52 protein-coding genes, 1 tRNA gene and 1 rRNA gene (1 of these 54 running past the window's edge) are annotated in these 57,671 nt (G+C 45.2%); 40 read left to right on the forward strand and 14 right to left on the reverse strand.

Annotation, left to right across the window (positions count from 1 at the left end; all coding sequences use genetic code 11):
- The 3 genes from J2X75_RS17935 to gyrA form a co-directional block, all read right to left on the reverse strand.
- A 16S ribosomal RNA gene (locus J2X75_RS17935) occupies nt 1-193 on the reverse strand; the annotation flags it as partial.
- Nucleotides 194-660: 467 nt separating this feature from the next.
- Nucleotides 661-1,779 (reverse strand): HD-GYP domain-containing protein, encoded by a 1,119-nt coding sequence (locus tag J2X75_RS17940; RefSeq protein WP_310338566.1) that lies wholly within the window; start codon nt 1,777-1,779, stop codon nt 661-663.
- Between the two features lie 222 nt (nt 1,780-2,001).
- Nucleotides 2,002-4,566 carry a DNA gyrase subunit A gene (gyrA, locus tag J2X75_RS17945; RefSeq protein WP_036671890.1) on the reverse strand — a complete coding sequence of 855 codons (2,565 nt, stop codon included), beginning with the start codon at nt 4,564-4,566 and terminating at the stop codon, nt 2,002-2,004.
- 425 nt (nt 4,567-4,991) lie between these two features.
- On the opposite strand from gyrA, the gene J2X75_RS17950 reads away from it, so the two are divergent.
- The gene (locus J2X75_RS17950; RefSeq protein WP_307540922.1) at nt 4,992-5,939 is read left to right on the forward strand and encodes a YheC/YheD family protein; all 948 of its coding nucleotides are present in this window, start codon (nt 4,992-4,994) and stop codon (nt 5,937-5,939) included.
- 93 nt (nt 5,940-6,032) lie between these two features.
- Here the strand turns inward: J2X75_RS17950 and gyrB are convergent, their stop codons facing one another.
- From gyrB to J2X75_RS17995, 9 genes are all read right to left on the reverse strand, one after another.
- Nucleotides 6,033-7,943 carry a DNA topoisomerase (ATP-hydrolyzing) subunit B gene (gene gyrB, locus J2X75_RS17955; protein WP_124118706.1) on the reverse strand — a complete coding sequence of 637 codons (1,911 nt, stop codon included), beginning with the start codon at nt 7,941-7,943 and terminating at the stop codon, nt 6,033-6,035.
- Between the two features lie 145 nt (nt 7,944-8,088).
- Entirely contained in the window at nt 8,089-8,337 is a 249-nt protein-coding gene (remB, locus tag J2X75_RS17960; protein WP_017691405.1) for an extracellular matrix regulator RemB, read from the reverse strand.
- 13 nt (nt 8,338-8,350) lie between these two features.
- The gene (recF, locus tag J2X75_RS17965; protein ID WP_307540925.1) at nt 8,351-9,463 is read right to left on the reverse strand and encodes a DNA replication/repair protein RecF; all 1,113 of its coding nucleotides are present in this window, start codon (nt 9,461-9,463) and stop codon (nt 8,351-8,353) included.
- 57 nt (nt 9,464-9,520) lie between these two features.
- Nucleotides 9,521-9,736 (reverse strand): S4 domain-containing protein YaaA, encoded by a 216-nt coding sequence (gene yaaA, locus J2X75_RS17970; protein WP_036611994.1) that lies wholly within the window; start codon nt 9,734-9,736, stop codon nt 9,521-9,523.
- A 16-nt stretch (nt 9,737-9,752) separates the two neighbouring features.
- Nucleotides 9,753-10,895, reverse strand: coding sequence for a DNA polymerase III subunit beta (gene dnaN / locus J2X75_RS17975; protein WP_310338582.1), 1,143 nt, complete (start codon nt 10,893-10,895; stop codon nt 9,753-9,755).
- Between the two features lie 220 nt (nt 10,896-11,115).
- On the reverse strand, nt 11,116-12,462 hold the full coding sequence (gene dnaA, locus J2X75_RS17980; protein WP_036611990.1) for a chromosomal replication initiator protein DnaA: 1,347 nt from the start codon (nt 12,460-12,462) through the stop codon (nt 11,116-11,118).
- 869 nt (nt 12,463-13,331) lie between these two features.
- Nucleotides 13,332-14,879: a gluconokinase gene (gntK, locus tag J2X75_RS17985; protein ID WP_310338585.1), complete on the reverse strand. Its 1,548-nt coding sequence runs from the start codon at nt 14,877-14,879 to the stop codon at nt 13,332-13,334.
- Nucleotides 14,880-14,945: 66 nt separating this feature from the next.
- Nucleotides 14,946-16,307, reverse strand: a complete 1,362-nt coding sequence (locus tag J2X75_RS17990) for a GntT/GntP/DsdX family permease (RefSeq protein ID WP_124118703.1) — start codon at nt 16,305-16,307, stop codon at nt 14,946-14,948.
- A 211-nt stretch (nt 16,308-16,518) separates the two neighbouring features.
- On the reverse strand, nt 16,519-17,193 hold the full coding sequence (locus J2X75_RS17995; protein ID WP_017691412.1) for a GntR family transcriptional regulator: 675 nt from the start codon (nt 17,191-17,193) through the stop codon (nt 16,519-16,521).
- A 576-nt stretch (nt 17,194-17,769) separates the two neighbouring features.
- Here J2X75_RS17995 and rpmH point away from each other — a divergent pair.
- From rpmH to J2X75_RS18055, 12 genes are all read left to right on the forward strand, one after another.
- On the forward strand, nt 17,770-17,904 hold the full coding sequence (gene rpmH, locus J2X75_RS18000; RefSeq protein WP_017691413.1) for a 50S ribosomal protein L34: 135 nt from the start codon (nt 17,770-17,772) through the stop codon (nt 17,902-17,904).
- Between the two features lie 362 nt (nt 17,905-18,266).
- Nucleotides 18,267-18,617, forward strand: coding sequence for a ribonuclease P protein component (rnpA, locus tag J2X75_RS18005; RefSeq protein WP_036611981.1), 351 nt, complete (start codon nt 18,267-18,269; stop codon nt 18,615-18,617).
- A gap of 74 nt (nt 18,618-18,691) precedes the next feature.
- Nucleotides 18,692-19,570 (forward strand): YidC/Oxa1 family membrane protein insertase, encoded by an 879-nt coding sequence (locus J2X75_RS18010; RefSeq protein ID WP_036671883.1) that lies wholly within the window; start codon nt 18,692-18,694, stop codon nt 19,568-19,570.
- Nucleotides 19,567-20,268 carry an RNA-binding cell elongation regulator Jag/EloR gene (jag, locus tag J2X75_RS18015; protein WP_310338594.1) on the forward strand — a complete coding sequence of 234 codons (702 nt, stop codon included), beginning with the start codon at nt 19,567-19,569 and terminating at the stop codon, nt 20,266-20,268. The genes J2X75_RS18010 and jag overlap by 4 nt, the downstream gene beginning before the upstream one ends.
- 211 nt (nt 20,269-20,479) lie before the next feature.
- Nucleotides 20,480-21,856 (forward strand): tRNA uridine-5-carboxymethylaminomethyl(34) synthesis GTPase MnmE, encoded by a 1,377-nt coding sequence (gene mnmE / locus J2X75_RS18020; RefSeq protein WP_310338597.1) that lies wholly within the window; start codon nt 20,480-20,482, stop codon nt 21,854-21,856.
- Between the two features lie 222 nt (nt 21,857-22,078).
- The gene (mnmG, locus tag J2X75_RS18025) at nt 22,079-23,968 is read left to right on the forward strand and encodes a tRNA uridine-5-carboxymethylaminomethyl(34) synthesis enzyme MnmG (RefSeq protein ID WP_091035227.1); all 1,890 of its coding nucleotides are present in this window, start codon (nt 22,079-22,081) and stop codon (nt 23,966-23,968) included.
- Nucleotides 23,968-24,690 (forward strand): 16S rRNA (guanine(527)-N(7))-methyltransferase RsmG, encoded by a 723-nt coding sequence (rsmG, locus tag J2X75_RS18030; RefSeq protein ID WP_310338600.1) that lies wholly within the window; start codon nt 23,968-23,970, stop codon nt 24,688-24,690. Before mnmG ends, rsmG begins: the two co-directional genes overlap by 1 nt.
- Nucleotides 24,691-25,205: 515 nt before the next feature.
- Entirely contained in the window at nt 25,206-26,024 is an 819-nt protein-coding gene (gene noc, locus J2X75_RS18035) for a nucleoid occlusion protein (RefSeq protein WP_091012196.1), read from the forward strand.
- 189 nt (nt 26,025-26,213) lie between these two features.
- Complete coding sequence (locus J2X75_RS18040; RefSeq protein WP_310338604.1) at nt 26,214-26,975, forward strand: ParA family protein; 762 nt, start codon at nt 26,214-26,216, stop codon at nt 26,973-26,975.
- Nucleotides 26,968-27,813, forward strand: coding sequence for a ParB/RepB/Spo0J family partition protein (locus tag J2X75_RS18045; protein WP_310338606.1), 846 nt, complete (start codon nt 26,968-26,970; stop codon nt 27,811-27,813). Before J2X75_RS18040 ends, J2X75_RS18045 begins: the two co-directional genes overlap by 8 nt.
- A 160-nt stretch (nt 27,814-27,973) precedes the next feature.
- The gene (locus tag J2X75_RS18050) at nt 27,974-29,128 is read left to right on the forward strand and encodes an aminotransferase class V-fold PLP-dependent enzyme (protein WP_310338608.1); all 1,155 of its coding nucleotides are present in this window, start codon (nt 27,974-27,976) and stop codon (nt 29,126-29,128) included.
- 140 nt (nt 29,129-29,268) lie between these two features.
- A complete protein-coding gene (locus J2X75_RS18055) occupies nt 29,269-29,769 on the forward strand; it encodes a DUF4446 family protein (protein ID WP_036671879.1) in 501 nt (166 codons plus the stop codon).
- Here J2X75_RS18055 and yyaC read toward each other — a convergent pair.
- Complete coding sequence (yyaC, locus tag J2X75_RS18060; RefSeq protein ID WP_017691426.1) at nt 29,744-30,349, reverse strand: spore protease YyaC; 606 nt, start codon at nt 30,347-30,349, stop codon at nt 29,744-29,746. The two genes, J2X75_RS18055 and yyaC, sit on opposite strands and share 26 nt — an antisense overlap.
- A 117-nt stretch (nt 30,350-30,466) precedes the next feature.
- On the opposite strand from yyaC, the gene J2X75_RS18065 reads away from it, so the two are divergent.
- The 4 genes from J2X75_RS18065 to J2X75_RS18080 all read left to right on the forward strand — a co-directional run bounded on the left by J2X75_RS18065 (nt 30,467) and on the right by J2X75_RS18080 (nt 32,076).
- Complete coding sequence (locus J2X75_RS18065) at nt 30,467-30,730, forward strand: putative Se/S carrier protein (protein ID WP_017691427.1); 264 nt, start codon at nt 30,467-30,469, stop codon at nt 30,728-30,730.
- Nucleotides 30,731-30,744: 14 nt separating this feature from the next.
- A complete protein-coding gene (locus J2X75_RS18070; RefSeq protein WP_310338613.1) occupies nt 30,745-31,683 on the forward strand; it encodes a mechanosensitive ion channel family protein in 939 nt (312 codons plus the stop codon).
- A complete protein-coding gene (locus tag J2X75_RS18075; RefSeq protein ID WP_150365088.1) occupies nt 31,673-31,882 on the forward strand; it encodes a DUF951 domain-containing protein in 210 nt (69 codons plus the stop codon). Before J2X75_RS18070 ends, J2X75_RS18075 begins: the two co-directional genes overlap by 11 nt.
- Before the next feature lie 103 nt (nt 31,883-31,985).
- Nucleotides 31,986-32,076 (forward strand) — tRNA-Ser (locus J2X75_RS18080).
- Nucleotides 32,077-32,514: 438 nt separating this feature from the next.
- On the opposite strand, the gene J2X75_RS18085 is transcribed toward J2X75_RS18080, so the two are convergent.
- On the reverse strand, nt 32,515-32,709 hold the full coding sequence (locus J2X75_RS18085) for a YjzC family protein (RefSeq protein ID WP_036671877.1): 195 nt from the start codon (nt 32,707-32,709) through the stop codon (nt 32,515-32,517).
- 202 nt (nt 32,710-32,911) lie between these two features.
- Here J2X75_RS18085 and rpsF point away from each other — a divergent pair, with 202 nt between their 5' ends.
- From rpsF to yycF, 23 genes are all read left to right on the forward strand, one after another.
- Nucleotides 32,912-33,205 (forward strand): 30S ribosomal protein S6, encoded by a 294-nt coding sequence (rpsF, locus tag J2X75_RS18090; protein ID WP_036611944.1) that lies wholly within the window; start codon nt 32,912-32,914, stop codon nt 33,203-33,205.
- A 48-nt stretch (nt 33,206-33,253) separates the two neighbouring features.
- Nucleotides 33,254-33,739 (forward strand): single-stranded DNA-binding protein, encoded by a 486-nt coding sequence (ssb, locus tag J2X75_RS18095; RefSeq protein ID WP_017691432.1) that lies wholly within the window; start codon nt 33,254-33,256, stop codon nt 33,737-33,739.
- Between the two features lie 56 nt (nt 33,740-33,795).
- A complete protein-coding gene (gene rpsR / locus J2X75_RS18100) occupies nt 33,796-34,068 on the forward strand; it encodes a 30S ribosomal protein S18 (RefSeq protein WP_017691433.1) in 273 nt (90 codons plus the stop codon).
- A gap of 216 nt (nt 34,069-34,284) precedes the next feature.
- Entirely contained in the window at nt 34,285-34,878 is a 594-nt protein-coding gene (locus J2X75_RS18105) for a M15 family metallopeptidase (RefSeq protein ID WP_091035243.1), read from the forward strand.
- A 727-nt stretch (nt 34,879-35,605) separates the two neighbouring features.
- A complete protein-coding gene (locus tag J2X75_RS18110; protein WP_124118694.1) occupies nt 35,606-36,595 on the forward strand; it encodes an ABC transporter ATP-binding protein in 990 nt (329 codons plus the stop codon).
- Nucleotides 36,596-36,609: 14 nt separating this feature from the next.
- Nucleotides 36,610-37,542, forward strand: a complete 933-nt coding sequence (locus J2X75_RS18115; protein WP_017691436.1) for an ABC transporter ATP-binding protein — start codon at nt 36,610-36,612, stop codon at nt 37,540-37,542.
- Between the two features lie 7 nt (nt 37,543-37,549).
- Entirely contained in the window at nt 37,550-38,512 is a 963-nt protein-coding gene (gene opp4B / locus J2X75_RS18120) for an oligopeptide ABC transporter permease (protein ID WP_036611942.1), read from the forward strand.
- Between the two features lie 29 nt (nt 38,513-38,541).
- Nucleotides 38,542-39,447 (forward strand): ABC transporter permease, encoded by a 906-nt coding sequence (locus J2X75_RS18125; protein ID WP_036611941.1) that lies wholly within the window; start codon nt 38,542-38,544, stop codon nt 39,445-39,447.
- A gap of 19 nt (nt 39,448-39,466) precedes the next feature.
- A complete protein-coding gene (locus J2X75_RS18130) occupies nt 39,467-41,293 on the forward strand; it encodes an oligopeptide ABC transporter substrate-binding protein (RefSeq protein WP_310338633.1) in 1,827 nt (608 codons plus the stop codon).
- Nucleotides 41,294-41,547: 254 nt separating this feature from the next.
- Nucleotides 41,548-42,438: a D-alanyl-D-alanine carboxypeptidase family protein gene (locus tag J2X75_RS18135; protein ID WP_074092891.1), complete on the forward strand. Its 891-nt coding sequence runs from the start codon at nt 41,548-41,550 to the stop codon at nt 42,436-42,438.
- 338 nt (nt 42,439-42,776) lie between these two features.
- Nucleotides 42,777-44,366, forward strand: a complete 1,590-nt coding sequence (locus J2X75_RS18140; RefSeq protein ID WP_310338638.1) for an MFS transporter — start codon at nt 42,777-42,779, stop codon at nt 44,364-44,366.
- A gap of 240 nt (nt 44,367-44,606) precedes the next feature.
- Nucleotides 44,607-45,641 (forward strand): LCP family protein, encoded by a 1,035-nt coding sequence (locus J2X75_RS18145; RefSeq protein WP_036671869.1) that lies wholly within the window; start codon nt 44,607-44,609, stop codon nt 45,639-45,641.
- Nucleotides 45,642-45,825: 184 nt separating this feature from the next.
- Nucleotides 45,826-46,251, forward strand: coding sequence for a CBS domain-containing protein (locus tag J2X75_RS18150; RefSeq protein WP_017691444.1), 426 nt, complete (start codon nt 45,826-45,828; stop codon nt 46,249-46,251).
- Nucleotides 46,252-46,516: 265 nt separating this feature from the next.
- Nucleotides 46,517-46,819 carry a MazG-like family protein gene (locus tag J2X75_RS18155; RefSeq protein WP_017691445.1) on the forward strand — a complete coding sequence of 101 codons (303 nt, stop codon included), beginning with the start codon at nt 46,517-46,519 and terminating at the stop codon, nt 46,817-46,819.
- Nucleotides 46,816-47,736 (forward strand): DUF2232 domain-containing protein, encoded by a 921-nt coding sequence (locus J2X75_RS18160; protein WP_243391271.1) that lies wholly within the window; start codon nt 46,816-46,818, stop codon nt 47,734-47,736. Before J2X75_RS18155 ends, J2X75_RS18160 begins: the two co-directional genes overlap by 4 nt.
- A gap of 11 nt (nt 47,737-47,747) precedes the next feature.
- On the forward strand, nt 47,748-49,739 hold the full coding sequence (locus J2X75_RS18165; protein ID WP_310338646.1) for a DHH family phosphoesterase: 1,992 nt from the start codon (nt 47,748-47,750) through the stop codon (nt 49,737-49,739).
- Nucleotides 49,736-50,179: a 50S ribosomal protein L9 gene (rplI, locus tag J2X75_RS18170; protein ID WP_036611925.1), complete on the forward strand. Its 444-nt coding sequence runs from the start codon at nt 49,736-49,738 to the stop codon at nt 50,177-50,179. Before J2X75_RS18165 ends, rplI begins: the two co-directional genes overlap by 4 nt.
- Before the next feature lies 1 nt (nt 50,180).
- On the forward strand, nt 50,181-51,542 hold the full coding sequence (gene dnaB / locus J2X75_RS18175) for a replicative DNA helicase (protein WP_036611922.1): 1,362 nt from the start codon (nt 50,181-50,183) through the stop codon (nt 51,540-51,542).
- A gap of 444 nt (nt 51,543-51,986) precedes the next feature.
- Nucleotides 51,987-53,273 carry an adenylosuccinate synthase gene (locus J2X75_RS18180; protein WP_091012210.1) on the forward strand — a complete coding sequence of 429 codons (1,287 nt, stop codon included), beginning with the start codon at nt 51,987-51,989 and terminating at the stop codon, nt 53,271-53,273.
- Between the two features lie 222 nt (nt 53,274-53,495).
- On the forward strand, nt 53,496-54,263 hold the full coding sequence (locus J2X75_RS18185) for a hypothetical protein (protein WP_310338654.1): 768 nt from the start codon (nt 53,496-53,498) through the stop codon (nt 54,261-54,263).
- 284 nt (nt 54,264-54,547) lie between these two features.
- Nucleotides 54,548-55,357 (forward strand): class I SAM-dependent methyltransferase, encoded by an 810-nt coding sequence (locus J2X75_RS18190; protein WP_310338657.1) that lies wholly within the window; start codon nt 54,548-54,550, stop codon nt 55,355-55,357.
- Between the two features lie 486 nt (nt 55,358-55,843).
- Entirely contained in the window at nt 55,844-57,376 is a 1,533-nt protein-coding gene (locus J2X75_RS18195) for a peptidoglycan DD-metalloendopeptidase family protein (protein ID WP_310338659.1), read from the forward strand.
- A 246-nt stretch (nt 57,377-57,622) separates the two neighbouring features.
- Nucleotides 57,623-57,671: the start of a response regulator YycF gene (gene yycF / locus J2X75_RS18200; RefSeq protein WP_074092884.1), read on the forward strand. It continues 674 nt past the right edge of the window; 49 of the gene's 723 nt are visible here — the first part of the coding sequence; its start codon is at nt 57,623-57,625; the stop codon falls past the right edge of the window.

Raw genomic sequence — 57,671 nt, forward strand, 5'->3', positions numbered from 1 at the left:
AAGAAAACAACTATTCGGTATTAGCTACCGTTTCCGGTAGTTGTCCCAAACTTGAGGGCAGGTTGCCTACGTGTTACTCACCCGTCCGCCGCTAAGTATCAAGGAAGCAAGCTTCCTATCAACTCCGCTCGACTTGCATGTATTAGGCATGCCGCCAGCGTTCGTCCTGAGCCAGGATCAAACTCTCCAATAAAGTATTGAAAAGAGCGATAAGCTCATTTTGAATCTGACGAGATTAAAAATCTCATTTGTGCTCCAGTTGATCCAAGCCAAGGCTCGTTTCAAACTTTCGCGTTCATTCTGCAAGCAGAATGTTTACTCACTCGTTGTTCAGTTTTCAAAGATCAAACTTGTTTTGTTACCGAATGTCGTTCTCTTCAGCAACTTTTATATCTTATCACATCCGAACCAACTTTGCAAGCTCTTTTTTTTAAGTTTCTTTCGAAGCTTATTTCGTTTGCTTGCCGCACCATGTAAACCGTGTTTTCTTGGCCGGACTTAGAATATACCATGTACAGATTTTGAATGCAAGTCTTTTTTTGAGTAATGATATATATTTCTATAATCTTTCTGTTTTCTCTACATCTCCACATTTATCTCACGTAAAAAGCCTCTCTATAAAAGAAAGGCCCCCTCATCAAGTTACTTTAATATTTATTGTTATCCGATAACCTCTTGGATGTGAAGTTGCCGTTGCTGCATCAGGTTAATGATGTTTCCTTCTACTGACACCATAGGCCGTGTAGGATGATCTCGATCAGAGAATACAATCTCTCCAATTTGGTTATTGCTGAGTTTCACTCGGATGCCATTATGGATCTGGGTCGACCGTTGAACAAATACCCTTACGATTGCAGGATCCAATTTCCCAAATGCCTCACTTTGGATCTGTTCTAGGACTAGGTATGGTGATTGTGCCTTGCGGTAGATCTTCTCCAGCGTCATGGCGTGGAAAATATCAGCGATAGCTACAATCTTGGCATAAATATGAATCTGCGTCCCACTAAGCTGCAACGGGTAGCCTGATCCATCCACTTTTTCATGATGCTGCAAAGCTGCAAGTCTGGCTCCCTCATTAATGGCCTTTGCCTGTTTAAGGATCTGATAACCATATTTCGTATGCTGACGAATCTCTTCCTGCTCTGTAGCCGTCAACGTGGATGGTTTATGGAGAATCTGCGGATCTACCTTGTTGTTACCAATATCATGGAACAAGCCTGCAAAAGCCACTTGCATCCAATCCTTGGAGGGGAGATCAATCCATTGAGCCAGTTGATAGGATGTGATCGCACTCAGTACGGCATGGTGATATACATAATCATGTTCTTGCATTACTCGTGGACTGAAAGTAAGCACATTATATTGTTTGAGATGTGCAAACACAGCCTCCAACTGTGTACGTAACTCATAGACCGGTAATTCAGCCGCCAGAGAGGACAGGAAAGCATTTTTCGTTAGTCCGACCATCTTCTCATACTCATCCTGCAAAGACGTTACTACAGGAGCTGTGGTGACGTTCCCTCTCTTCCCTGCCCGTTCACCATTGTTATCATTGGCAGAACTTCCTGCGGACACAGATGCACCTTTGGTCCCTGTACTACTCGACGCCATTCTTTCTTGTTCAATATCTACCTGTTGAATCATAAAGGCTCTGAGCACTTCCATATCCTTGGGTAAAATGACCTTCCCCTTCTGAAGCAGAACGTTGCCGCGAAGTGTTTGCACATCACTCCCAAGTTTGAGTCCTGGTTTGACTTCTGACAGGGTGATTAATCCCATGTGTATTCCCCTCACTCATCGTTCTTCTATGTTAATACAAACAAGACCATAGTCCCGGTTTTTCATGATATTTCCCATTATATTACTCAGGAATCAGGCTGTACATCCCAGATTCGGAAGAATAAAAGAAGAGATTCCTTTATACAAACAAAAGGGCTCCCCGTGGGAGCCCTCGCAATCTTCTTCCAATCTCAAAGAGATCAGTCTTTATAAAATTCTATTTTATGCTTCCGAACCGGAATCGTCGTCGCCCTCAACTTCATTAACCTCAGCGTCAGAAACGGTGCCTTCTTCCAAGCTTACTACCGGAGCTTGGGACTCCTCGCCTTCCAAGCCTTCAAGCGACTCATCGTCTGGTTCCTCTTCATTTTTGTCAATTCGGCTGACTGTGGCTACTGAATCCTCGTCACGAATATGAATCAGCTTCACACCCTGCGTGTATCGACCCATAGTGGATATGCCTTCCATGCTCATCCGGATCAACGTACCGCTAGACGTGATAATCATCAGATCCTCTTCGGTTTTAACCATTTTGAGGCTGACTACTGAGCCGTTCTTCTCTGTGACATTAATAGTCTTGATCCCTTTACCGCCACGAGTCTGCATCCGATAATCACTGACAGGTGTACGTTTACCGTAACCTTTGGCTGTAACGATCAGAACATCAAGCTCTTTATCAACTACATCCATGCCGATAACAGCATCCTGTTCATCCAATGTAATCCCTTTGACCCCGGTTGCGCTACGTCCCATGGAACGTACGTTGCCTTCCGAGAATCGAATAGACATTCCGTGAGCTGTACCCATGATGATCTCTTGCAATCCATCGGTCAGCTTAACATCGATCAGAACGTCATCATCACGTAAGGAAATACCGATCAAGCCGCCTTTGCGAATATTGGTGTAATCCTCAAGTGGCGTCTTCTTCACAACCCCTTGGCGGGTAGCAAAGAACAAGTATCTGTCACTTTCGAATTCCTGGACCGGAATTACGGCATTGACCGATTCGCCCTGCTCGATCTGGATCAGGTTGATAATCGGCGTTCCCCGTGCGGTACGTCCAAGCTCTGGAATCTCGTAAGCTTTGAGACGGTACACTTTACCTTTGTCAGTGAAGAACATGAGGTAATTGTGGGAGTTGGTCACAAACAGATGCTCGACAAAGTCGGTATCTTTCGTATCCATACCCACGACCCCACGTCCACCACGTTTCTGGCTGCGGTATGTGGATACCGGCAGACGTTTCACGTAGCCTGTATGAGTAATCGTAATGATAACCTCTTCACGTGGAATCAGGTCCTCATCCAGAATGCTCTCTTCACCTACAGTGATCTCCGTACGACGATCATCGCTGAAGCGGTCGCGGATCTCTTGCAGCTCCGTACTGATAATCTCAAGCACCAGATGCTCATTGGCCAGAATTTCGCGATACTCTCTGATTTTGACCATCAGTTCGTTATATTCATTTTCAATACGTTCGCGTTCCAGACCTGTGAGGCGTTGCAAACGCATATCGAGAATAGCTTGAGCCTGATCATGACTGAGTGAGAAGCGCTCAATCAAACCTTCTCTGGCTGCATCCGCATTACTGGATGAACGAATCAACGTAATAATCTCGTCGATATGATCCAGCGCAATACGTAAACCTTCTAGAATGTGTGCACGAGCTTCAGCCTTTTTCAGTTCAAACTGCGTACGTCTGCGAATAACCTCAATCTGATGCTGCAGGTAGTGATACAACACTTCGCGCAAGTTCAGGATTTTAGGTTCTTTATTAACAATCGCAAGCATGTTAATCCCGAAAGTGGATTGCATCGATGTATGTTTGTACAGGTTGTTCAGGACAACCCCCGGATTCACGTCTCTGCGAAGCTCAATTACAACCCGCATACCATTACGGTCAGACTCATCACGAAGGTCAGTAATGCCATCAATCTTTTTATCACGTACCAACTCGGCGATTTTCTCAACGAGTCTCGCCTTGTTTACCTGATAAGGCAGTTCCGTAACGATAATTCGCGCCTTGTTGTTATTCTCTTCGATGTTGGTTTTGGCCCGCATCGTTACTGAACCACGTCCAGTCTGATACGCCTGGCGAATACCTGAACGGCCCAAAATGTAGCCGGACGTAGGGAAGTCTGGTCCTTGAATGTAATCCATAAGCTCCATGGATGTAATGTCCGGATTTTGAATCATGGCCTGTACACCATCAATGACCTCGCCCAGATTATGAGGAGGAATATTGGTGGCCATACCTACCGCGATCCCGCCGACCCCATTGACAAGCAAGTTAGGAAAACGAGCAGGCAGAACGATTGGCTCATGTTCTTCACCGTCATAGTTCGGCTGGAAATCAATCGTATCCTTGTTGATGTCTCTGAGCATTTCCATAGCAATCTTGGACAAACGTGCTTCGGTGTAACGCATGGCTGCTGCCATATCACCATCGACCGATCCAAAGTTACCATGTCCATCTACATGCATATATCGCAGGGAGAAATCCTGTGCCATCCGTACCATCGTCTCGTAAACAGCAGAGTCACCGTGTGGGTGATACTTACCGATAACTTCGCCGACGATTCTGGCTGATTTTTTATGTGGTTTATCGGGTGTCATGCCGAGCTCTGACATCGCGTACAGAATACGCCGGTGAACCGGCTTCAATCCATCACGCACGTCAGGTAAGGCACGGCTAACGATGATGCTCATCGCATAATCCATAAACGATTCACGCATCTCGACGCCTATATCCCGATCTGTAATCTGAGAGTTCATTTCTTCCGCCATGCTGGACCTCCTTCTTGTCCTTCAACAAACGTTCCATTCCGTCATGCAAAAAATTGATTATATGTGAAAAGCCTAACAAGGCTAAAACCGCGCAAGAACGTTACTCTTTATTATATTACTTTCACAAAAGTTACACAATTAAACGTCCGCTGGGCAATAGCCTTTCTTCCGGGAACTTCTGCGTGTCTGGGGATACGCCCTGCCTTCCTCCCCAATTGCACATACAATGCTAGAAAAACGGCATATGTACTGTGCCTACAGAGGCTAAAGCCATTCCCGTCCTACGATTAAACTGCAAATTACGCAGCTCATCGCACAAAACGCCATATTTCTCTATTATACCACTGAAATCGTCTCTTGTCCTTTGATTTCTCCGTGTCTGTCCCTCTTTAGAACTGAGCAAAACATGAAAGGACTGATGGATCTTGGGTATCCAACGCGTCTCCAGCAAATGGGCCAAAACAGCTGTGTTACAACGCAGTCGCATTGTGAATGAATATATCCCAGTGACCCGAAAATATAGCCGTCAAACTCTCGAACGAATGACTGAATTATTTGAGTCAAACTATATCAAACCGGACCGTGGTACTTACGGTAATGGCGTTATGCGAGTAAAAACAACCCGTTTATACGAACCTGTCGTTCATTCCGAAGATTCCACCACAGATGCGGAGGTTCCGGAAGAACCTACTGATCGGAACCTGCCTGATGAACCCGAAGCAAGTGCTGTTATCTCCAGAGATACCTATCTCACAACAACATATCAACTCCAATACGGTACAGAGGAGAGATCATTTCATTCCCTGGACGAACTCGAACGAGCACTGAATGATCGCATTCAGGAACGTGATTATATCATTCAACAGGGAATATCGCTGATGAAGCATGGAGATTTGCCTTTTGACTTGCGTGTGTTAACTCAGAAAAATCTGCAACACAACTGGGAAACAACAGGTATTCTGGGACGTGTTGCTGCGCCGGGCAAAATTATCACCAACATTCATGGTGGCGGACGATTGGCCACGTTTGAAGAACTCGTACTCCCCCATCTTCACCAGGATGGCTTCAAAAAACTTCGCACAGAGCTGTACCGCTTAGGTATTCATACCGCTGTGCAATTGCAAACATCATTTCCAAGGCTCAAAGAGATTGGTATTGATATTGCGCTAGACGAAGCAGGGCGTCCCTGGATTCTTGAAGTCAACACACTGCCAGGCATTTATGCCTTTGGCTTATTACCGGACAAGGAGGCATACCGGAAGATCAAACGTTATGCGATTGCATACGGTCGTTTGCCCTCCAAAAAGAGTAAGAGCTCTCGTACATCCCCTAAAGCACAGGCCTCATCTGCCAAAAAACGTGTTCGCAGATAACAAAGGGATACGGAAGTCTATGTCTACTGCCTTCCCTATTCCATACTTCCCCTAATATAAAAAGGCGCCCTCGCAGGCGCCTCTTCGAATAAGTTAAATGTCGAGGTTTTTCACGTATTTTGCATTTTCCTGGATAAAGTCACGACGCGGTTCAACATTGTCCCCCATCAGGGTGTCAAACATGGCATCAGCAAGGATGGCATCATTAATCGATACTTGCATCATGGTCCGACTCTCCGGATCCATCGTCGTTTCCCACAATTGTCCGGCATTCATCTCGCCAAGACCTTTGTAACGCTGAACGTTGAATTTTGCATTTTCGCCGAGCGTTGCAATAATTTCATCGCGCTCTTTCTCGGAACCGGCATAACGAATCACTTTGTTACGCTCAATCTTGAACAATGGCGGTTGTGCAATATATACATAACCTGCCTCAATGATTTTGCGCATGTACCGATACAGGAATGTCAGCAATAGTGTTCGGATATGAGCACCATCGACGTCGGCATCGGTCATCAAAATGATTTTGTGATAGCGGGCTTTGGCAATATCGAAGTCATCACCAATACCTGTACCCATTGCTGTAATAATTGCTCTAATCTCCGCATTCCCCAAGATCCGGTCGAGACGAGCTTTTTCCACGTTCAAAATCTTACCACGCAGCGGCAAAATCGCTTGGAAATGACGATCCCGGCCTTGCTTCGCTGATCCGCCGGCGGAGTCACCTTCGACGATGTACAATTCGCTGATTGAAGCATCCTTGGATGAACAGTCTGCCAGTTTACCTGGAAGTGAGCTTACTTCGAGTGCACCTTTACGACGTGTCAGTTCACGGGCTTTACGGGCAGCTTCACGCGCACGTGCTGCTTGCAGCCCTTTTTCCAAAATGCGCCGGGATACGGAAGGATTCTCTTCCAGGAACTCCTGCAGCTTCTCGGCAAACAAGGATTCGACAATCCCACGCACTTCGCTGTTGCCCAGCTTGGTCTTTGTCTGTCCTTCAAATTGCGGTTCCGGAATCTTGACCGAAATAATAGCTGTCAAGCCTTCACGCACGTCATCCCCGGAAAGGTTCCCCGTGCTGTCCTTGATTACCCCTGCCTTACGGGCATAGTCATTGATAATCCGCGTAAGGGCACTCTTGAAACCTGATTCATGCGTTCCGCCCTCATGCGTGTTGATATTGTTGGCGAAGGAATAGATGTTCTCGGTGTAGTTGTCATTGTATTGCAGAGCAACTTCCACCTGGATGTTATCTCTGGAACCTTCAACGTAAATTGGATTCTCATGCAATACTTCGCGCTTCTGATTGAGGAAGGAGACGTATTCGATAATGCCGCCTTCGTACAGGAATGAGTTGGTTGCACCTGTACGCTCATCGGTCAGTGTAAGACCAATACCCTTGTTCAGGAACGCCAGCTCACGAATACGGGCAAGCAAGATGTCATAGTCGTAAACTCTCGTTTCCGTGAAAATTTCAGGATCCGGGTGGAACCTAACCGTTGTTCCGGTTTCGTCGGTTGTACCGATCGTTCTCAGGTCATACTGCGGAGTACCACGACGGTATTCCTGTTGATAGACATGCCCGTCAACCTTAACTGTGACAACAACTTTTTCGGATAGTGCGTTAACTACGGATACACCTACACCGTGCAGACCACCGGATACTTTGTACCCGCCGCCACCAAACTTACCTCCTGCATGGAGGACGGTCATAACGACCTCAAGCGCAGGACGTTTCATTTTGGCATGTTCACCGACAGGAATCCCACGTCCGTTATCGACAACAGTGACACTGTTGTCTTCATGGATAGTAACCTCGATATGGTCACAATAACCTGCGAGCGCTTCATCGATACTGTTGTCCACTACTTCCCAGACCAGATGATGCAGACCTTTGGAACTGGTGGAACCGATATACATCCCCGGACGTTTCCGTACGGCTTCCAGTCCTTCAAGAACCTGAATTTCATCTGCACCATATGACGGTTGATTCATAGACATGCTTTCACCTACTTCTATAAGATTCAATATCGTAATTATGCGTTAACTAAGAATGTTTACTGAAAAAGGCAATGTACTTCATTCCAGCCAGCTGTCCAAATTAAAGACAAGCAGCAAAAGACACACCTTTTATGCCACACAACCGCTAGAGATCAGGAAAAATGTGAGCCCGCTTCTTCAGCGTGGCTGAGGAGATCGGCGAGTAATACACAATGTTTTTGGTCACCACAATGGACTTGGCTTCCTCTTCGCCGATGTGTTCCACGGTTTTTTCCTGCTCGGCATGCGTCACATACTGCTTGGAGATCTTTGAGGATTTTTCAATCGATATATCAAAAATAGCGACCAATTCGGAAGAACGGATGATCTTCTCACCGCCCAGATGAATGTACATAAGCCCTCACTCCTTAGCGTTCAACCTGTCCGGCATGAACGTGATAAATACTGGCATCTTTGAGCTTGTCAACGTTCAGGCTCTCGACCCCCGTAGCTGTAATAAAGGTTTGCACCTTGCTCTGGAACGTTTCGATCAGCTGCGTCTGGCGGAAAGGGTCCAGCTCTGACAGAACATCATCCAGCAGCAGGACCGGATATTCTCCGATTTCTTCGTGAATCAGTTCGATTTCCGCAAGTTTAAGGGACAACGCCGTTGTGCGCTGCTGCCCCTGCGAGCCATATGTTTGTACTTCCCGATCGTTAATGAAAAAGGACAGGTCATCCCGATGCGGCCCACTAAGGGTTGTGCCTCGGCGAATCTCCTGCTCTTTCATTTGTGATAATTTTATCATAAATTGGTCCATTAAGACAGCTTCATCTTCCTCAGCGGCTTCGCTGAAGGACGGAAGATAGGCCAGGCGCAAGACTTCTCCGCCTCCGGTGATCCCCTGATGAATCGTTTCTGCCCACTTTTGCAGTTTCTTTATGAATTGTTTCCTTTTTTTGACGATCTTAACACCATGCTCAACCAGTTGTTCATTCCATACCTCAAGCATGGTCTGGGCTGATGCCCCTTGTCCCCAAAGTTGCTTAAGCAAATTGTTTCGTTGGACCAGCACTTTTTGGTATTGCTGCAGGTGATAAAGGTAACCTGGTGCAACCTGTCCAATCTCCATGTCAAGAAACCGGCGGCGGACCCCCGGTGTGCCTTTTACAATCTCCAGATCCTCCGGTGCAAACATCACGACATTGAGCGCTCCGACAAAATCGCTTAACTTGCGCTGCTCCAGGCCGTTAATCTTTGCTTTTTTGCCTTGTTGCGACAAAGATAGCTCAAGCTTGACCGATCCGTACTTTTTGTCGACCTCTGCTGCAAGTCTGGCACGTTCCTCACCGAAACGAATCAGCTCCTTGTCACGGGATGTGCGGTGGCTCTTGGTGAGTGCAAGTACAAAAATAGCCTCTGCAAGATTGGTCTTGCCTTGGGCATTTTGCCCAATCAACAAGTTTACGGGACCAAAAGAGTCCAGTCTCAGATGTTCATAATTGCGGAAATTCTGCAGATCAATGCTGTTCACAAACACGCGGTAACCTCCCTTTTATCCCGTCCGTCAGGAGGCAGCAGGATCGAACTGGTCTTCTTATTCTGCAGCAACTTCGAATGTGCCTTCTCCGTCCACTTCAACGATATCCCCAGGGTATAACTTACGTCCCCGTCGTTCCTCAGGCTCTTTATTCACACGTACAAGTCCTTCCTGAAGCAGAGCTTTGGCCATACCTCCAGTTGGGATGCAATCAGCCAGTTTCAAAAATTGATCAAGCTTAATATATTCCGTACGAATCGTAACTTGGTTCACTGTGATCTTCCTTTCGTTAGTTGGTCGTCCGATATGGCAATATCACGTAAAGGCTGTGACTGTCATCCAGCGGTTTCAAGATGATTGGACTCATGACTCCTGTAAAAGCGATCATCAGCTGCTCACTTTCAACAACTTTCAGCACATCCAGCATGTATTTGGAGTTGAACGAGATTTTTAACGGATCTCCTGTAAACTCGGCAGGTTTGATTTCTTCTCTTACTTTACCTAGCTCGGAAGAGCTTGAAGAAATTTCAACGGATCCAGAATCCATCGTTTGCATACGCACGATGTTTGTTTTCTCTTCACGCGACAGCAAATAAGCCCGGTCAATGGATTCACTTAATTTTTTTGTATCTAAAACAAGTTCTGTTTTGTATGACGTTGGAATAATTCTAGAAGTATCCGGATATGTTCCGTCCAAAATACGGGAGTAAAATAATACACGGTCGATTTTGAACAGGACCTGGTTATCTGCAACAACGATATCCACAAGGGTATTTTGATCCGGAACAATTTTGCTGAGCTCGTTCAGCGTTTTACCGGAAATAACCACGTTGTTGAAGCGGATACCTTCTGCATTATCCAGCATTGCTGATCGAGTAGCAAGACGGTGACGGTCTGTTGCCACAAATTTCAATTCGTTGTCACCCAAACTCCAGAGTACACCTGTCAGGATTGGAGTAGTCTCATGTGTGGAAATGGAGAAGACCGTTTGTTTGATCATATTTTTCAACAAATCTCCTGGAATGGAGACCGTTTGATTTTCTTCGATGCTTGGCAGTACCGGGAATTCTTCCGGATCAAGACCTACCAGTTGAATCTCGGTAGCACCTGCGGAGATAAAGGTGTTGAAGTTCTCTTTGACTTCCATGTGTACTTCCTGTGATGGCAGCTTCTTGATGATCTCCACGAAAAACTTGGCTGGCAAAACTACACTGCCGGGTTGATCTACCTGAACTACGCTTTTATCTCCATCTTCAAGCGGAATGAAGGATTGAATGGATATATCGGTGTCACTTGCTGTCAATGTTACACCTTGATGATTCACGTCGAATTTGATACCGCTCAGAATCGGAATTGTCGTACGGCTCGAGATCGCTTTGGATACTTGCTGTATGGAATCGTTTAAGTAGTTTTTCATTATGCTGATTTTCATGGTTTCACTCCTAGCTGATTTTTTGGGTGTTGGGGTGTTAAAAGGTGTTTTTCAAAGGCCGAAGGCTAAGCTCCGAAATGGCTATTTTGGAGATGATATCTTTAAGATCTTTTTAGTAATAATAGTAATAGGGGCACTGAATATGTGGATAAGTGGGTATAAACCCGTACACCCAAGCCTATCCACATGTGTATACGTTGTGCATAGGCTTGGGACTTGTTCAGGTTGGATTCTTAATTTTTTCGGTTAAGTTGTTGATAACTTTATAGAGATCCTGATCGTTTTTAATCGCTTGGGAGATTTTTTCGTGAGCATGTATGACAGTGGTGTGATCTCGTCCTCCGAATGCTTCCCCGATTTTGGGCAGAGAAAAGTCTGTCAGTTCACGAGAGAGATACATGGCAATCTGTCTTGGAAAAGCAACTGCCTTGGTCCGTTTCCGTGCTTTGAAATCTTCAAGCTTAAGGCTATAATACTCGCCGACCTTTTGTTGGATGTCATGAATAGTGATCATTTTGGGACGACTGGAAGGAATAATATCCTTCAGTGCTTCAGCTGCCAGATGAGTGGTTACATCTTGATTAGTCAGTGAAGAATAAGCAACTACCCGAATCAGGGCACCTTCCAGTTCACGGATGTTGGTGTCAATCTGGTTGGCAATGTACATCATCGCTTCATTCGGAATATCCAAGTTTTCCGCACGTGCCTTTTTCCGCAAAATTGCGATCCTTGTCTCCAAATCTGGAGGCTGGATATCCGTAATTAACCCCCATTCAAAGCGAGAACGAAGCCGTTCTTCCAGTGTCGGAATTTCCTTCGGTGGTCTATCGCTGGAGATGATAATCTGCTTCCGTTCCTCATGCAGCGCATTAAACGTATGGAAAAATTCCTCTTGTGTTGATTCTTTTCCCGCCAAAAACTGAATATCATCAATGAGCAAAATGTCGACGCTCCGGTATTTGTTACGGAAGCTCTCCCCGCGGTTGTCACGGATAGAGTTAATGAATTCGTTCGTGAATTTCTCAGACGACAAATAAACGACTTTGCTGCCCGGATCATGCTCCAGAACGTAATGTCCGATCGCATGCATCAAGTGAGTTTTACCGAGACCTACACCCCCATACAGAAAGAGAGGGTTGTAAGCTTTGGCGGGCGCTTCAGCGACCGCCAGCGATGCGGCATGGGCAAAACGGTTGCCCGGCCCGATGACAAATGTATCGAACGTATATTTCGGATTCAGCATGCTGAGTACCGCTTCTTCCTGTACAACTGTAGGCGTTGGTGCCGGCAGTTGCGGGTCCGGTTCAGCAGGCTTGTTCTCTTCGATGACAAATTTCACATCGACTTGCTTGCCAAGCAGCTCGTATACCGTCGAGCCAACCAATTTGGTGTAACGGCTCTCCAGCCATTCGACGGCAAACGTGGTTGGTGCGGAAATGACGATTGAACGATCATTAAGCTTGGTGGCTTTGGTTGCTTTGAACCAGGTGTCAAAGCTGGGTTTGCTGAGTTTGTTTTGTATGATTGATAAAATTTGCTGCCATAAATCAGAAGTATGGCTGTCCACAGACTGTCACTCCTTTTACATGTTCCAAGTGTGGCTTAAGCCATGATGCAGTGTCGAAATACGAGATATATTGTTGAATTTATCCCCAACCCCCCGCAGGTCGAAAACAAAAAAAGTATGAACAACGGAAAATTGTTCACAACTTTATCCACAGGCTGTTGATAATATTATGGGTCAGATCACATATTCACATCCAAAAGTAATACAATCATAGCAAAAGAAACCCCGCATTTCAACGTATCGCGTGATTTTATCCACAAATTCAATAACTTGTGTATAATTTTTAGTCACAACACAATATATTGTTTATAAACTGTTTAATTTTCGACAGAATGACCCAAAAACCAAAAATGTTTTATACACAGGTTATCCGTCAAATGATGCCGAATTGTGTGTAAAAGTATTCTTCTTTTGTGAATAACCTGTCTGTGGATAACCGCGAAGTGAAAATAGAGCATGATCAAGATCGGAAAAAGTCTGACCTCTCACCCTCGTGTTTTTCTTGCCAATGGGGCGATGGTGAAAGCGACGAATTCAGTTCAGGATGGGAGAAGGAGAGGGGAGTAAACTCATGCTTTTAATTGAACAAGATCAGTGGTGTATTTTCTGATCAGATGGTAATTCTGTGATGGCAATGTATAAGAATAATGGACATAGATGACTTCATTTTGAGACATATGTATGTGAATTATTAGGATCAAGAGGTAAGCTGATGCTCGAATATGGAGGTTGAAGTGTATGAATGTATAATATGAATTCAAAGGATAGATTATGCGTGTATAGCAAAAGAGGTTGTCCCCTAAAACCGATTTTTGGTTTTGGGCGACAACCTCTTTTTTTGGTGCAGAGACGAAGTATGGATTGATGATTTAGAGACGGGGAAGGGACATCTTACGCTGGAATTCAGCGATATCTGCGTATTCCTCTTCCAGTTTGCGAGAGATCCGAATAAAGATGGGCAGCAGCTCCTGGTAGAGTACAGCATTCTCTTTGACAGGGGTATGCCGATGCGTTGTACCCACCATGGAAGAAACGGCATGAAGCGATTGGATCCGCCCTGTAGCGTACAAACCAAGCACAACTGCACCCAGACAGGAACTTTCGAAGCTCTCGGGTACAACCACTTCCTGATTGAAGATATCGGACATCATTTGGCGCCAGAGAGGAGAACGCGCAAACCCACCTGTGGCTTGAATAGAGGTAGGTTGCCCAATCTGTTCTTCCATAGCCAGCAGTACCGTGTATAGGTTAAAAATAACCCCTTCCAAGACAGCACGGATCATATGCTCTTTCTGGTGATGGAGTGTTAAGCCAAAAAAGGAACCACGGGCATCCGGATTCCATAAAGGGGCACGTTCGCCCGAAAGGTACGGATGAAACAGAAGTCCTTCAGATCCCGGCCGGACACGTTCGGCAATTTTGGTCAGCACATCATAGGAATTGATGCCAAGTCGCTTCGCTGTCTCCACTTCAGACGCGGCGAATTCATCCCGTACCCAACGAAACAGCATGCCACCGTTATTCACAGGTCCACCAATGACCCAAAGATTCTCTGTGAGGGCATAACAGAAGGTTCGACCTTTGGGATCGGTGACCGGATGGTCCACGACAGTGCGAATGGCCCCGCTGGTTCCGATGGTTGCTGCGACAACACCAGGTTCAATGGCGTTTACGCCGAGATTGGATAAAACCCCGTCACTTGCGCCAATAACAAAGGGTGTGGAGGGGGAGAGAGCCATTTTTTCAGCCGATTCGTGATTCATTCCTTCTAATATATGTGTTGTGGGTACAAGCTTCGAGAGATGGTCTGGTGTAATGCCTGCAATCTCAAGGGCTTCTGCGTCCCAGTCCAGTTGTTCCAGATTGAGCAAACCTGTGCAAGAAGCGATGGAATGGTCAACGACATATTGTCCGAATAGACGGAAGAACAGATATTCTTTAATCGAAATAAATTTGGCTGTACGCTCAAAAAGTTCAGGTTCATCGTGGCGCAGCCACATTAATTTGGTCAGCGGTGACATGGGATGGATGGGCGTACCTGTGCGCAGATAGATGCGATGGCCCAATCCATTCTCTTGCAGCTGGGCAGACCATGCTGCACTTCGGTTATCCGCCCAGGTGATGCACCGAGTTAAGGGTTTGTCGTCCTGATCCATGGCAATGACACTGTGCATGGCCGAGCTACAGGATACGAACAGAATCTGCTCGGCAGCAACACCACTCTGATCCATGACTCCTCGCACAGAGCGGAGGGCTGCTTGCACAATCTCTTCAGGGTCCTGTTCGGCAACATCGGGCGCAGGGGTATACAAAGGATATTCCTGCGTTGAGGTACTGACGACGGAGCCCTGCTCGGTAAATAATACGGATTTGGTACTGGTGGTACCAATATCAATCCCAATCATATAGTTGTTCATGTATTTAATCCTTCTTTCTCCAGAAAGCGATGAGATTTTAATTTCTTTCTACTATAGAGACTCCATTTATACCACTGTACTCAGGAGTAAAATAAAGATCAGTCCAACCACGGATAATAGTGTTTCCATAACGGTCCACGTTTTCAATGTCTGGGAAACGCTCATATTAAAGAATTCTTTGATCATCCAGAATCCCGCATCATTCACATGGGACAAGATGAGTGACCCTGCACCTGTAGCGAGTACAACCAGCTCAATATTGACACCTGGGGTGAGTGCAAGCACTGGAGCGACAATACCGGCAGCAGTTGTCATGGCTACGGTTGCTGAACCGGTAGCTACACGAATGAGCGCAGCGACAAGCCAGGCAAACAGGATGATGTTGATGTTGGCATGGGTAGCAACATCGGCAATGGCGTTGCCTACACCACTATTGATCAATACCTGTTTGAAGGCACCGCCTCCACCAATAATGAGAATGATGGTCGCAGTAGGCGCCAGACATTCACTGGTGAAGCGAGAAATATCGTGTTTAGTGAATCCACGTGCAAAGCCGAGTGAAAAGAGGGCAAATACAACTGAAATGAGCAGAGCAATGATCTCATGACCGATAAATTCACTGAAAACGGTAAAGCCGCTCGTGGCATTTGGGTCAATGATACTTGCTATGGAACCAATCAGCATCAAAATAACCGGCAGCAAAATGGTAAACAGGGTAATACCAAACCCAGGCATGTTGCTATTTGTTTTTGTTGCGAATTGTTCAGCCAGTTCGGCTGGCGGTTCGGTGTGTATTCTTTTTCCAATGAATTTACCAAACAAAGGACCTGCAATAATCGCTGTAGGAATACCAACAATCAGGGAGTACAAAATGGTTTTACCCAGATCCGCGCTGTAGGCTTCAATCGCTATCATTGGTGCTGGGTGGGGTGGAACCAAACCGTGTACAGTCGACAGACCGGCCAAAATGGGAATACCGATCTGAAGCAGAGACATATTGGTTTTACGTGCAACGGTAAAAATGATGGGGATCATCAAAATTACGCCGACTTCGAAGAAAACGGGAATACCAACGATAAATCCAACAATCATCATGGCCCAGTGCACACGTTTCACACCAAACCGATCGACCAATGTAGTTGCAATGCGCTCGGCACCGCCAGACTCGGCCATCATCTTACCAAGCATCGTACCGAGAGCAATAACAATTGCAATGGTTCCAAGTGTGCCGCCAAGTCCCCCGGTAATGGAAGAGATCACGTCGGCAGGTTTCATGCCTGTAAGCAAACCGAGCATTAATGCGGACAACAGCAGGGTGATGAAAGGATTCCATTTATACTTGGAGATCAAAACGATCAGAAAAACGATCGCAATTAACGTCCAGACCAATAATGTTGCGTTGTGGGATAGTCCAAAAAGAGTGCTCATGATGTTGTGTGCTCCTTTATTTCTGATATAGAACGCTTACAAGTGAAATTATCGTCAACAATTAAATTTGTGCCAGTACTGCAGAAGGTGTTGGTGAAAAAATGTAGTTTTATCATGCCCAAATTTGAAACAAAATCGCATTTTGTATACTTGTCGACAAGTTAAGCTGCAATCACTCACAGCGGATATGATTGCAAACACCCTGCACCCATTAGGAATCAAAGCTTTCGTGCAGGGTTTTGCCAGAATCTTGGAAATACGTGCGGACTCCAGCCTGAATGAGCATCTTGTCGCCTGATTCAAGTGCTTCAACGAGCAAACGGTGTTTCTCAATTACAGCGCTTACTTTCTGCTCGCCTTGAACAAATACTCTGCGCGTTGTAAGCAGCATAACGGTCATCACAACATATCGAATACTCTTCCATAGATGTGAAATACGAGAATGCTGAGCAGCTTCAATGATGGTCTCGTGGAAAACGAGATCCTGATAGGCGAATTCGACGGCGTCCTGATGCCGTCCAGCAAGTTGCATTTTGTCGATCACGTTACGCAGCTGGGTGATTAATGATTCTGGGACATCACCAGCAAGTCGCTGCTGTACAAAACTTTCAATCAGGAAACGGACATCATACAATTCTTCGACATCCTTGATTCGTAGTCCAATGACAACAACACCCATACGTTCAAGTCGAATAAGACCTTCATTGGACAATGTTCGTAACGCTTCACGGACAGGTGACCGACTGCTGTCAAAATCAGCCGCAATTCGATTTTCCGACAAAATCTCTCCAGGACGAAGGGTACCGCTAATGATCCGCAGCCTTAATTCGCAGGCAATGGCCTCGCCACGGGAAGCCCCTTGAAGCCAGGAAGAAGGAAATAACATATGGCTAACGCTCCTATTAATAAGTAATCAGTTCATTACTGATCATAGCATAACTATTTTGCAGACTGGACATTCAGTTCAATCCATAGTCTGTAGCTACAAGCTAACGGCTAATGTTTTTTTCAAAGGACTACTTGTATACAAGATGTGATTTTTATCCTACACCTTTCTCAAAAGCTTGTAAACCTTAATTGAAGCGGATACAACCGGATTGGAATTCGACGATATTTATAGCCTATAATCATTATCCACATGTGAATAACTTTAAACAGGATGTAATGAAGGAGATAACAGGTATTGGAGGGTGTGGATAACTATAAATGCTGAAATATGGCGATCTGATCAGGGTCTGGGGATAACTTTCTGAACTCTCTTCGGGGGTTGAAAATGGTATTGAAGTGAACGGACTGTGGTCATTACTTTGGGTGGGATGAAGAGTGTATATAAAAGAGGGAGAAGCCTTGCGCCTTGCAGTTGACTTTTCCAGGTGATCATGGTTAAATATATAAAGGTGTTTTCTGTGAAGATGAAAGTGATTCATCACATAAGTATTTCCTTGTGAGGAGGTGCAATACATTGAGACCTACATTCAAACCGAACGTTAGCAAACGTAAAAAAGTTCATGGTTTCCGGAAAAGAATGAGCACGAGCAACGGCCGTAAAATTTTGGCCGCACGTCGCCTTAAAGGCCGTAAAAACCTGAGTGCTTAATGCATTGAAGACCACCGAGGTGGTCTTTTTTTTCTTAATTAGCTCAAATCAGACTGGATGCTGCTACAGATCAGGTCTGAATGGTCTGCGAAAAAGTGCTGAACACACACGAATGTATGTTGAGTGAGTTTTCCATTTTTCGAAAACTTACCTTATATAATGATGAATCGTTGATAGGTTTAAATGGCCAATCAACATTCATCCCGGATGAATGCTGATCAGTTCAAGTAGCTGATTAATAATCATCATCCCAAATGAAGTTGTCGCCAAGACGGTTTACCGTCATTCAAGAAAGCCTATACTAAATCAGTAATGAGGCCTCCGTCAAATAACATTGGTGGAGAACAGCAAGGAGAAGCGCCGTGTATAAAAGACTGCGTCTACGAAACCGGGCGGACTTTAGCCGCGTATACCGGTATGGGAAATCGTTTGCCAATCATCAATTCGTGGTGTATGGCTGTCGCCGTAAAGATACGGAACAATTTCGGGTCGGTGTATCATGCAGCAAGAAAATCGGAAACGCTGTCGTACGCAACCGGATGAGACGCATGATCAAGGAAATTGTTCGTCATCATGAGCATGAGATCGTCACGCAGATGGATCTGATTTTTATCGTCAGAAAAGGTGCACTGGACATGCCCTATAAGGAAATGGAAAAAAGCCTGCTACATGCGATGCGAAAGGGCTCTCTTTTGAAGTCGAGCAAGCGGTAAGCTTCGGTTTATTTGTCCTCCTAATTATGGTATGATTTACGGTGGAATGGAATGGTTAAGAGAGGGGTTATGAAGTGTCGCGATTGAAGACATCAAAGGGGAAGTGGATTCTCCTCATTGCAGTCATTGCAATGGTCACTGTACTCGCCGGATGTACTCCACAAGGAGCCGGGGTTACTACGGAAGATCTGAAGAATAGTGGCTCATTCTGGCAAAGCAATGTTGTGTACTGGTTCTCACTGGCGCTGGATACATTCGCCAACTGGTTTAACGGTGAATATGGACTGGCCGTCCTTGTGATGGTGCTTATTGTACGGACATTGATTTTACCATTAACAATGAAACAAGTCCGTAGCTCCAAAGCTATGCAGGCGATTCAGCCGCAGCTGAAGGAGATTCAAGCCAAGTTTAAAGATACACCTGAGAAAGTTCAGCAAGAAACAATGAAGTTGTTTCAGGAGAACAAAGTTAATCCGATGGCCGGTTGTCTGCCGCTTATCATTCAGATGCCGATTTACATCGCACTTTATAACTCAATTTATGGAAACTCCAGTCTGAGAACGCATGATTTCTTGTGGCTCCAGCTCGGATCACCCGATCACCTGTTTATTTTGCCAGTGCTGGCTGCCATCACAACATTCATTCAAACATGGATGATGATGCGTATGAACCCTGCACAGCAAGTTGGTCCGATGCAGTTTATGCTTTGGGTATACCCAATTTTGATCTTCGTGATGTCTTACCAGTTCCCGTCAGCACTTCCGCTGTACTGGTTCTACAGTAACATCTACACGATCGTGCAAAACTATTTCCTTTACCGGAATAATGATAAAATCGTGGCTGAGGTCAACGTGAAGCAGAATAGCTCTTCCAAAAATGGAGCTAAACGCAAAAACGGTGGCAAAGCGACCGTCTCTGGAAAAGGGTCGAAAGGGGCCAAAAAATCGAAATGACCAAAGTCATTACGTCAGGAAAAACCGTTGAAGATGCTGTAAACCAAGGATTGACCGAGCTTGGCGTAAGTCGGGACAAGGTCGAGATACAAGTGTTAGAGCAGCCGTCAAAAGGATTCCTGGGTTTGTTCGGGGTGAGGGCGGCCAAAGTTGAAGTGAAATTATTGCCTGTACCGGAAGTTGTTCCACAGCCGATCAAGCCAGCTGCATACAAACCTGAAGTAGATGCATTACTTGAGGATGTTGCAGCTAAAAATCCCTATGAAGAAGCGGCTGCTTTCTTGAAAGAGGTCGCAGCAGGTATGGGACTGGATGTTGAAGTGCATATCAAAAAACAGCGGGATGGACATATCTTCAATATTGCCGGCGACGATCTGGGCATGATTATTGGCAGACGTGGACAGACGCTGGATGCGCTTCAGTATCTAACGAACATTGTAGCGAACCGATATTCGGAAAGCTTCGTTCGAATTGTGCTCGACGCGGAGAATTTCCGGCAACGTCGGCGGAAGACGCTGGAGGACCTGGCCGAAAGGTTGGCTGGACAAGCAATCCGTACCGGTAAGGAAGTTGTACTGGAACCAATGCCTCCGCTCGAACGAAAAGTCATTCATGCAAAACTGCAAAATCACCCGCAGATTAAGACGTTAAGTAAGGGTGAAGAGCCTAATCGGCGTGTGGTTATTACGACGAAATAACACGAAATTGAAGACGCAATGGCTTCCTGCCCGGTGCAGAAGCCATTGCTTTTTTCGTACAGAAGCAATTTGATAAGGTGCGTAGAACAAGTCAAGAGTGAACTTAATACGATAGGCAACATGTCATATGTTATATCATTAATAGATTTGAAAATGGATATGGCGTCCCCCGAGGGGCGGCAATTTTAAAATAGAGCAAGGAGAGATAACCATGATCAGTGATACGATCACAGCGATATCAACGGCTGTCGGAGAGGCGGGTATCGCCGTGATCCGGGTCAGCGGCCCGGATGCAGTGTCGGAGACAGAAAAGATTTTTCGCAGTAAAACCCCTTTAACTCAGGCAGCATCTCACACGGTTCATTATGGTCATATCATAGATCCCGTTAATGGGGAAAAGATTGAGGAAGTACTGGTTACGGTAATGCGGGCACCACGCTCGTTCACAACAGAAGATGTGGTGGAGATCAGTGCGCATGGCGGTGTAGTGTCTGTTAAACGGGTCATGGACCTGTTGTTGCAACTTGATATTCGTCTGGCTGAACCCGGTGAGTTCACAAAGCGTGCTTTCCTTAATGGGCGGATTGATCTGTCTCAGGCTGAAGGTGTCATGGATCTTATTCGTTCCAAATCGGACAGAGCTTTCTCGGTTGCATTGAAACAGGTTGAAGGCAAACTATCCTCCAAGTTGCGTGATCTACGATATACGTTGGTGGAGACACTGGCTCATATTGAAGTGAATATCGATTATCCCGAGCATGATGTGGAGTCGTTAACGTCTGATTTTATTAAAGAAAAGTCCAGTCAGGTTATGACTGAAATTGATAAATTGCTGACTACAGCAGAGCAAGGAAAGATCCTGCGAGAAGGTATCACGACCGCTATTGTTGGACGACCTAACGTAGGTAAATCCTCATTGATGAATACACTTGCGCAAGACAACCGGGCCATCGTCACGGACATTCCAGGAACAACTCGTGATGTGATCGAGGAGTTCATTACGATCAATAATATCCCGCTCAAGTTGCTTGATACGGCAGGAATCCGGGAAACGATGGACGTTGTAGAGAAGATCGGGGTAGAACGTTCTCGTTCTGCGGTAAGTGAAGCCGATCTGATCTTAATGGTTGTAAATGCTGCGGAGCCACTTCATCCCGATGAGATTGAATTATTGGAACAAATCCGCGGTAGACAATCGATAATCATTATGAATAAAATGGACTTAACGCCACAGGTAGAACGTGACGTGCTGCTTCGTTACATTCCGGAAGAACGGCTTGTACCGATGTCGGTGAAAGATGATCTCGGTGTGGATCGACTGGAAGATGCCATCTCTACGCTATTTTTCAGTGGTAAACTGGAGTCCGCAGACCTGACCTATGTCAGCAATGTGCGTCATATTGCTTTGCTCAAGAAAGCGAAGCAGTCCCTGGCTGATGCCTATGAAGCAGCAGAGCAGTTCATTCCAATCGATATGATTCAGATTGATGTTCGTTTGGCGTGGGAGCATTTGGGCGAGATTGTTGGAGATACAGCACATGATGCATTAATTGATCAGATTTTCTCCCAGTTCTGTCTAGGAAAGTAAAAAAAATATACTGCGGATTGACTTGAATCGTAGTGTATGATGGAAAGGTACAATTTCTGCCTGTTGTCAAAGGATGGAATGATGTTGTAGCCATTACGTGTTGGTTTTATATAGATAGGAATGCAAGTTCCGAGGAACGGTTAGAAGTAGTTTCATTATTGTAGAACATGATCCGTCTGTGTGAGTTACACCAAATGCAGCGGAATAAGGAGGTAAACGGGAATGGCTTTTGATGGCGGCAGTTATGATGTAATCGTCGTTGGTGCAGGACATGCTGGTGTGGAATCCGCGCTGGCCGCAGCTCGTATGGGGTCCAAAACACTAATGATTACGATCAATCTGGATATGGTGGCCTTTATGCCTTGTAACCCATCTATTGGGGGACCGGCCAAAGGACATGTTGTACGTGAGATTGATGCACTTGGTGGAGAAATGGGACGGAATATTGATAAAACCTTTATTCAGATGCGAATGCTTAACACGGGGAAAGGGCCTGCTGTTCACGCGCTTCGAGCTCAGGCAGATAAATTCTCCTATCAGCATAAAATGAAGGAAACGATGGAGAATGAACGTAATCTGACAATGCGTCAGGGTATGGTTGATCGACTGATCGTTGAAGACGGAAAATGTGTAGGCGTTGTGACTCAGACCGGAACAGAGTATCGGGCTAAAGCGGTTGTTCTGACAACAGGCACATACTTGCGTGGCAAAGTGATCATGGGTGAGTTGATGTATGAGAGTGGACCAAACAATCAACAACCATCTCTTAAATTGTCAGAGCATCTGCGTGAACTGGGCTTTGATCTTGTTCGTTTCAAAACAGGTACACCACCACGTGTGCATAAGGATACGATTGATTTTAGCAAAACCGAAATTCAGCCTGGCGATGATGAGCCGAAGTTCTTTTCCTATGAAACAGAATCTTCTGATAATGAGCAGTTGCCTTGCTGGTTGACGTATACATCTGTGGAAACACATCAGATTATTAATGATAATCTGCATCGTGCACCGATGTTTTCCGGTGTAATTGAAGGGACTGGACCGCGTTATTGCCCATCCATTGAGGATAAAATTGTCCGGTTCAGCGACAAACCGAAACATCAGATTTTCCTGGAGCCGGAAGGAAAAAATACATCGGAGTATTATGTGCAGGGACTATCTACAAGTCTGCCAGAAGATGTTCAACTTGCGGTTCTGCGCTCCATTCCAGGTATGGAAAAAGTGGAAATGATGCGTAACGGTTATGCGATTGAATACGATGCGATGGTGCCAACACAATTGTGGCCATCACTTGAAACCAAACGTCTGCCAGGTCTGTTCACAGCAGGTCAGATTAATGGTACTTCAGGTTATGAAGAAGCGGCTGGACAAGGCGTTATGGCTGGCATTAATGCAGCACGCAAAGTACAAGATAAAGAGCCGATCGTGCTTGATCGTTCTCAAGGTTATATTGGCGTGTTAATTGATGATTTGGTAACAAAGGGTACAAATGAACCGTATCGTCTGTTGACTTCACGCGCTGAATATCGTCTGTTACTTCGCCATGATAATGCAGATATGCGTTTGACGGAAATCGGACATGACATTGGCCTGATCCCTGAAGAGCGTTATGCGAAATTCCTGGATAAAAAGGCGAAAGTCGAGCAGGAAGTTGCACGTCTGAAAGTGGCTAAAGCTCGCCCGGTTGAGGTGAATGCCAAGCTGGAAGAGTACGGATCTACACCTATTCAGGATGGCAGTACGTTGCTTACCTTGTTGCGTCGCCCGGAGCTGGGGTATGAACTGATTGAACAGCTCTCACCATCTGAGGTAGAACTTACAGCAGATATGAAAGAACAAGTCGAAATACAAATTAAATATGCGGGTTATATTGAGAAACAATTGATTCACGTGGAACGTTTGCAAAAGATGGAGAAAAAGAAAATTCCGGACACCATCGTATATGATGAGATTCATGGTCTTGCTATGGAAGCCAAGCAGAAGCTCGCTACGATTCGTCCAATCTCGATTGGTCAGGCGTCCCGTATTGCTGGAGTTACTCCTGCCGACATCTCCATTCTGCTGGTCTACCTGGAGCATTATAACCGTGTAACCGCAGCAAGGGGACAATAATGGACGATATTCAACGGCAGCTTCAGCTGCGCTTGAAAGAACATGGGTTGGAACTGGGCGAACTCCAGTTGGAGCAATTCGAACTGTATTATCAGGAGCTGGTATCCTGGAATGAAAAGATGAATCTGACCGGAATTACGGATCGTGAGCAAGTGTATACCAAGCATTTCTATGATTCGGTATCGCTGGCTTTTTATACTGACATGACCAAAGTGAATAAGCTTGCTGACATTGGATCTGGAGCGGGTTTTCCGGGATTACCCCTGAAGATCTGTTTCCCGCACATTAAGCTTACGATCATCGATTCATTGAATAAACGCATTGGCTTTCTACAGCATGTGGTAGATATCCTTCGCCTGACAGACGTAGAGTTGGTCCATGGACGTGCTGAAGAGATTGGACGCAAAGAAGGGTATCGTGACAGCTACGATCTCGTTACGGCGCGTGCAGTAGCCAAGCTGGCTGTGCTGAATGAATTCTGTCTTCCGTTTGTTCGTAAAAGTGGAATGTTCGCTGCGATGAAGGGCGGAGACCCCCGTGAGGAAATGAAGGAAGCGGAGTTCAGCTTCAATCAACTGAAAGGACGGGTTAAGGCCGTTCATCCATTCCAGCTGCCAGTTGAAGAATCAGAGCGTCATATCATTCTGATTCAGAAATTTGATAAGACACCCTATAAGTATCCGCGCAAACCAGGTACTCCAATGAAGACTCCACTGATATAATTACGTGATGGTTTTGAAATGAGTCAAAACAAAATAGAATTTTAGACATAGATAAAGAGGATGTTTCACGTGAAACATTCTCTTTATTTTGTTTTCTGAAATGGAGGACTGGATCAACATTACAGATACTCCGTATTACATATCTCTTGAAGAACCTGTAATGATGAATTTTACGTACAGTAACTCATGAACAATTTCATTAATTGAATGTGTGCAAGTCGTCATATTTCCAATATTCACAAAGAAAAAGCAGGAAAATTAGCAGAGTTTAAAGAATAGGTAAGCATAGGATTATGATAGAAAAGATGATAGAATAGAAGTATCCGATCCTGGGTCACAGCGATCATAGATTATATGTATAGATAGATGGATATGCGTTCGATGTTGTATGACAGGAAGCGTTATGAAAGGCAAAACTTATTCCAAGAACGATGCATGTGAAAGGTCGCTTATTGAATAAGAAGCACCTGCAAAGACTGTGGGAGCTATTACGAAACTAGGTGGTAATCTGCGGAATGAAAGAACAATTTTCGAAGTTGTTTGGTTTGGCGGAGCGCAATAACGGAGATGAGATCAAACAGATTCCGGTTAATGAAATTGTGAGCAGCCCATATCAACCCCGTACTATTTTTGATGATGATAAAATTGATGAGTTGTTGCAAACGATCAAAACACATGGTGTAATTCAGCCTATTGTCGTTCGCGTGCGAAATGGATCATATGAGATTATTGCCGGGGAACGTCGCTGGCGTGCAGTTCGAAAATTGGGTTTGGATACGATTCCGGCTATTGTGCGTGAATTCAACGACTCTCAGGCCGCATCCATTGCACTGATTGAGAACTTGCAGCGTGAAGGATTGACCTCAATTGAGGAAGCTGTCGCTTATCAGAAGCTGATTGACTTGCATCAACTGACACAGGAAAGTCTGGCACAACGACTCGGCAAAAGCCAGTCAACCATCGCCAACAAAATTCGATTGTTACAGCTTCCAGAAGGCATTAAGGCCGCATTGATGGAACGCAAAATTTCTGAACGGCATGCAAGAGCATTACTTTCTCTGGATACGGAAGAACTGCAGATGAAGTTGCTCGGTGAGATTATCGAAAAAGAATTAAATGTGAAACAGACAGAGGCACGTGTTGCCTTCTACAAGGAATCTTCTAAGATTAAAAAATCTAGACGTGTTTCCTTTACCAAGGATGTAAGGCTTGCACTTAATACAATTCGCCAATCCATTGATATGGTAACTGGTTCTGGTCTGGACATCAAAACCAAAGAAGCAGACCATGAGGATCATTATGAGATCGTTATCCATATTCCAAAACGCAAATAATTGAAGCTTATGGCGGCAATGGGCCGCTTTTTATGTCTATAAAGCAAGTTAGGTCTGACATGTTTAAAGAACGGTCGGTATATTGATGGAACGGTAGTTGTTGTTTGTGTGGACGATAGCCGCCTGCTTTTTGTTAACAATATCTCACAACCTACAGAAAAGACTCCTATTTTATTTGAGGTGAAGTAATTGTCTAAGATTATGGCCGTAGCAAATCAAAAGGGCGGTGTGGGGAAAACGACGACATCTGTTAACTTGGGTGCAGGATTGGCTTCACTCGGGAAAAAAGTATTGCTTGTCGATATTGACCCTCAGGGGAATACAACCAGCGGAGTCGGAATCAATAAAGCAGATGTGGCTAATTGTATATATGATGTCATTATTAATGAGGTTCCTCCTCAAGAAGCGATTGTGGAGACTCAGATTGAAGGCCTTCATATCATACCTGCAACGATTCAGCTTGCCGGAGCCGAGATCGAATTGGTGTCCACGATATCACGGGAAGTTCGCCTGAAAAAATCACTCGCCATGGTGAAAAAAAACTATGATTACATACTGATTGATTGTCCGCCATCTCTTGGTATGTTAACGATCAATTCGTTGACTGCTTCCGATTCGGTGATCATTCCGATTCAGTGTGAGTATTATGCACTTGAAGGATTAAGTCAGTTGCTCAATACGGTTCGTCTGGTACAGAAACATCTGAATACATCCCTGCAGATTGAAGGGGTATTGCTGACGATGTTTGATGCGCGGACCAATCTGGGGATTCAGGTTATTGAAGAAGTGAAAAAGTATTTTCAACAAAAAGTATATCAAACAATTATTCCGCGTAACGTACGGCTTAGTGAAGCACCATCTCATGGTCAATCCATTATTACGTATGACCCCCGTTCAAGAGGGGCGGAAGTGTATTTAGAGCTCGCAAAGGAAGTGATTTCTTATGAGTAAGCGGCTTGGAAAAGGTCTTGATGCCCTCATTCCTTCGCTTTCAATTAATGACGATGATAAAGTCGTAGAAATCCCGATTAGTCAACTGCGGGCTAACCCCTATCAACCACGTAAAGTATTTGATGAGGGCGCAATACATGAACTGGCTGAGTCCATTCGTCAGCATGGTGTCATACAACCCATTATTGTTCGTCCTGTATTACGAGGTTATGAGATTATTGCCGGGGAACGACGGTTCAGAGCTTCGCAATATTGTGGTAATGCCACGGTACCGGCTGTAGTCCGGAATTTCAGTGATCAGCAGGTAATGGAGATTGCGTTGATTGAGAATCTGCAACGGGAGAATCTTAACGCCATGGAAGTTGCAGTTGCTTATCAGGGGTTAATGGATCAATTCGCGTTGACTCAGGAAGAATTGTCTGTAAAAGTAGGTAAATCACGTTCTCACATTGCTAATTTCTTGCGTCTGTTATCATTGCCCGAAGAAGTAAAAGACCATGTTTCACGTGGAACATTATCCATGGGACATGCACGTGCGATCGTGGGTGTGAAAGACGAGGTTGTGGTGAAGCAACTTGCCAAACAAACCATTGATCAGCAATGGAGTGTACGTGAGTTGGAGGAAGCCGTTCAACAATTAGATCGCTCCAAAACAGGTGAGGCTAAAGCCAAATCGAAGTTGAAAAAGAATGATCCATTCATTGATACATTGGAAGAATCTCTGCGTGAACGTTTCAAAACAACAGTGAAAATCAAGCACAATAAAGATAAAGGTAAAATTGAGCTCAACTACTACAGTCAACAGGATCTAGAACGGCTATTGGAATTGTTACAATAACAGTCGGGTCTATGATTCATTAACAACATGCGGGGCTTACTCATGTCATGACATATCGCCTCTGTACCATGGAGAAACGATATGTCATTCTTTGTTTATCGGGTTATACGTGCATATGTGCAGGGGAATTATTAATTTATGGGACAGAGGTGGTTGTGAGGTGGAGGGAGTTATCTATCTAGATCATGCAGCAACATCTTGGCCCAAACCACCTGCTGTCGGTGATGCGATGTTGAGTGCATTGGAGATTGCCGGAGCCAATCCTGGCAGAGGAAGTCACCGGATGGCTGTTCAGGCAAGTCGTGTATTGTTTGAGACGAGAAAATCCATATCCAATATCTTTGGAATCAAAAATGCGAATGATATTGCATTCGGATCGAATACGACTGAAGCGCTAAATCTAGCTATTCAAGGTTCGCTCAAGGAAGGCGACCATGTGATTGCCACCATGGCTGAACATAACTCAGTCAGACGACCACTGGAGTACATGCGAAGACTCCGAAATGTGGAGATTGATTATGTACCTGTTAATGCTGCGGGAGCCATTGATCTGATGCAAATGGAACGTATGTTTCGTTCGAATACCAGATTGGTGGTATGTACACATAGTTCCAATCTACTTGGCAGTATTCTTCCTATTGGAGAAATTTCGCTCCTGTGTCGTAAATATCAGGCGATCTTATTGGTAGATGCGGCTCAGAGTGCTGGGGTCATGCCTGTGAATGTACAACAATTGGGCATTGATATGTTGGCTTTTCCAGGGCATAAGGGACTGCTTGGTCCTCAGGGTACAGGGGGCTTGTACATTGCGCCAGAGCTCGATATAGAGCCTTTACTTCATGGAGGAACAGGAAGTCAGTCAGAAGCTCTGGAGCAGCCAAAGGTGCGTCCTGATCGCTATGAAGCGGGGACGCCGAATACAGTCGGGATTGCAGGGCTGAATGCGGGTGTGAAACATGTACTTGAGATGACACCAGCGGTCATCTACCAACATGAGTGGGAACTGACCCAACATATAATGGATGGACTGTCATCCGTTAAGGGCATTCGAATGCTTGGTCCAGAGATTGGACAGCCACGCACCGGATTAGTATCTTTTACTGTAGATGGGTATGATTCGGCACAACTCGCTTTCCGATTAGATCGGAATTATGGGATTGCGGTTCGCTCCGGTTTTCATTGCACACCGCTTGCACACGAATCTGCTGGTACAACTGCTACCGGAGCAGTAAGAGCTAGTGTGGGATACAATTCAACTAGAGAACATGTGGAAGCACTCGTTAAGGCAGTGTTGGAATTGACTGGGGCAGACTAGATTAGAGTTGAAATGATGAACTCATTGGATACAGGATTGCTTGATTAAGCTTATGGATATCGGGTTGATTTATAATGAATGATAATATTACAGGACAGACGTTAATCTGATCAAAAATATAGAGGGGTAGTTGCAATTACATGGCTGAATTAAACGAGCTGATTCTGGAACAGCTGTTATGGATTATTGGCGGAATGGCATTACTTACGGTGATCTTGCTGATTGTGAGTATTGTTCAAGGGGCAAAGTTACGAAAGTTTAAACGTAAATATGAAGCCATGATGGCTGGCAGTGGAGTAGAGGACCTGGAATCGTTGCTGATTAATCTGAAAATTCAGATGGATAGCATTGAGGATGAACACAAACTGCAAACGAATCAGCTGCAAGTTGTCATGCAAAAGCTGACCCGCATTCAAGGTAAGGTTGGCGTGAAAAGGTACAATGCTTATGGAGAGCGTGGCAGTGATCTGAGCTTCTCCATGGCCATGATTAATGATAGCCAGGATGGCATGATCCTTACGGGGATATATAACCGTGACGGTTCTTACGTATATGCCAAACCTCTTAAAGGGGGAGAGTCCACGTATACTCTGTCCCCAGAGGAAAAGGAAGCTATTACTCTGGCACAGCAAGCAGAGTAGAACGTGTATGCCATTCCCGGATGGCAGAGTACAGACTGCTGGATATAATCTCGGACATGCGCATAACAAGACTGAGCCGTGTGTTCTGTAGAACGAAGTATTCCATAAAGCCGCCGACGTTAACGATACCTGTCAGATGGATATCGCCGACCGGCGGTAATTCTTTATTTACCCCCGCACCCGGCTTGAGTGGACCATTCACAACTTGAATGCATCCCACACTGGATGATTGTCCGAGACAGGCGTCAATGCCAATCACATAAGGGTTATGGTGTGTTTTCTGTATGTTGTGGAGTGTATCTTGCAGGTTCATCGCATGGACTGGTTCATCCAAGGTACCATATAGATGGAATAAAGGGCTGTCCCACTTGGAAAGGGCTGATCCGACCAGAGGACCAAGACAGTCGCCTGTTGAGCGATCTGTGCCGATGCAGACAATCACTACATTTTGCAGAGAATGGGCTTTATAGAGATGGAACATTAACCGATGGGTAATGGCGGAGTGAATGCTTGGATCGGTATGGGGGATTTTCAAACTGGTCATGTCTTGTGATGAAAAGGAACGCGAAGTAGGATTCATAGGATCTATCCTTTCCCTTGGAATAGTAGTAACAGTATATGGAAAGGTAGAGCGTTTTATACTTCACGAGGACAAGCTTTTTCTCAAAGGTTAAACATATGGCGAAAGGAGCCGGACATGGACGAATGGATTAACGATTGGATGCTGATTGCGTTTGATTCAACCCAGCAGGCACTGCGTGCTGAAATGCTGCTGGAGTTTGCTGAGATAGAGATTGATTTGTTCCCTACGCCAAAAGAAATTACAGCAGGGTGTGCGCTATGTATCCAGTTTCCAAAAGAGGATCTGGAACGAGTGCAAAAGATCATTCGTAACGAGTTCGTCGAGATCCGAGGCCTCTATTTCAAAACAGAAGACAGCTATGATAACATACCGATGTAGAGGAGGCATGCTGGATGTTGCCATTTCAATTTGCTCAAGGGGAAAGTAGTAGCGCCGCTGGTGCTGTGAATGAAGCCCTTCGTTGGACGGATAAAGTCTGGAACAGAATTGCAGACCCCGATATGTGGCTTAACATTATGTTCAGCTCAATCCGGATCATTATTATTTTTATCATCACCCGTATTGTCATTAAGGTGGTATATCGCATTATAGATCGTTCCATGGAACGCAAGCAGGAAGGCAAGATTCGCGTGAATCCGCGCAGATTCGTGACCGTAGGGGAACTGTTGAAAAATGCGACCTCCATAACATGTAATTTCATTATGATTCTGCTACTGTTATCTGAGATCAATATCCAAGTTGGACCGCTACTCGCGAGTGCCGGTGTGCTCGGGCTTGCCATTGGTTTTGGTGCACAGGGTCTGGTCAAGGATGTTATTACCGGTTTCTTCATTATATTGGAGGACCAATTCGCTGTGGGGGATGTTATTCAGACGGGAACCTACAAGGGAACGGTTGAAGTGATCGGACTTAGAACAACGAAACTGGTCAGCTGGCAAGGTGAAGTGCACATTATCCCAAACGGGGCGATTGCAAGTGTAACGAACTACTCCATGTCGAATTCGCTGGCTGTAGTGGATATTCCGATGAAGGCGGACTTAAGTCTCGATGAGTCAGTACATCTGGTGAAGAAGTCTTTGGTGGGGATTGAAGAGCGTGACCTAAATATTGTGAAGGTGCCGGATGTGCTCGGTATTCAGTCGATGTCTACATCAGAGTATGTGGTGCGAATTGTGGCTGAATGTATGCCTAACTCTCGTGCTTCTGTGGAACGTCAGATTCAGGGCGATGTGAAAAAAACGTTGGAGTATCATGAGATGAGCAATCAAGCCGTAGTGGAACAGGCAGTAGCTTTGGAGAAAGATGAGGGGGATGGCACAGGTGGAGCGTAAAAGTTTCCAGCTTGGGGATATCGTGCAGATGAAGAAGCAGCATCCCTGTGGCAGCAATGAGATGGAGATCATTCGTATGGGTATGGATATTCGAATCAAGTGTGTCGGATGTAAACACAGCGTGTTGATTCCAAGAGCGAAATTCGAGAAAAACATGAAGAAGGTACTGCGTTCAGCCGACGATTCCACTGAATCCTGATCTTGTAATAATTCGGTATGCAGTACGCGTAATAACGTTTACATGCAGGCCCCGCATGGGTGTTGCGTTCTGTAAATGATCATGCTATAATCAATATTGCTGCGGAAAGGTACCCAAGAGGCCCAAGGGGGCTGACTCGAAATCAGTTAGGCGTGTCACAGCGTGCGTGGGTTCGAATCCCACCCTTTCCGCCACTTCAATTGTAATTTACTCAATACACATTGAGTTTAATAAAAAGATCGATAAGAAGACTTTCCATTAGGAAAGTCTTTTTTTGTATAACGTTTTATTGAATATGTATTGACCACGTATCCATATCAGATGCATCATTAATGACTAAAATGAAAAATAAAGAGCCCCGAAGGGCTCTTTATCCGGCGGTGCATTTGTTTGTTAGGAAACAATCGGTCGTAACAATCAGACACTTGGTGTACTGCACGTAGCAATACGCGTGCTTCAGACGAAGGGCCTTACAACACATAACCACTTGCTTCTTAAATTACGTGATGAATCTCCAACAGCGAATGATCGGCTTCGTTGTCCAACGGAACCACACCTCTCTCGTGCACCGCCTAATTGTATTATGTGCTTTATTCCGTTTTATATACATGGATCGTAAAAAAGTATTGCGATTAATGGACGCGGGCTTTGGTCAGCTTCTTCCACTTACGATTATGATTGCTTGTTTCGGGAAAAGCTTCACCTTTTTGCAGCGTTACCCGCTTTGGGTTCTGAATTTCCGTGACAAAGCTTTTTTCCCCAACTTCCGTGTACTCTCCATCGTTTGGGGCTTTGTCTCCTGGTTCAAACTCGGTTTTTTCACCCATGATAAAACCTCCTCTGCAGATTATGTTACTTTGTTGCTTCTGTAGTGTGCTCCATAGCCGGGCTGATCATGTGCCAATATGTACAGGGAACGTTTGCTTGCACTTTGACTCGGTATTTGTTATATTAATATAGTTCGAGTTTGTGCTCGTTCCTTGCTCTCAACCTAGATTGAGGGCCAGAGTCCATAAGGAGGTGAAAATTATGCGCAAATATGAAGTGATGTACATTATTCGTCCTGACATTGAGCAAGAAGTTGTTCAAGCTACAGTCGATAAATTCCAAGGCATCATCTCCAACGGCGGTGGTGAAGTTACAGCTCACGACGTTATGGGTAAACGCCGTCTTGCGTATGAGATCAAGAAATTCCGTGATGGTTTTTATGTTCTGGTACATTTTACTGCTGAACCAGCAGTTGTAACTGAACTTGAGCGTCTCATGAAGATTTCTGACGAAGTAATTCGTTATCTCATTACAAACGACGTTAAGTCTGCTTAAGACTAATCGTGATTAACGCACCAATACGCTCTGAAGGAGGGGATTACATTGTTGAACCGTGTCATTCTGATCGGACGGTTAACCCGGGATCCTGAGTTGCGTTACACTCCAGCAGGAGTAGCAGTTACGCAATTTACTTTGGCAGTGGACAGACCGTTTACAAGCCAAGGGGGAGAAAAGGAAGCCGATTTCATTCCGGTCGTAACCTGGAGACAGCTTGCCGAGACCTGTGCAAACTATTTGCGCAAAGGACGCCTGGCTGCAGTCGAAGGACGCATTCAAGTACGGAACTACGAGAATAACGAAGGAAAACGTGTATACGTGACCGAAGTTATTGCCGATAATGTCCGTTTCTTGGAGTCAGCTAACCGTGATAATAGCGGTGGCGGCGGTGGGCAACCAATGCGTGAAGAGCCTTCTTATGGAGGCGGCGGACGCGCGAACAATAACAATAATTCGCGTAGCAACAATCAGGATCCTTTTTCCGATGACGGAAAACCGATTGATATATCGGATGATGATTTGCCATTTTAACATGAGCTGATACTCTTCGGAGATATGGGTTACATGATAGGAAAGGACTGAAAAGCATGGGCTTCAAGCAAAGAGAAGGCGGAGACAACGATAAAAGACCGGCACGTCGTGGCGGCCGTAATAAACGTCGTAAAGTGTGCTTCTTCACAGCTAACAAAATTACTCACATCGATTATAAAGATACGGACTTGCTTCGTAAATTTATCAGCGAACGTGGAAAAATTTTGCCACGCCGTGTAACAGGTACTAGCGCTAAATATCAACGCATGCTGACGATTGCAATCAAACGCTCCCGTCAAATCGCATTATTGCCATACACAACTGAGTAGTTTTTACTCAGCTTGCATACGAAGCAGTCGGCTTATAGCCGGCTGCTTTTTTGTATGTATAGAATAAAATAACATGTTCACTCTAGCTAATCAGAGAATCTAAACTATGGTGATAGAAGCATTCAAGGCTCAAATGGATTATAATAGAGTCTAATCTACTGAAAAGGCTCAGTTAGCAAGAATAGCTTTATTTCAGAATAATCATCAGGAGTGGATATGAATACATCAAAACGTAAAGGCAAACAGAGAAAAAAGAGCAGTCTGAAAACCTGGATTATAGCTACTCTTTTACTTTCCATTATATATGTGTGGTTACAGCAAAAAGGTGATATAGATAACATGTGGCCTGGGACAACAATCCAAGAAGCTCTGCCAATCACCGGCCTACATCCTGTGGTAGCAGAAAATGAGAAATTATTGGTACGTAAGGCAGCGAGACGTGGAATAGAGATTGTCATCACCCACGGCTACCGAAGTTCCGAGGAACAAGATGCACTATTTAACCAAGGACGCTCAAGCGCAGGCAATATCGTTACTAATGCACGTGGTGGTGAGTCATATCATAACTACGGATTAGCAATTGATTTTGCACTGAGAACGCCTGAGGGTGATGTGGTGTGGGATATGGAACGTGATGATAACGGGAATGGCAAGGCAGACTGGATGGAAGTTGTGGATCTCGCCAAAGAGTTAGGTTTCACTTGGGGTGGAGACTGGGCAAACTTCCCGGACTATCCTCACTTGCAGATGGATTTTGGCTTGAGTATCAATGAGTTAAAACGTGGTAAAAGACCTCCTGATTCTCAGTAAAGGGTGTTATATATACATTTAAATGAATAAATATTAGATAAGCTCTGCATTTTGCAGGGCTTTTTTCTTTCTTTTGTAAAATAAATGATAAAAGATGACAATTTGGTCTTTACATTAGCAAATAAATAAAACTATACTAGATTAACTAGATTTTTTACTTTGATCGCACATATTATTTCAATTGTAAGCATAACGGCTCCGGTTCAATAAAATTCAGCTATGGATCGATATATAATCATCACTCATATATGTAACATTTACCTCACGCAAAATTAAGGTTATCTACTTAAATTAAAGATTACATATACATTAGATGTAATTACTATGTTATGTATATGTTATTTTGACTAATTGCCTATGTACACCTCACAGCCAAAAACAAGATAACACCTCTCAAAATTCCTGATATATGCCTTTATAGTATTACTAATATCCAAATCTGTAGTATAAAAAACATTTATACCAAAAATCTCAAAATAAGCATTGACGTTAGCTAAAATTACACGTATGATTACATTAATTATTTTGATATATAATTCCGCTAGGAATTATCAACATTAATTGACCAATGGTCTAAATATAAGTCTCTTAAACTTGTTTCTCCTAATGATTTGGTATTTTGTATAAGCTATTGTTCGTTATCTTCAAGAACTTGGAAATATACAGTGGATGCATTCCTCTACACACGAATACAATCTACGGAAATTATGGGGTTAGGGTGATTGATTTGAATACAGAGCTATTGGAAGTCAGAAATCTAACAACATCATTCAGAATTGAAGATGACTATTATGCAGCAGTGGATCACGTTAACCTTAAGGTGAAGAAAAATGAAGTGTTGGCGATTGTAGGTGAATCCGGGTCAGGTAAAAGTGCTTTTGCATTCTCTCTTATGGGTTTGCATAACAAAGCAAAGATCGAAGGCCAGATTCTCTATAAAGGACAAGACATTGCCAACATCTCCCCAAGCAAGTTAAACAAGCTACGCGGCAAAGAAATGGGCATGATTTTTCAGGACCCATTGTCCGCACTAAATCCTCTAATGATTATTGGTGAACAGATTGAAGAGATTCTCACACTTCATCAGTCCAAGCTTTCTTCCAGAGAGAAGAGAGAAAAGGTCATTCACTTATTGAATCAGGTAGGGATCCCACGTCCCGAACAAATATACAAGCAGTATCCCCACGAACTATCTGGTGGTATGAGACAGAGAATTGTTATTGCCATTGCGATTGCCAACAAACCGGAACTACTCATAGCCGATGAACCAACGACGGCGCTTGACGTTACGATTCAACTACAGATTCTGGAGCTAATCCGTGATCTGAAGAATGAAATTAACGCAGGCATTATTCTGATTACACATGATCTGGGTGTTGTAGCTGAGATGGCTGATCGCGTAGCAGTTATGTATGCAGGCGAAATTGTTGAAATCGCAGATATCTTCACATTGATGAACGATGCGAAGCATCCATATACCCGCTCATTGTTGAACTCTATTCCCACCCTGTCTGAAGAAAGATCCAAATTACATGTCATCCAAGGTATCGTACCATCACTCAAAAATCTTCCTCGCAAAGGGTGCAGATTCAAAGCCCGAATTCCATGGATTAGTGAATCGGCTCATGAAGAGAACCCACAGATGCATGAAATTGCACCAGGTCACTTTGTACGGTGTACCTGTTACCAGCACTTTCATTTCCCTGACCAAAGCTGAGGAGGAATAACATAATGGCATTACTCGAAGTAGAAGGGCTCAAGATACACTTTCCGATTCGCGGTGGATTGCTTAAACGGGAAATTGGTAGTGTAAAGGCTGTTGATGATGTTAGCTTCTCCATTGAAGAAGGACAGACCTATGGTCTGGTTGGCGAATCAGGTTCAGGTAAGACAACAACAGGCAGAGCCATTATTGGGCTAAACCATGTCACTGACGGAAAGATTCTATTTAACGGGAAAAACTTGGCTACGGAGCGACGTAAGAACAGGCAGCTCCAGCGGGATGTACAAATGATTTTTCAAGACCCATATTCATCACTGAATCCTAAGAAGCGGGTTATCGATATTATTGCTGAGCCGTTTCGTAACTATGAGCGTCTGACAGCTACCGAGGAGAAAAGACAAGTAAGAGAATTACTTGAGAAGGTTGGCCTGAGTCCAGAATCAATCTACAAATATCCGCATGAATTCTCAGGGGGGCAGCGTCAACGGATCGGCATTGCACGGGCTATTGCACTGAAGCCGAAGCTAATTATCGCGGATGAACCTGTATCTGCACTCGATGTATCGGTACAGGCTCAGGTACTCAACTTCATGCAGGAAATTCAAAAAGAATTAAATCTGACGTATCTGTTCATCAGTCACGATCTGGGCATCATCCGCCATATGTGTGATGAGATTGGAATTATGTATAAAGGTCGATATGTGGAACAGGGCACAACAAATGATATTTTTGAGAATCCGCAACACATCTATACCAAACGTCTCATTGCAGCCATTCCGGATATGGACCCAACCAAACGAGAGGAAATGGTAGCCTTCCGTCAACAGGTCAAATCGGAGTATGAACATTCATACCGAAATTTCTTTGATGAGGAAGGGCTTGCATACTCGCTCAAATCCATTTCCGATACTCACCGAGTAGCTCTACCTCAGAAAGGTTGAAGGCCATATGTGGAAAACGATAGTACGCAGAATTATCATAATGATCCCTCAGATATTTTTACTTAGTCTTTTGGTCTTTCTGATGGCCAAGGCCATGCCGGGCGATGCACTAACGGGATTGCTTGATCCAAGCGTTGATCCCAAAGCATTGGAAGCGCAGCGAGAGAGACTGGGATTGAATAATCCTTGGTACGTGCAATATTGGGACTGGATCAAAAACGCCATCCAAGGTGATTTTGGACAATCCTTCCGTTTCAAAATGCCGGTTACCGACTTGATCGGTCAGCGTGTAGCAAACACATTCTGGCTCGCACTGGCGACGCTTGTACTGACTTACCTGATCGCTATTCCACTGGGTATCATCAGTGGTCGTTACAATGATACCTGGTCTGATCGGTTAATCACGGGATACACCTACCTGGGCTTTGCCGCACCATTGTTCATCTTTGCACTGGTAATGGTATGGATCTTCGGATTCCACTTCGGCTGGTTCCCGACAGGAGGTAGCGTTGCGCCAGGACTTACACCAGGCACATTCAGCTACGTAATGAGTAAGTTCTATCATCTATTATTGCCTGCACTATCCATGGCACTGATTACAACGGTATCTACGGTTCAATATTTACGTAGTGAGATCATTGATATCAAGCATAAGGAATTCGTTATTACTGCCAGAGCCAAAGGTGCCTCGGAATCCCGGATCTATAACAGACATATCTTGAGAAACTCGTTATTACCTATCGCCGCATTCTTCGGATATGAGATTACAGGGCTTATCGGAGGTACGGTATTTATCGAAAGTATATTCAGTTATCCAGGTATGGGGCAGTTGTTCCTGAGTTCCATCTCATTGCGTGACTTCAGCGTTGTGACTGCACTCGTATTGTTGTATGGCGTAGCTTCCATTCTCGGGGCATTGCTGTCTGACATAATTCTAGGAATTGTAGATCCACGTATACGGATCAAGTAAGAACTTGAAGATTTCGGGGTGAAAACAAGATGAGCAAGGCCAACGAGGTAGTTGTAACTTCACAAAAGGTTGATAAAAGCCCCTCCAGCTTGAGTATTTTATGGAGGGAGCTTGTCAGAGATAAGGTGGCACTAATCTCGCTCATTTTCTTGGGCTTGGTCATGTTGCTGGTATATGGCACGTCTCTCATTCTGAATCAGGATGATATCGTACGCGTGGATCTGTTTGCCTTATATGAACCACCATCAGCGAAATATTGGCTTGGAACGGACTATGGAGGTCGTGATGTATTTGGCCAGCTGGTCATCGGTACACGTAACTCCCTGACCATTGGAATTATCGTAACGTTAATGACTGGCTTCATAGGTATCTTAATTGGCCTTTTATCCGGTTATTTCGGTGGAATGATAGACAATCTGTTTATGCGTGTTGTTGATTTCTTCATGATCCTTCCAATGTTGATGATTGTTATCGCGTTTGTTACGGCAGTACCGAAATACAATATCATCTCGTTCTCTCTAATCATGACGGCATTTCTCTGGATGGGTATCGCCAGATTGATTCGCTCCAAAGCATTACAGGAACGGGAACTGGATTATGTAAAAGCTTCAAAAACATTGGGCTCTTCTCATCTGAAGATTATGCTCTCACAGGTTCTTCCGAATCTGAGCTCCATTATTATCGTAACGATGACATTGAATCTCGCTGCCAACATTGGCCTCGAATCCGGGCTGTCTTTCCTCGGGTTTGGTTTTCCCGAAAGTACGCCTAGTCTTGGAACACTCGTAAGTTATGCACGTAATCCGCAAACCCTGGAATCCAGATGGTGGATATGGCTACCCGCATCGGTACTGATTCTGGTATTGATGTTGAGTATAAATAATGTCGGTCAAGCCCTAAAGCGTGCGACTGATGCAAGACAAAGAAGAGGTTAAAAAAAGGGAGGAAAGGTTCATGAAAAAGGGATTATTTTCACGGGGACTATTTTTCACGATGATGTTGGTCTTTGTATTGGTGCTCGCAGCGTGCTCTGAGAAAGAAGCAGCTACTCCAGCTCCAACTTCCAACACAGAAGAGGGAAAAACGGAGGAAAAACCTGCTAATGAAGAGGGCGTTTACTCCATTGAAGACTTCAACAATGTCAAAACGAATGAGGGTACTGCGATCGAGGGTGGATCGATTACATTCGGACTTGTATCGGATACTGCTTTTGAAGGTACACTGAACTTTAACTTCTATTCCGGTAACCCGGATGCACAGGTTCTTCAATGGTTCGATGAAGGCTTGCTGACTTGGGATAAAGACTATGTGTACACCAATGATGGTGCCGCAACATATGAGACTTCCGAAGATGGCAAAACGTTCACACTGACCATTCGCGACAATGTAAACTGGCATGATGGCAAGCCGGTAACGGCTGAAGATCTGCAGTTTGCTTATGAAGTTATCGGTAACAAAGCGTATGATGGTCCACGTTACGACTCCAACTTCACTAGTGTAGTAGGTATGGACGAGTATCATGCTGGAAAAGCAAAAACAATCTCTGGTATTAAAGTGCTGAGCGACAAACAAATCAGCATTACGTATAAAGAATCTACTCCGTCCCTGCTGACAGGTGGCGTATGGACATATCCGCTGGCTAAACATATCTTCGGAGATATGGATGTAGCAAAAATGTCTTCTTCCAAAGAAGTACGTGAAAAACCAATTGGTTTTGGTCCATTTAAAGTGGATGTTATCACTCCAGGTGAGTCTGTAACTTTTGTTAAAAACGATGACTACTGGCGTGGAGCTCCAAAACTGGATGGTGTAACTCTGAAAGTTATCAACCCGACAACGGTTGTTCAAGAACTGAAATCTGGCGGGGTAGATCTCGTGGATGCATTCCCGACAGATCAATACAAAGACAATGCTAACCTGTCCAATGTAGAATTCCTGGGCACAATCGATCGTGCTTATACGTACATCGGTTTCAAACTGGGTACGTGGGATGAAGAGAACGGAAAAGTTAAAAGCAATGCCGAAGCAAAAATGGGCGACAAAAACTTGCGTAAAGCAATGTGGATGGCTGTAGATAACGATCAAGTAGGTAAACGTTTCTATAATGGCCTGCGTTGGAATGCAACAACCCTGATTCCACCGTCTCACCCAGAATTCCATGATTCCAACAATCCGGGTGTAGCATATGATCCAGAAGCAGCGAAAGCATTGCTCGACGAAGCTGGTTACAAACTGGATGGTGAATTCCGTACGAATCCGGATGGAACACCACTCGAAATCAACTTTGTATCCATGACTGGTGGCGACACAGCTGAACCATTGGCTCGTTATTATGTTCAATCATGGGCAGCTATTGGTTTGAAAGTAAACCTCGAAATGGTTGAGTTCAACAGCTTCTATGACCGTGTAGGTAACACAGGTAAAGATGATCCGAACATTGATGTGTATCAAGCCGCATGGGGCGTTGGTATTGACGTAGATCCATCTGGTCTATATGGCCGCGATGCACTCTACAACTTCTCCAGATTCTCCAGCGAAGAGAATGACAAATTGCTGGCACAAGGTATCTCTGCTGAAGCATTTGATGTAGACAAGCGTAAAGAGATCTACAATCAATGGCAACAATACATGGTAGATGAAGTTCCTGTATTCCCTACACTGTATCGTGCAGTTGTAGCACCAGTTAACAAACGTGTAATGAACTATGCGATTGGTGATGGAACAGGCGTTTACCTGAGCGACCTGCAAGTTAATGCAGACAAAGCAGTTGTAGCTGAGTAACACATTCTTAAATTAGCAGCTGTAAGGATTGGGGTCCTTTAAGAAGTCGGTTGCTAGATTATTAATGAAGAATTCTCCTAGGAAAATGAATAAAAAGTGTCTTTAAAAACATGGATTCTGTACACTCTGGCATGGGTGTATGGGGTTCATGTTTTTTTTGTAACCAAAAAATAAAAAAAATTTAACTTTTTTTCAAAAAAGTGCAGACAAAATGCTTCTCTACTTCGTCTATATAGGTAAGAGGTGATCATCTTATGAAAAAATGGTGGAAACGGGCAGGTATGCTGCTGGCTCTCTTGCTTATTATATATTTGGGTGTGAAACCGGACATGCTGGTAGGCAAACCGGGAATTAAAGCTGAATCTGCGGTATTAATGGATATGAACTCTGAACAGATCTTAATGGATTTTAACGGCTCCGAAGAGATTGCTCCGGCAGGCGTCAGTAAGTTGATGACAGAACTGTTAGTGATGGAGGCCGTGATTAATGGTGATATAGGCTGGAATGATCTTGTTAATGTGAGTCTGTATGCCAGCTCCGTGGGGGGCAGTCAACTGACCCTGAAACAGGGAGAGCAGTTCACCGTTCAGGAGTTGTTCGAGATCGTAGCTGTCTATTCAGCCAATGATGCAGCGGTTGCTCTTGCTGAACATATCAGTGGTACAGAGCAGAAGTTCGTGCAACAGATGAATCAGAAAGCAACTCAGATTGGACTGTCTGAGGATACACAATTCACGAATTCAACGGGCCTCAGTGAAAAGCTGCTTGGTCCTAACCGTCCGATGGATATACAAGGGCAGACCTTAATGACGGCTATAGATGCATGCAAGCTTGCGCGATATCTGCTGAATAACCATCCCGAGATTTTAAGAATTTCCAGTCAAATGCAAGTATCAATGCATCAAAAAGGGATGTACATGAGCAACACGAACTGGATGTTGTCCTCCATTGGTGGGCCGTATGCTTACGATGGGAATGACGGATTAAAGACCGGGTATGATGAGGATTCCGGATATCATTTTGTGGGGACAGCCGAACGTGATGGAAAAAGACTGATATCAGTTGTATTTGGAACAGATACTCGTGAAGGGCGTTTTGTGGAGACTCGGAAGTTATTCAACTATGGGTTTTCGGGCTCAAAATGAGAGGGCGTACATAGGCATCATCAAAGAGACCTTCAGGACGCCAATGATCCACCTGTCAAATAAACTGAGTCAGACCAGATTATTGAAGCATTACGCAAGCGTTAGTACGTTTGATAAGATATGAGGGCTGTCCGCAGGTTCGACTGAACATGTGGTGCCCTCTATTTTATCGAATCGGAGGTAAATTGATCCATATAACCATATTGTTAAATTGACATATGGTTTTCTTTTGTTTTAAAATGACCAGTGAGTCATTATTATTCAACTCATTTTAATATATATGTACCAAACCAACTGTACGATACTGAATTTACGATCTGATCGGGAGGTAACATGTGATGCAAAAACAAATGAAATGGCCGCTAATCCTGTTTGCCATAGGGGTATTTATGGCTGCGCTGGATAACGGGATCATCACCTCTTCACTGACCACCTTAAATGCATCATTTGCTGTGTCGCCAACATGGGGAGCATGGACGATTACGCTTTACACGCTTGGGCTTGCGGTGAGTGTACCTATTGCGGGCAAACTGTCGGACCGTTATGGTCGCAAGAAGCTATTTTTGATTGAAGTGGCGTTGTTTGGGATCGGGTCCCTGCTCGTTGCGCTGAGCACATCATTCACCTTTTTCCTGATTGCTCGTGTCATTCAAGCTTTGGGCGGTGGTGGGATTTTTATCATTGCCAGCTCATACGTATTAAGCAAGTTCCCGGCGGAGCGTCAGGGTACAGCTCTGGGTCTGCTTGGAGGGATGAATGGTGTTGCCGCTATATTGGGACCCAATGTCGGTGCTTTTATACTGGACCTTACGGGCAACTGGCATTGGTTATTCCTGATCAATGTACCTATCGCCATTCTGTTATTCATAGCAGGTATTCGATTTATTCAGGAAGAGCAGGAGCTTAATCGTGCAGCAGTGGACTGGAGCGGCATTGCTGTCCTAACGTTGGGTGTACTCAGTTTAATGTATAGCTTCAGCAATCTGGACGGTGTGAACATGCTTCAAAGCCTGGGATCTCCGATGTTCTATGGCTTTTTCTTGGCAGGTGTAATCCTTCTGGTGCTCTTTTACTTTATGGAAAAAAGGCTGGAAGGATCTGAACGTGAACCTGTTGTATCGACACAGCTTCTGGGCATTGCGTCCTTTCGCTGGACGCTGTTGATTGCCTTTTTCTCGGGAGCCATTCTGGCCTCGGTGATCTTTATTCCCGGATTTGTTGAACAATATCTCGGCGTATCCAATACGGCTTCCGGGTACTGGTTTACTCCGCTTGCGCTGGCATCCGGCATCGGGGCAGGTGGAGGTGGATACCTCGTTGACCGCAAAGGTCCAATCTGGACGTTATCGGTTGCTGGACTGCTATCTGCCATTGGATTCCTGCTGTTCCCGCTATGGGTGGAGCATATCTGGCAATTTGTCATCGCGAGTACGCTCGTAGGTATTGGCTTCGGTATGATGCTTGGTGCGCCAGTTAACGTACTTGTCACAGAACAGGCGGGGGAGAACAACAAAGGCATCGCGGTAGCGACCAGCTCGTTATTTCGCCAGATGGCGATGGCTATTGCACCTACCATTTTTGCCGGATTCCTGGCACGTTCTTTCATTAATCTGGGGCCCAACATTCAGGCAGGATTCGCTGACAAAGGAATTCAGGTGCCGCCCGAGATGCTACAACAATATGCCTCGGGAGGGGCATCAGGGAGTGATGTCTCCAGTCTGACAGAGGGCCTGTCCCAGATTCCTGATGAAGGTATCCGCGATGTGTTGCTCCAGGCAGTGCATCAAACGACAGGGCAGGGTTACAATGGCCTTTTCTGGTCTGCGGTGGTATTCAGTGTGCTTACGCTGGTAGCTGCGCTTATAACGGGACGTCTGCGTCAAAAAGAGAAGAGTCATCATGTGGAAAGTGTATCCACGAACGGATAGGATCGCATGTGAAAATGAAGAGAACAGTGTACCTTTTGTAGCTAAAAAGGAGTCGCTGTTCTTTTCAATTTAACCGGATTGTAACTTTTCTTGCTCCTGCAATGATTACAATAGAACGAGCGTAAGCGGTGTCTTGATTCCAGAGAGAGAAAACTTCAGTGAACACCGAGTCACAAGGCATCCCAGACGTTTAATTGGTATTATGGATTATCATTTTGACAGTGAAGAAGGAATCAATGGATGAAAAGCAGAACTAAAGATAAGAAGAAGAAAAGAAGAAAAGGCCTATATATAACGCTCGTTTCACTTGTTGTTTTGTTAATCGGAGGTTATTTGTTCCGTCAGCAGCTGGCTGTAGCAGCATTTGATCTGTTTCTCGCCGGTTCGGTAGAAGATCAGTTATCCCGTTCTTATGTACCGCAAGAAGGCAACAACACGCCTGATCCAACGGTATACCGTAAGGAACCTTTCTCCGTATTACTGCTCGGTTCGGACAAACGCGCTTATGAGAAAACGCGTGGACGTTCCGATACCGTCATCTATGCTGTAGTTCGTCCCAAGGAATCCCGTGTGCTGTTAGTATCCATTCCACGTGATACGTATGTGCAGATTGTAGGACGGGATGCCAACAAGGACGGCGAAGATGATTATGATAAGCTGGCGCATGCCTATGCTTTTGGTGGGGAGAATATGTCCATCAATACCGTGGAGAAATTTCTTGATGCTGATGTGGGTTATTATGCAACGATCAACTTCGACGGAATCAAAAAAGTGGTTGATGCACTTGGTGGTGTAAAACTGCCAATTGATGAGGACATTGTGAACAAGAATCCGGATCATGTGCAATTCACGATTGAAGGTGGTAAGCCGATCTATGACGGGCAGGAAGCACTGTATTATGTAAGATACCGTGAGGATAGCGATTTTAATCGTACCAAGCGGCAGCAGATTTTCCTGAACGCGATGGCGAATGAGATGCTGAATTTGAATCAAATCGCCAAAATTCCGGAATTGATTCAGATCATGGGAGACAGTTTCCAGACGGATATGCGAGCATCTTTCATTATTGATCTGGCCAAACAAGTGCTTACTCAGGAGAAACCGCAGATTTCAAGCTTCACCATCCTGGGTGAGGGAATGAAAAAAGACGGTATCTATTATGGTCAGGCTGACGAGAAAGATGTCCAATATGCCAAAGAGCTGATTAACAACTGGATGGATCAATCGACCCCAGCCGGTGAAGTAATGATCCCTGACCGGCAAAAGATTGAATAACCAATTCCATACCAATGATGTGTTGTAGACCACAATCAGCAGTACGTTTATTCGCGGGCTGCTGTTTTTTTTCTTTGTATTGAGAACTATTATCCTTTTGGAACATCCTGCGTTCTGATCCGTATAATATAAGTTGAGCGAGATAAGTTGAACGAAGAAATTCACAAGGAGGATACACAAGGGTATGAACATCGCATTTTTTTTGCTACCCAAACAAGAGGTTACGTGCGTGACGTCGGATTCTACGCTGCGGCAAACGTTGGAACGGATGGAATATCATCGTTTTACGGCGGTACCCATTTTGAATAAAGAGGGCAAATATATTGGTACGGTTACCGAAGGCGACTTACTGTGGTATATGAAGAATGCCGAGGGAAAAATTTCATTTGAAAACGCTTCAAAGTTCTTGCTCAAGGACGTTCCACTTCGCTTGGATATTAAACCCGTATCCATTAATGCCAACATGGAGGACCTGATTAATCTGGCTAAAGTTCAGAACTTTGTTCCTGTGGTCGATGATATGGATCGGTTCATTGGTATTGTCAGACGGAGTCAGATAATTGAGTACTGCGAGGGCATTGTAGCCAAAGAATCGATCAAGGCTAAGTAAGGCTGTACCGAATTTAAATATTATTGTGTCATGTTGGATAATCACAGCCGTCCGGTATCATGTTAAACTTAAGAAGTCCTGAACCAAGGGTGCATTCGAAGTTTTTTACAAATATATAGGTCGATAGGATGTACGGAGGACTCCGCATAAGTACCTGACATCAGTTTCGGAGAACTTCTCCGTTTTTTGGGGTAATTTTGCGGGCCCTCTTTTTATGCTATAATCGAGAATAAAGCTTTTTCGGGGGAGAGTGACTTTCGCCAATATGCCTAAAGAACTGGATGTAGCCAAACGCGCTAAAGTGATTGAATGGCTGAAAACCGAAGTGCTTGATCAGGTATCCCGATTATTCAAGGCCTTATGGGAAGGCAGTACAACTCGAATCGGGGACAGTCTTGCCAGTTTGATTATGAGTAGTTACATATTGGGCCGCAGGCTCGGTATTCCTTTCAAGGATCTGGATGCACTGTTAGTTGAGAAGTTGAAAAAGCATAAACAGGAAGGTCACCAGCTTGAAGACTGGTACCAAGATATTTCCGCGCTAGAAGATCATATGCGTAAGAGGTGAATTTGTTGAAATTTAGCTTTAAATCAGCCGTTTGGAGCGCAGTTTATCTGCTCTTGCTACTTTCGCTGTTAACTCCTTTATCGGTACTTGCCATATTTTTTATGATGATTCCGGGAGTTATTTTGTATGCTTCATTATCTTTAAAATCATTTATATGGCATCTCGTGCCCGTAGCTGTTATTTTGGTCGTATTCCACCCCATCTATCTGTTATTACTGCTCATCTTTACCTTGCCTGCGATCGTTATGGGTCACGCGTATAAAACACGCAAATCAGCCCTGTTCGCGCTGATGGCGGGAAGTGGCATGATGTTGGCAGAATACTTGTTGTTGCTCTTGGTCGGCAGTGTCATTTTCCAATTCGACCTGTCCAGTTATATAGAAGATGTAGTCAAATTGACCATTGAACCGTTAACCAATACATCGAATCAGATGATCAACGGGTTTGCATGGACACCTGAGATGACCGAGGATGTTGCCAAACAAACACAGCTTATGATTCCGTTTGCTCTCGTTGTCACATCGATGGTAATGGCCTTTATTACACACGCCATTGCTCGTCCGATTCTGAACGTGATGGGTGTGGTGGTATCGAAACTTCCACCAGCGAGAGAATGGCGTATGCCGCGTGCGTTGATCTGGTATTATTTCCTCGCATTGTTGATTGAAGTGATCTCCAGACAAAGTGATGGAACATACTGGACCATGATTGCCATGAATCTGTCCCCGTTAATTAATCTGGGCTTCATGATTCAAGCGATCGGTTTCTTCTTCTTTCTCTCACATACAAAGAAATGGAATCCGGTTATACCATATTTTCTGGCGGCTGCGGTCTTCTTCATTGGTCCGCTTCGGATTATCGGGATTATCGATCTGGCGTTCCCGCTTCGTGAGGCAATATCGAAATCAAAACGATAGGGTGATGAGTCATGCCTAAATTTCTGAAGAAACGCTGGCACGGCTACTATACCGTATGGGCGTTCATACTGCTGCTGTTGCTCGTTATGTTCGTTACCATTTATAACTGGACGCTTGGTTTGATTAGTCTGATACTGGCTTCGGCGCTGGGAATCGTCATGATTAAGGCGGAGCTCGCGTTCCGCCGTGAGCTTAACGACTACATTAATGGCCTATCTATTCGGATCAAACGGATGGAGGGGGAAGCGGTCAGCATGCTTCCATTCGGAATTGTGCTGTACAGCGAAGATCGTACGGTAGAGTGGCATAACCGCTTTGTCGCGGAGATGTTCCAGGAGAAGACAATGGTGGGTAATCCGCTACTTAATTTGTTTCCCAAACTTCCTCAGCCTAAAGAGAAGAAGGATGGGACGAAGGAACATTCATCCAAGGAGTTCCATGACGAATTCCAGTTGGATGATCGGCATTATGGAGTTATTCATAACCCGCAGGAGCGGTATGTATATGTATACGAGATTACGGAGCTAGCCATTCTTCGTGATAAATATGAAAATGAACGCCTTGCATTGGGAATTCTCGTTCTGGATAATCTGGACGAGGCTGCCCAGGGCATGGACGACCAGCAGCGTACAGCACTGATTGCCCGTGTGACCAGCGAGATTACGTCATGGGCCAAGCAATATGAAGTGTACCTGCGTCGGCTGTCTTCTGATCGTTATCTGTTGATGCTGAATCATAAGTCTTTGCAGGAACTGGAGCAGAGCCGATTTGTCATTTTGGATGAAGTTCGGGAGATGACTGCTGACCTCAAAGTGCCAATGACACTCAGTGTCGGACTGGCGTTTGGATCAGATAGCATCAGCGAGATGGGAGAACTGGCACAATCCAGTCTGGACATGGCACTTGGACGCGGTGGAGACCAGGCTGCTGTGAAGTCCGGACAACGCCTGTCATTCTATGGCGGCAAGTCCAATGCAGTAGAGAAACGGACACGGGTAAGAGCACGTGTTATTGCGCACGCGCTGCGTGATCTCATGCAGGAGAGCGATCGGGTGCTCATCATGGGGCACAAAATTCCGGATATGGACGCGATCGGTGCATCCATCGGTGTGTGGAAAGCGGCCAGTCTGTACAATGTGGAAGCCCGAATTGTATTGGATGGAATTAATCCATCGATTGAACGTATGATGGAGCAAGTGAACAAGGATGAGAAGTTATCCAAGGCATTTGTATCACCTGAACAAGCAACTCAGATGATGACCGAGCACACGTTGTTGGTGGTGGTGGATACGCATAAGGCCTCCATGACCATGGAGCCAAAACTAGTGCAGTCTGCTACCCGTGTCGTAGTTGTGGATCACCATCGCCGGGGTGAAGAGTTCATCAATGATGCAGTGTTGATCTATCTGGAACCTTATGCGTCTTCTGCTGCCGAACTGGTAACCGAACTCTTGCAATACATTCATGACAAGGTACAGTTCACTCCGCTCGAAGCTACGGCTCTACTTGCCGGAATTACGATGGATACGAAGCACTTTGCATTGCACACGGGGTCCAGAACGTTCGAAGCGGCAGGCTTCCTGCGTCGTAGCGGTGCGGACACCATTATGGTCCAGCGGTTGATGAAAGAGGATCTGTCAGAATATATTGCTAAGGCAGAAATCATAAAGCATGCTAAAATGGTATATGGAAACATTGCGCTGGCGGTCACGGACCCTGGTAGCAAGATTTCACAGATGATGATTGCCCAGGTGGCGGACACATTGCTGAACATGACTGACGTAGCTGCTTCATTTGTTATTAGCGAGCGCCCGGATGGATTGATTGGCATCAGCGCTAGATCGTTGGGGCGCATGAATGTTCAGGTTGTTATGGAACGACTGGGCGGTGGTGGGCATTTGACGAATGCTGCCGTGCAGCTTGAAGGAACGCTTGGAGAGGCAGAAAAACGGCTGACGAACGTACTGGCTGAAATCGAAAAGGAAGAGGGGCTGTTCGAATGAAAGTCATTTTTATAAAAGATATGAAGGGTCAAGGCAAGAAAGGGCAAGTGAAAGAAGTATCTGAGGGTTACGCACAGAACTTCCTATTGCCACGGGGAATCGCACGTCTGGCAACGGACGGGAACATGAAGACACTGGATAACCAGAAGGCGGCTGAAGAAAGACTCAAACAGGAAGAGAAAGCGGAAGCGGAAGCACTTGCGAAGAAGCTGGAAGCAGAAGTGACTGAACTGAAAGCCAAGTCTGGCGAAGGTGGTCGTCTGTTTGGCGCAATTACCAGCAAACAGATCGCGGAAGCTTTGTCTAAAAAGGGTCTGAAAGTAGACAAACGCAAAATTGAGCTGGACGAGCCTATTCGTACACTCGGCGTAACACAAGTAACTGTCAAGGTTCACCCTGAAGTGAAGGCAACCTTGAAAGTACAGGTAACGGAAGAGTAAGATGGGCGGAGAAATGTTATTTGACCGGATTCCCCCGCAGAACCTGGAAGCCGAACAGGCCGTGCTGGGTGCAATCCTGTTGCAGGGCGAGGCCCTGATTACAGCGATGGAACGGGTGCAAACCGAGGATTTCTATGATAAGCCCCATCAATTAATCTTTGAAGCGATGATCCAGCTTGGCGAGGGAAATCAACCGATTGACCTCGTGACACTGACTTCGCTTCTGAAGGATAAAGGTGAGCTGGAGGACATCGGGGGCGTTAGTTATCTGGCTAAGCTAGCCCATGGTGTACCTACAGCCGCGAACGTGGACTATTACGCTCAGATTATCGAAGAAAAATCGATGCTGCGTCGCCTGATTCGTACGGCAACACAGATCGTGAGCGAAGGATATACAGGCGGCGAAGATGTTGCAGCGATGCTCGGAGAAGCTGAACGTCGCATTCTGGAGATCTCCAACCGTCGCTCCAGTAGTGGTTTTATAGCGATCCAGGACGTACTGATGGAAGTATTCGATCGTGTGGAAACACTTCATCAGAATAAGGGTACAACGACAGGTATTCCGTCCGGATTCATCGATCTGGACAAAATGACCGCCGGATTCCAGCGCAGTGACTTGATCATTGTAGCGGCCCGTCCTTCCGTAGGTAAGACAGCCTTCGCCCTGAATATCGCTCAGAACGTTGCCATTCGGGCACAGGAGACGGTAGCCATCTTCAGTCTGGAGATGTCAGCTGCCCAGCTGGTGCAACGTATGATCTGTGCGGAAGCCAACCTGGATGCCAGCGTGATGCGTATGGGTGATTTCAAGGGTGATGAAGACTGGCAGAAGCTGACGATGGGTATTGCAGCTTTGTCAGAAGCCAACATCTTTATAGATGATACGCCAGGCATTACCGTAGCAGATATTCGTGCCAAATGCCGTCGCTTGAAGAAAGAGAAAGGCCTTGGCATGATCCTGATTGACTATCTTCAACTGATTAGTGGACGTGGTAAAGCAGGGGAGAACCGTCAACAAGAGGTATCCGAGATCTCACGTACACTGAAACAGATTGGCCGGGAACTGGAAGTTCCGGTTATTGCCTTGTCCCAGCTGAGCCGGGGTGTAGAGCAACGTCAGGACAAACGTCCGATGATGAGTGACTTGCGGGAATCGGGTTCGATCGAGCAAGATGCCGACATCGTAGCGTTCCTGTACCGGGATGACTACTACAACCAAGAGACCGAGAAGAAAAATATTATTGAGATCATTATCGCCAAACAGCGTAATGGTCCGGTAGGTACGGTGGAACTGGTCTTCCTGAAAAACTTTAATAAATTCGTCAATTACGAGAGGGCGCACAATGACGCCTTCGCGATGTAAAGGGCAGGTGCTGACGGCTTCGATCAGGAAGCAAAATCGTCTGTCCCGAAGATCAACCATTAGAGCAACTGAACGCAAACATGTGTTATAAATACCAGATATAGATTCACATTGAAATGGGTATCCTTGAACCGGTGATAGCAGTCAAGCAATCTTGGACTGAAGTCTCCGGTTTTTTTTGTTGAAATAATGGGTAAATCCCGAACATTACGGTTGTACTATATCTAATTGTTCGCCATTTGATTTGACTTTGAAAAAGGGTACTGGTACACTAATACTGCTGCGTTAAAGCAGCGCAAACCTTCCCTTGAATGTAACGGAAGGACATTTTTACTGTCCGTTAGCACGCTTCTCAGTCGGTTTATTGCTTAACATGCCTACCGGGATAGAGGACGGACAGACCAATACAAAGGTGCGCAAGGCACCCACGGAGGAATGTTAACTATGTCAACGGTAGTTGTAGTGGGAACGCAATGGGGAGACGAAGGAAAAGGTAAAATCACGGATTATTTGGCGGAGAGCGCTGATGTGGTGGCTCGTTACCAAGGTGGTAACAATGCGGGTCATACAATTCTGATTGATAACAAAAAATATAAACTGACGATGATTCCATCAGGGATTTTCTACACGGATAAAGCGTGTGTTATTGGTAACGGAATGGTTATCAACCCGAAGGCACTCATCGAAGAAATTAATTATATTCATGACAATGATTTCACAACGAAGAACCTGTCCATCAGTGAGCGTGCACATATCATCCTGCCATATCACATGGTATTGGATGCACTGGAAGAAGAGAGCAAAGGTCCGAACAAAATTGGTACGACTGGCAAAGGAATTGGCCCATGTTACATGGACAAATCAGCTCGTATTGGTATTCGGATGGTTGACCTGATGGATGCTGAAGATTTCGAACTGAAACTGCGTCATCTGGTCAAAGAAAAGAACCGTGTCATCGAGCAAGTCTACGGCGGCCAGCCTGTTGATGTTGAGGAGATTCTGCAAGATTACCTCGGATATGCCGAAATTCTTCGTCCTTACGTACGTGATACATCCGTTGTTCTGAACGAATATATTGATGAGGACAAAAAAGTATTGTTTGAAGGCGCACAAGGCGTTATGTTGGACCTTGATCAAGGAACTTATCCATTTGTTACATCATCCAATCCGTCCGCAGGTGGCGTATGTATCGGTTCTGGCGTAGGCCCGGCTCGTATTCAGCAAGTCATTGGGGTAGCGAAAGCTTACACAACCCGTGTAGGAGATGGCCCATTCCCTACGGAATTGCATGATGCAATCGGTGACCAAATCCGTGAGACTGGACATGAGTACGGTACGGTAACTGGACGTCCACGTCGTGTAGGTTGGTTCGATAGTGTTGTTGTTCGCCACGCGCGTCGTGTCAGTGGAATCACAGGTCTGTCCCTGAACTCTCTGGACGTAATGACAGGTCTGGAAACCGTAAAAATCTGCACGGGATACAAATTCCGCGGCGAGGTCATCACACACTATCCGGCAAGCCTCAAAATGCTGGCAGAATGTGAAGCGGTATACGAAGAGATGCCAGGCTGGAGCGAAGATATCACTGGAGCGAAGAAACTCGAAGACCTGCCAGTGAACACACAGAATTATGTAAAACGTGTTTCCGAGCTGACAGGCATTCCAATTGCCATCTTCTCCGTTGGTCGTAACCGTGAGCAAACAAATCAAGTTCTTCCAATCTACGAGTAATCGAAGAAATAAAGAGATTGTTTCTTGAATTATTAAATAGAATCCTCTGCCGACTTAGGCATGTTAAGCCTCCAGTTGTTGCTTTTATAGCGATGACTGGAGGTTTTTTGTATGTTTTTCGGATATAATCCCGAGATTTCCGTCAATACTGGTTAACAGTAGAGTCACAGACCCGGACATGTGCATGTTAGACGGGTGGGATAATTGGAGGGAGAGAACGGAATGAAGTTGCTTGTGTGGTTTGTCAAAATCGTGCTAACCGTGTTGCTGGTCAGTTCACTGACACTGCTCACGACCGGATTAATTGTACAGTCATATGCGAAGTCGCTACTCGCGAGTTTCAATATTCAGTGGGAAGGTCAACCCATGGGGTTAACCGCCATGTTCCAAGGTGCCTTAGGCGGTAAAACCAACGAGGGGAACAAATCAGGAAATGGGACGACAGATCAGCCGACAGGAGCGGACGAAGAGCAGGTTCCTGAAGATGCTGTTTCAGTTATGGGGAATGGGACAGAGAGCGGTCAATCTGGCGTAGATGCGGGCAATAATGCGTCCCAAGGGAGCGGCTCAAACGAGGGCACAGGGGAAGGTTCAGGTACAGATACGACCGTAGGATCAAACTCAGGCACAAGTGCAGGCAATGGGACGGATACGGGCACAGGTAATGACTCAGGAACAGATCAGGGTAGTGGTTCAGCTTCAGGCAATGGAACCGGAGCGGCTAGCGGCGGTGCTTCTTCAGGCAATGATGCCATTGTTGTATCACCGGATGACATTACAGGAGCGAAGGACAAGCTGCCAGCAGAGGAGAAAGAAAAAATCTTCAGCCTGCTCATGAACAAGCTGCCACAGAAAGAAATGCAGCAGATCTCAGGTGCCATGGAAGGTGGCCTAACGGAACAGGAATTACGTGAGATTGAACAGGTGATCTCGAAGTACCTGACCAGTGAAGAGTACGACAACCTGATGGAAGTACTGCAAACAGAATAAGATTGGAAGGTAAAGCTTGCGTGCTCATAGACGGGTATCGCCTGATTCATAATGTAATGGACTTGTCGATGGTGATTGAATATAATCTATTTAAATAAATACTGGAAATGCCTGTAGGAGGGAAAGGTGTATGAAATATAAAGGTAAAGAACACAACATATAAAAACGTTTAGGCAACATTGCAGAAACCTCCAGTCCAATTCGTGGACCTCCGTTCATAGGTGCTTTCAAGAGAACCGATGGACTTGTGTTTCCGAATACACGAATTGGAGGTTGTATTGAACATGAACTTATATCACTCTAATTCAGAACCATCAGTAAAAAAGTTTGCCGAGGCGACGAATGAGCGATACGAGCAAGGGCTGCAAGAGGCGGACCAGCCGTTTAGTGGCTGGGATTTTAGCTATGTAACAGGGAGTGAGCGACTTCAGAGTGGAATGTTGCCCTGGTCCTATGGAACGATGGCTCGTCGATTGTTGAATCAGACAGATCGAATGCTCGACATGGGAACTGGTGGAGGAGAAATGCTGTCTAGACTTCGCCCCCTTCCTCCATACACATGTGCAACTGAAGGCTATCTCCCCAATATACCGATTGCAGAGGAACGTTTGCAGCCGCTCGGTGTGAAGGTACTTCCGGTGACTGATGATTCGCAACTTCCTTTCACAGACGAGGAATTCGATCTGATTCTTAATCGGCATGAGTCGTATGATGAGCAGGAAGTTAGGAGGATTCTATCCGCAGGAGGACTGTTTCTGACTCAACAGGTAGGTTGGTCAGATTGCAGGGAGATCAATGATCGGCTCGGCATTCCTATGCCAGCGGATTACGCTGGATGGGAACTGGATCGTGCTGTTCTTCAGCTGGAGCAGTGTGGATTCCGTATTCTGGAGCAACGTGAAGCAACCCCTGCACAACGTTTCTATGATATAGGCGCACTGGTATATTATCTAAAGACCATCCCGTGGCAAGTACCTGATTTCAAGGTAGAACAGTTCCGTGAGACATTAATGGATATTCATATGGAGATGGAGCAAAATGGATTCTGGGAAGTTCAGCAGAAGCGATTTGTAATTCTTGCAGTCAAAGAATAGTGACATGAAAGTTAATTTCTATTGTGGCATGAGATGAAATCCAGTTTAAGATAAACGACAAACAGGTTGTTTACGTAATCCCTTATCAGAGTTAATCTGGTGAGGGATTTTATTTGTATTTTTATGAAAAACAAAGCATATTTCACTGGGTCTTAGAACCTAGTCTTAATTTGCGAACAAAAGTACATAGTACAGCCGATGTTGAGGCATAATGGGTGATGGATCAGCCGTACGATCTTATGGATAATACAGGGAAACCAAGCGGGGCGTGGCTTTGTGGTGTGACGTGTAGAGTTGAAATGAGTGTAAAACCTGTGTTAAAGTATACGGGTGTGATAAAAGGTTAAAATTTTGACACTTTTACGAGCGCAGTTAAAGTCCTGATTTTGCGGACACCCAATACAATTATCAACGAGCATGGGACAGACACGATGGGTGATGTCTTGACAGAAATGCGAACTGAGAAGTGCTGAAAAGGAGAGAATCATGAAAGGTTTCAGAGGCATACGCCAACCGGGCAAAGACCGGGTACACGAACAATCCGGGGAACACCGGACAGCCGAAGACAAAAACAACATGAGCATGTCCACCTTCAGTGTGAATAAGAAGCGCGTTCTGGCCTCGCGCAAATGGATCATTACAGCAGCATGTGGTGTATTCATCGCAGCATCGCTTGGGTTCGCAGGCAAACAATATGTTACTGCAAACACCGTACCGTACTATAAAGTAATGGTTAAAGGTAGCGAGATTGGTACCATTGCAGATGAGGCACAATTACAACAACTATTTACAGACAAAACTGAGGAATATCAAAATAAATATCCGGATGCAGAGATGGTGCTGAACACGGATGGCATCACAACCGAAACGGCAAGAGCGTACAAACCTGAAGTGAACAGTGACGAGACGCTGGACAAACTGGGTGACATGCTTACAGCCTACGCCAAAGGTGTGGAGCTTAAGGTAGACGGTGAAGTCATTGGTATTGTGAAGGATCAGGCAACAGCGGATGCAATCCTGGAACAAGTGCAGAGCAAATACATATCGGCATCGGCTGTGCGAAGTTCGCTTAAGACGAAGTCGGTATCGGCTAACTCCTCGAAGAAAGACGAGGGACCAAGCACAACCCTGAAGTCGGTAGGCATCAAGGAAGATGTAGCGACGGATGTGGTGAAGGCTGATCCAAACAAAATATGGGATGTGTCCGAGGCGGTTAAAGCTTTAACCGTTGGTAAAGACGCGCCTGTAACTTATGTGGTTCGTGAAGGAGATACGATCTCTTCGATCGCTGCCAAGTATGAAATTACACAAAGCGAGATTCGCCAGCATAATCCGGGCATCAAGGAAACGTCGCTTCAAATCGGAGGCGAACTGACCTTGACCGTTCCGAAACCGGCGGTAACTGTTAAGTCGGTTGAGCAGGTTGTTGAACAGATTGAGATCAAACCACAAGTGGAAGTGCGCAAAAGTGATGAGCTGAAAGCTGGTACAACTAAAGTCGTGCGTCCAGGACAAAGTGGCTTAAAAAGCATGCAGTATCGTATAACGAAAGAAAATGGTGAAGTGGTTCAGGAAGAGTGGCTTGGTCAGGAAGTGATTAAAGCAGCTGTAACTGAAGTGGTCCTTAGCGGAACAAAAGTTGTTGGTGAGGGCACAGGTGAATTTGCTTGGCCGGTATCCAATGCAACGATGAGCAGCAGCTTTGGCCAACGTTGGGGTCGCCAGCACAAAGGTGTCGATCTGGTAGGTAACCGCGATGTGAAAGCGTCTGATGAGGGTGTAATTACTTTTGCAGGACAGAAAAGTGGTTATGGTAATGTCATCATTATTAACCACCGTAACGGATACGAAACACTGTATGGACATTTGAACAGCATTGGCGTTAAGGTTGGACAAGTGGTTGAAAAAGGCGAGAGTATCGGCGTTATGGGCAATACGGGTCGTTCGACTGGAACACATCTGCATTTTGAGATTATTAAGAATGGAACGGTGGAAAATCCGTTAACGTATCTGAACTAATATAGAGCATAAGGAGGCAAGGTTGGCTATAATGCTGGCCTTGTTTTTTGCTGCTGTAAAAAATTTTCAGATGAAAGACCTTCCAAGCCCCTGATCGGGATGTGACGGTGCTTCAGGTATGTTAAACTAGAGAGTATAAACAACAAACTAGAGAAACCAATCAAGCAGGCTTGGTACAAGCTAAACATAGAAGAGAGATATAAACGCTAACGCGGATTAAGCAGGATATAGGGGTGAACTTAGCCGATGCAGGGGAAGATTTTGGTGGTGGACGATGAACAGCCCATCGCGGACA

Origin of the sequence: Paenibacillus sp. 2003 (genome assembly GCF_031455635.1) — a bacterium.
Classification (GTDB): domain Bacteria; phylum Bacillota; class Bacilli; order Paenibacillales; family Paenibacillaceae; genus Paenibacillus; species Paenibacillus amylolyticus_B.

Excerpts from the sequence above, each read along its gene's own strand:
- J2X75_RS17940 (WP_310338566.1), bottom strand. The coding sequence starts at position 1,779 with ATGGGATTAATCACCCTGTCAGAAGTCAAACCAGGACTCAAACTTGGG.
- gyrA (WP_036671890.1), bottom strand. The coding sequence starts at position 4,566 with ATGGCGGAAGAAATGAACTCTCAGATTACAGATCGGGATATAGGCGTC.
- gyrB (WP_124118706.1), bottom strand. The coding sequence starts at position 7,943 with ATGTCTATGAATCAACCGTCATATGGTGCAGATGAAATTCAGGTTCTT.
- remB (WP_017691405.1), bottom strand. The coding sequence starts at position 8,337 with ATGTACATTCATCTGGGCGGTGAGAAGATCATCCGTTCTTCCGAATTG.
- dnaN (WP_310338582.1), bottom strand. The coding sequence starts at position 10,895 with ATGAAAATCAGCATAATGAAAAACTACTTAAACGATTCCATACAGCAA.
- gntK (WP_310338585.1), bottom strand. The coding sequence starts at position 14,879 with ATGAACAACTATATGATTGGGATTGATATTGGTACCACCAGTACCAAA.
- J2X75_RS17990 (WP_124118703.1), bottom strand. The coding sequence starts at position 16,307 with ATGAGCACTCTTTTTGGACTATCCCACAACGCAACATTATTGGTCTGG.
- J2X75_RS17995 (WP_017691412.1), bottom strand. The coding sequence starts at position 17,193 with ATGTTATTTCCTTCTTCCTGGCTTCAAGGGGCTTCCCGTGGCGAGGCC.
- jag (WP_310338594.1), top strand. The coding sequence starts at position 19,567 with ATGACCAAAGTCATTACGTCAGGAAAAACCGTTGAAGATGCTGTAAAC.
- mnmE (WP_310338597.1), top strand. The coding sequence starts at position 20,480 with ATGATCAGTGATACGATCACAGCGATATCAACGGCTGTCGGAGAGGCG.
- mnmG (WP_091035227.1), top strand. The coding sequence starts at position 22,079 with ATGGCTTTTGATGGCGGCAGTTATGATGTAATCGTCGTTGGTGCAGGA.
- rsmG (WP_310338600.1), top strand. The coding sequence starts at position 23,968 with ATGGACGATATTCAACGGCAGCTTCAGCTGCGCTTGAAAGAACATGGG.
- noc (WP_091012196.1), top strand. The coding sequence starts at position 25,206 with ATGAAAGAACAATTTTCGAAGTTGTTTGGTTTGGCGGAGCGCAATAAC.
- J2X75_RS18045 (WP_310338606.1), top strand. The coding sequence starts at position 26,968 with ATGAGTAAGCGGCTTGGAAAAGGTCTTGATGCCCTCATTCCTTCGCTT.
- J2X75_RS18055 (WP_036671879.1), top strand. The coding sequence starts at position 29,269 with ATGGCTGAATTAAACGAGCTGATTCTGGAACAGCTGTTATGGATTATT.
- yyaC (WP_017691426.1), bottom strand. The coding sequence starts at position 30,349 with ATGAATCCTACTTCGCGTTCCTTTTCATCACAAGACATGACCAGTTTG.
- J2X75_RS18065 (WP_017691427.1), top strand. The coding sequence starts at position 30,467 with ATGGACGAATGGATTAACGATTGGATGCTGATTGCGTTTGATTCAACC.
- J2X75_RS18070 (WP_310338613.1), top strand. The coding sequence starts at position 30,745 with ATGTTGCCATTTCAATTTGCTCAAGGGGAAAGTAGTAGCGCCGCTGGT.
- J2X75_RS18085 (WP_036671877.1), bottom strand. The coding sequence starts at position 32,709 with ATGGGTGAAAAAACCGAGTTTGAACCAGGAGACAAAGCCCCAAACGAT.
- rpsF (WP_036611944.1), top strand. The coding sequence starts at position 32,912 with ATGCGCAAATATGAAGTGATGTACATTATTCGTCCTGACATTGAGCAA.
- rpsR (WP_017691433.1), top strand. The coding sequence starts at position 33,796 with ATGGGCTTCAAGCAAAGAGAAGGCGGAGACAACGATAAAAGACCGGCA.
- J2X75_RS18105 (WP_091035243.1), top strand. The coding sequence starts at position 34,285 with ATGAATACATCAAAACGTAAAGGCAAACAGAGAAAAAAGAGCAGTCTG.
- J2X75_RS18115 (WP_017691436.1), top strand. The coding sequence starts at position 36,610 with ATGGCATTACTCGAAGTAGAAGGGCTCAAGATACACTTTCCGATTCGC.
- opp4B (WP_036611942.1), top strand. The coding sequence starts at position 37,550 with ATGTGGAAAACGATAGTACGCAGAATTATCATAATGATCCCTCAGATA.
- J2X75_RS18125 (WP_036611941.1), top strand. The coding sequence starts at position 38,542 with ATGAGCAAGGCCAACGAGGTAGTTGTAACTTCACAAAAGGTTGATAAA.
- J2X75_RS18130 (WP_310338633.1), top strand. The coding sequence starts at position 39,467 with ATGAAAAAGGGATTATTTTCACGGGGACTATTTTTCACGATGATGTTG.
- J2X75_RS18135 (WP_074092891.1), top strand. The coding sequence starts at position 41,548 with ATGAAAAAATGGTGGAAACGGGCAGGTATGCTGCTGGCTCTCTTGCTT.
- J2X75_RS18140 (WP_310338638.1), top strand. The coding sequence starts at position 42,777 with ATGCAAAAACAAATGAAATGGCCGCTAATCCTGTTTGCCATAGGGGTA.
- J2X75_RS18145 (WP_036671869.1), top strand. The coding sequence starts at position 44,607 with ATGAAAAGCAGAACTAAAGATAAGAAGAAGAAAAGAAGAAAAGGCCTA.
- J2X75_RS18150 (WP_017691444.1), top strand. The coding sequence starts at position 45,826 with ATGAACATCGCATTTTTTTTGCTACCCAAACAAGAGGTTACGTGCGTG.
- J2X75_RS18155 (WP_017691445.1), top strand. The coding sequence starts at position 46,517 with ATGCCTAAAGAACTGGATGTAGCCAAACGCGCTAAAGTGATTGAATGG.
- J2X75_RS18165 (WP_310338646.1), top strand. The coding sequence starts at position 47,748 with ATGCCTAAATTTCTGAAGAAACGCTGGCACGGCTACTATACCGTATGG.
- rplI (WP_036611925.1), top strand. The coding sequence starts at position 49,736 with ATGAAAGTCATTTTTATAAAAGATATGAAGGGTCAAGGCAAGAAAGGG.
- dnaB (WP_036611922.1), top strand. The coding sequence starts at position 50,181 with ATGGGCGGAGAAATGTTATTTGACCGGATTCCCCCGCAGAACCTGGAA.
- J2X75_RS18180 (WP_091012210.1), top strand. The coding sequence starts at position 51,987 with ATGTCAACGGTAGTTGTAGTGGGAACGCAATGGGGAGACGAAGGAAAA.
- J2X75_RS18185 (WP_310338654.1), top strand. The coding sequence starts at position 53,496 with ATGAAGTTGCTTGTGTGGTTTGTCAAAATCGTGCTAACCGTGTTGCTG.
- J2X75_RS18190 (WP_310338657.1), top strand. The coding sequence starts at position 54,548 with ATGAACTTATATCACTCTAATTCAGAACCATCAGTAAAAAAGTTTGCC.
- J2X75_RS18195 (WP_310338659.1), top strand. The coding sequence starts at position 55,844 with ATGAAAGGTTTCAGAGGCATACGCCAACCGGGCAAAGACCGGGTACAC.